This window comes from Chitinophagales bacterium (assembly GCA_040877935.1).
Classification (GTDB): domain Bacteria; phylum Bacteroidota; class Bacteroidia; order Chitinophagales; family CAIOSU01; genus JBBDNB01.
The window spans coordinates 1-50,885 of the sequence record JBBDNB010000055.1 but is presented as its reverse complement, the minus strand read 5'-3'; the positions used below and the strand labels follow the sequence as shown (position 1 = coordinate 50,885).

Below are 50,885 nucleotides of genomic sequence, written 5' to 3'. Positions count from 1 at the left end.
CGAATCTCACTATTTTCTGGCATTCTGAGCAATAAATAATTTCCGAACTCAGGTTATTATTGAAATCAATAAGCTATAATCTCACCTTTTTTTCTTTTGCGGGTGTATTGCAAAATTATTTTTCTGGCTTCAGGACTTACCGGTCTGGGTTTAATGCTTTCTTTTAAAGACTCAATATCATTTTCGATGTATTCCGGTTCAAAAAAGCCAAATCCCATGTATTTCTGCTTATCGACCCAAACAATAGAGTGTTCATGGTGAGAACGTCCTTCGCCTATTAGGAAGAAATTATCGTTTTTAAACAAATAGCGCGAAAGTATTTTTTTAAGTTTAAAATTATATGCGTCCAAAGCTTTAGGTAATTTCCTGTCGGGGTATTCATTTTCATAACCACATAATAGAGGACACAACTGATGGGTTTCCATCAATTTTTTCAATGTATTGTTCGCACTTCTTTTTGAGGAAAATTCCAAATAAGGAACTCTATTATTTTCAGCCAGTGAATCAATTTTCAACCTAAGAAAACCCTGTTCATCAACACTTGAAAACAAGCCATATTTGTATTGTGTTTTGCGCACAGTGAAATTGTAAGGCGGTCTTTTAATGAGTAGCTCTTCCTGTGCCAGCAACATGGCAACCAATTCACTGCCGGTAACTTCATAGGAAATATCACAGATGTTTTCGATTAATGGATTGTAAGCATCTGAAGCGAAATCCTTACTCAACAATCGAATCAGGCTTTTGCGGATATTTTTACCTTTTCCAATGTACAGGGGGGTGTTTTCCTTATCCAGGAAATAAAAAACGCCTGCTTCTTCAGGCAAGTCTTCTAAAATTTCTTTTTTAATGAGAGGCGGAACAACACTGTCTTTTACATCATCTTCAGTAAATGCGCGGATTCGGTCTTTATCATTAACATACAACCTTCCAAAAAGCTCGGCAGTTGCCAAAGCATCACCATATGCCCGGTGTCTTCCTTCCAGGTTGATTTCCAGATCCTTGCAAAGTCGGCCAAGCGAGTAGGAATTGTGTCCGGGGATCAATTCGCGGCTTAACTTAACTGTGCACAATTGTTTGCGCAAAAACTTAATGCCAAGTCGCTGAAATTCATTGCGCAAAATACCGTAGTCAAAGCGTACATTATGTGCAACAAAGATTTTTCCTTCAGTCATCTCCAATACTTTATCGGCAATTTCTTCAAAAGTAGGGGCATCTTTCACCATCGACTCATCAATTCCGGTAAGTGATCTTATAAATGGTGCTATGGGCTCCAGTGGATTGACAAGGGTAGAATATTCTTCTATCACTTTCTCGCCATCGTAGATGATGATAGCGATTTCCATTACTTTGTCTTTGGATGGGTTTCCCCCGGTAGTTTCCGTATCAATAATTGCAAACATAGATCAACGCGCAGTGTACTTATAATATCTCATAATCAATTCAATAGATTTTCAGACCAACTTGTAATAAGTTGAAAAAGTTTATCCCGATCATAATCATTGTGAATTTCGTGAAATGCCCCTTCAAAAAGCTCAAATTTAAGAGGTGCCTGAACTTTATCGGCAAATTCTTCCGAAGCTTTATACGATGTCAATTGATCAGAAGTTCCGTGAAAGAGCAATAAGGGATTTTTAATTTTGTCTGCATTTTCCAGTGCATATAAACCTGCCTCATGAGCTGAAATAAAAAACATAGTACTAATGCGGTCATGAACTAGAGGGTCGTTTTCATAAGCTTCCACTTCTTTAGGATCACGGGAAATAGCTGCGGCATCTAACTTTGTGGATTGAGTAAATGCCGGAAAAATATTATTGACCAAACGACCGAGTTTTACTTGAATGGCCGGGGGATCAAAGGCCAGTTTAAGCCAGGGACTGCTGCAAATTATCCCTTTAATTTTAGCATCGGGGTTTTTAATAGCATAATTCAATACCACATTGCCCCCCATGCTGTGTCCATATAAAAAAACCGGAAGCTCCGGGAAATATTCTCTGGCTTTATCAAGCAATTGATCTACACTTTCAAGCAAACGATCATAGGCATTGACATGCCCGCGCTTTCCCTCTGATTTTCCGTGGCCAATATGGTCAAAAGCAATAAAGGCATAACCTTTTTCTGTGAAGCGTTTTGCCCATGAATCATAGCGCTGACAATGTTCGCCCATGCCATGCACCATAGCAATCACAGCTTTTGCCCCGGATTCAGGAGCATGATATTTGCCAAATATTTTTAGGCCGTCTGCATTCTTCCAATTAAACTCCTGCGTTTTCATCTGTTTAAATTTATTTTTCAACGGTCAGATGCCTGCCTGCACGTGGCCGTTTCGGCAAATGCAGGGAACTCACAAAACAAAAAAATTTGATCATTCTCATGTGTGTCAAATTTTTTTGACATGTTCGTTTCATGCAATGAGAACTGTTTTATTTTCAAACAAAAATATTCGAATTGTTTTGGGTTGTTAAAATTGGTATTTTTAGGGCATTTACACCAAACAATGAGCAAGTTAGTAAAAAGATTATTTAAACTCCTTTTCACTTTAGCTTTCCTTTATGGATTGTATATTGGAGGAACCATAATATATGCTACAATCACTGATTACCGGCCAAAGGAGATCATTGAACTGCCTTTGCGTAATTCAAATTACCAAAACCCGCGCGACAGTATATTTACATTTCTAAGCTGGAATATAGGATATGCAGGGCTCGGTGCTGAGGAAGATTTCTTTTATGACGGAGGTAAATCGGTTCGCGCACCTGAAAACAGGACAAGGAGTTATTTCAGCGGCATTAAAAGATTTCTGATAGAACAGAATACAGATTTTATCCTTTTGCAGGAAGTGGATTCCAATGCAAGGCGTAGTTATTTAAAAAACCAATACAAAAGCCTTGCTGCAGAACTTAATAATTATGTTGGAGTATATGCCCCTAATTATAAAGTGCGACATGTTCCTGCTCCTTTTGAACGCCCTTGGGACCGCCTTGGGAGAATTCATTCCGGACTGGTTTCTTTTTCAAAATACCAGCCCACAGAAGCCGAACGCTATCAATTTCCCGGAAATTTTGATTGGCCAAAAAGGGTGTTTATGCTCGATCGTTGTTTTTTGCTCAAGCGATTTAAGCTCAGCAATGGAAAAGATCTTGTAGTGATCAATACCCACAATTCCGCATTTGACGATGGCAGCCTGCGCAGCAAGCAAATGGCTTATTTGCGCGATATTGTACTGGATGAATACGAATCGGGAAATTATGTAGTAGTTGGTGGCGATTGGAATCAAGTGCCCCCGGGTACTTCCCTCGATCTTTTTGTGAAAGATTCTGAACACACAGATATCAACAGGAAAGCTATGGAAACAGGGTTGTTTCCTGAAAACTGGAAATGGGCTTATGATGAAAGCAAATCGACCAACAGAGACTTAAAAGCTGCCTGGAATCCGAAAATCTGCAATACTTATATTGTAGATTTTTATTTGGTATCGCCCAATATTGAAACACAGGAAGTGAAAACTATAGACATGAATTACAAACATTCAGATCACCAACCTGTTTTACTTAAAATAAAATTAAAAGATTTCAATTAACAATTGAGCCATTTCATGTGTGTTGAATTTTTCTGCGCACAATTGAAATAGCGGATAAAAATATACTTATGAGCATACAAAGCAGTAATCAAATACTAATGGTAAGACCGGCAGCATTTCAATACAATGAACAAACAGCTGAAAGCAATGACTATCAGCATAAGCCGCCAAAAAAACAGAAAAAGGAAATTTTGCAAAAAGCCATTCGAGAGTTCGATACCATGGTTGATCTTTTGCAAAGCAATAATATTACTGTGCACGTGATAAATGACACTGCAAAACCCGAAAAACCAGATGCTATTTTTCCAAACAACTGGATTACTACGCATCCCGATGGGAAAGTTTTTCTTTTTCCCATGAAAAATGAAAATCGAAGAATAGAGCGCAGGTCGGAAATTGTAGATTATCTAAGAGGTAATTTCAATGTTGAAGTTGTGTTGGACTGGAGTTTTTACGAAAAAGATGATCGTGCTTTGGAAGGTACAGGCAGTATGGTTTTTGACCATCAGAGAAAAATCATCTATGCCTGTCACTCCTCCCGTACCGATGAGTTTTTAATTAAAAAATTCGGGAAAGTCATCGGCTACAAACCCATTCTTTTTCATGCCTATAAGAAAAATGGCGCGGAGCAATACCATACTAATGTTGTAATGTGTGTAGGCACGGCTTTTGCAGCAATTTGTCTGGACTGTATTCCCGATGAGCAAGAAAAAGAACTGATCGTAAAAAGCATAGCAAGGGGCGGAAAAGAACTGATAGAAATTAGCCGTGAACAACAGGAAGAAAACTTTGTGGGCAATATGCTGGAACTCCAAAATGAAGACGGGGCACTTTTTCTTATGATGAGTAAAAATGCTTTTGACAGCCTAAATGCCCAACAAAAAGAAAACCTTGGAAAACATGCGCAATTGCTGCATACAGATTTGGAAACCATTGAAATGATTGGTGGTGGAAGTGCAAGATGTATGATGGCAGAGCTTTTTTTAAGAGAGAAAGAAGAATAGCAATATACTTTTCAAATCATAGCCTACAAGTGAAATTTTGAACAATGTTAAAAACCAAAACTGTATATATCTGTCAACAATGTGGCTATCAAAGCCCTAAGTGGCAGGGCAAATGCACAAGCTGTAATTCATGGAACAGTTTTGTAGAAGAGGTAGTAGAAAAAAGCAGTAGTCCTGCTCGTGAAGCCGCAAGTACAGTTGAGTCAACAAATATTGAACCCACACCTATACACGATATTGAACTGCTGGAAACCTTCCGAATTCTCACCGATGATCTGGAGTTGAACAGAGTCTTGGGTGGTGGTATTGTTCCCGGTTCACTGGTATTGATCGGTGGTGAACCAGGCATAGGAAAATCTACCTTGCTGTTGCAACTGGCCCTGTCCTTAAAAAAAGTAAAAGTAGCTTACGTTTCCGGTGAGGAGAGTGCCCGTCAAATAGCATTGCGTGGCAGGCGGCTGGGGATGCAGGAGAATGATTGCTACATCATGACCGATACAATTGTTCAGCGCATTATTAAAAGCTCAAAAAAGCTCCAGCCAGGCTTATTGATCGTTGATTCCATTCAAACTATGCAATCACAAGCATTGGAATCTGCACCGGGAAGCGTGAGCCAAATTCGGGAATGCACAAACGAGCTTCAGCATTACGCCAAAAAGGAAGGTGTGCCAATTTTTTTGATAGGACACATCACCAAAGACGGGCAAATTGCAGGACCGAAAATATTGGAGCATATGGTAGATACGGTGTTGCAATTCGAAGGTGATGTAAATTACAATTATCGCATTTTGCGCACGTCTAAAAATCGCTTTGGTTCCACAGCAGAATTGGGAATTTATGAAATGCTTGGCAGCGGTTTGCGACAAGTGAGTAATCCATCTGAGCTTTTGATTACCCAGCGCGATGATCTTTTGAGCGGAATAGCCATTGCGGCTACTATTGAAGGACAAAGGCCTATGATGATAGAAGTTCAGGCACTGGTTTCACCTGCCGTTTACGGCAATCCACAGCGCTCATCTACCGGCTTTGACATGCGCAGATTGAATATGCTATTGGCTGTATTAGAAAAAAGGCTGGGCTTTAAGTTTGGTGATAAAGACGTTTTTTTAAATATTGCCGGAGGCATAAAAGTTGAAGACCCTGCAATTGACCTGGCAGTACTGGCGGCTTTATTGTCCTCTTTCGAGGATGAGCCAATACCATATAATTATTGCTTTGCAGGTGAAGTAGGTTTGTCAGGTGAAGTGCGTTCGGTTACGCGAATTGAGCAACGAATTGGTGAGGCAGAGAAATTGGGCTTTGAAAAAGTATTTGTGTCTAAATACAGCAGTAAAGCAAAAAACACTAAACTGAAAATAAGGGTTTATCAAATACAGAAGATTCATGATCTTTACCGCAGTCTTTTTAACAGCAAATAAATCAATCTTACTCTACCGTAACCGACTTAGCCAGATTTCTGGGCTGATCTACATTGCAACCTCTCATTAACGCAATATGATATGCGAGTAATTGCAGCGGGATACTTGAAAGCAATGGAGTAAGTGCTTCTTCCGTTCCCGGGATTTCAATCACAAAATCCGCCATTTCGCTAATAATACTGTCTTTTTCAGTGACAATGGCAATGATTTTTCCTTTGCGCGCCTTTACTTCCTGAATATTGCTAATGATTTTATCATAGGCACTTTGATTGGTTGCCAATACAACAACAGGCATCTCTTCATCAATCAGTGCAATGGGGCCGTGTTTCATTTCAGCGGCAGGGTAACCTTCGGCATGGATATAGGAAATTTCTTTCAATTTCAGCGCACCTTCTAAAGCTACAGGAAAATTATAACCTCTTCCCAAATAGAGAAAATTGCGCGAATCTTTATAAATAGAAGCTATATGCTCAATGGTTTTATTGCTGTTTTCCAGAACTCTGGCAATTTTATCAGGGATCATTTCCATTTCAGCAATCAATTGCTGAAACCTGGATTCTGCAATTGCACCTTTTTTATGCGCTACAGCAAGTGCCATTAATGTAAGCACCGTAACTTGTGCAGTAAAGGCCTTAGTCGAGGCCACGCCAATTTCAGGGCCTGCATGGGTATAAGATCCAGCATGAGTTGTACGGGGAATGGAAGAGCCCACTACATTGCAAATTCCGAGAATAGTTGCCCCTTTTCTTTTTGCCAGCTCTATTGCTGCAAGGGTATCGGCTGTTTCACCCGATTGGGAAATAGCAATCACAATATCATTCTCATTGATGATTGGATTGCGGTACCTGAATTCACTGGCGTACTCTACTTCAACTGGCAAACGTGCCAAATCTTCAAAAAGATATTCGCCTACCATAGCTGCATGCCATGAAGTTCCACAAGCAACAATTATTATACGATCGGCATTTACCATTTTTTGCAAATAGTCCTTAATTCCACCCAGCGAAACCCAGCCTTTTTCTGAGCTAAGCCGCCCGCGCATACTGTCTTTTACCGATCTTGGTTGCTCAAAAATTTCTTTGAGCATAAAATGATCATAGCCCCCTTTTTCAAGCATCTCAATTTTGAGTTCCAGCTCTTCTACATAGGGTGTTTTTTTCTTGTTTTGTATGGTTTTTATCAGCAATTCGCCATTGCGGTCCAATTTTGCTATTTCTTCATCATCTAAGTACACAACATTTTTTGTGTGCTCAACAATAGGTGTAGCATCTGATGCAATAAAATATTCCCCTTCACCAATTCCAATAACAAGCGGGCTGCCTTTTCTGGCAGCAATCAATTCATCGGGATTGTTTTTATCAAGTATCACTATTGCGTAAGCACCGATTACATGATTCAATGCAATACGAACAGTTTCAAAAAGATTGCAGTTTTCTTGTTTTCGGATATCATCGATCAGATTGATCAACACTTCTGTGTCGGTATCCGATTCAAAGGTATAGCCCCTTTTTATCAGTTCTTTTTTTAAAGAACCGTAGTTTTCTATAATTCCATTGTGGATAATAGCAAGATCACCTTTGTTGTTGAGGTGTGGATGTGCATTTGTATCATTGGGCTCACCATGGGTAGCCCAGCGGGTATGGCCAATTCCAATGTTTCCTTTACAATCCTGAGTGGCACTAAATTTTTCCAGTTCAGCTACTTTCCCAGCCTTTTTATAAGTGTTAAGTTTTGAGTTGTGGGACAATGCTACACCGGCACTGTCATATCCTCTGTACTCTAACCTTTTTAGCCCATTTATTAAAATAGGGTAAGCATCTTTAGAACCAATATATGCTACAATACCGCACATAATCAATCAATTTTTGTGTAGGTTAATCTCAATTTTGCAGGGGCACTACTGTGATTCCCTCCTCCAAAGACTACTCTATTTGCAATTCTGTTGCTTGGTAGCGGCAAAATAAAAATACCAAAATCCTGTTTTCTATCGTCAATTACAAATTGATAGTGTCTTGCCAGGTTTATTCTGTATTGTGACACTTCACTTCCATCGATAGTAATGGATTCACGCGCTCCACCAAAATAGGCAGAGCTTACAAATTGATCAGCAACCGTTTGTGTTCTCCCGAGTGAATCAGATCCAAAAGCAACAATGAGATTTGGTGCAGGGAAGTTTTCATCATAACCCAGAGAGAATGGGTCACGCACTTCAGTAAATACCAGTTCTGCTTTATTTATGATAATGTTTTCCAGATTGAGTAAATCCGGAATGCGCACAATTGCTTTAGTTGTAGCCATTGGCTGCACAAAGATCAGGCTGTCTTTCTTATTGTTGTTATTGATATAGTCATTTACTGGAGCCCCGGAGCGGTCAAAATCGAAATTTTCTACTGCCCTGGTTTGATTATTGATCAGAATATCCAAAGCAGAAGTGTCATTGTAATAAAGTACCAATTTGGAAAATGGGTCGCCTAAATCAACATAGTAAAGTGCCTCTCCAATATTGTTTTTATCAGGCGCAATATGCAATCCTTTCAAATAGCTTTGAAATGCTTCTGTACTGCTAAAGTTAATGCCGCCCGACTGATCGAGCAGTTCTTGGCCAAAGGCATCGTCCAGCTTAATTTTTATTATTGATGCCTGGTTTTCACCATTTACATTAACTGAGTCTTCAGCTCCTTTAAAATCATCAATTCTGCCCAGTTCAGTAGCTTCGGTTTGAAAAGTTTTATTGGTAAAATATTCAGTTTCACCATCAATTCCTTCGGTCATTCTTTTTACAACAAGACTTTGTCCGGCTTCAACATTTCCATAGGTTTCGGAAAATTTCAAATACAATACCAGCGAATCAAAATTCAGCACATTTCCCAGGTCAAGATTGTTGTTGGGTAATGCGAGTTGTGTGTAAAAAGAGGCATAGGATTTTCCGAAAATTGGATCATCCATTCCGCCCAACAAATTAATAGCAAGATCTGAAGCTACAAGGGAATCCTGTGTTCCGGTATAAGTTTCAAGCTCAAAAGTATCTGTAAAAACCAGTCCGAGTTGGTCAGGTGGGATCAGGTTATCTTCCTGAATCACCGGTTTTTTACAACTCATAAAAAATATACCGCACAAAAACGGCATTATCAACACAAGTCGATTCATATAAGCTACTTACTGTCTACTGCTGAAAGCAGATCATTATAAAAAGTGTGGTATGCTGCTAAGTAATCCTCTTCTCCCTGAAATTCCAAAATTGGTTTTCCGTTTTTTGCCAATAAATCAGTTGCATCAACTTTATCGCTACCAATAATCACACCATCAGCACATGAAGCTGCGGCTGCATTCAGACTATTGACATCCCCTTTGTTAAAAAATTCCAACTCAACCGGGTAATTTTCATCATCCAGTTCGGCAATATTTTGCAAGCTTTCAGGAGCAACTCCACCTTTCAAATCATTGTAAACGGAGAAAATAGCTTTGGAATTGTTAAAAACCGGGTCGTCTTTATAATTTGTTTTTAAATAGTAAGGGATAAGTCCGGTCATCCAGCCATGGCAGTGAATTATATTAGGTGGCCATCCAAACTTTTTCACTGTTTCCAACACGCCTTTACAGAAAAAGGTCATGCGCTCTGCATTATCCTCAAATGGTTCGCCTTTAGCATTGGCAAAAACACCTTTGCGCTTAAAAAGGTCTTCATTATCGAGGAAGTAAACCTGCATGCGCGCATTAGGCAAACTGGCTACTTTAATGATCAGTGGATAATCTTCATCCGCAACAGTAATATTTATTCCTGAGAGTCGAACTACCTCATGTAATCGGTGTCTGCGCTCATTAATATCGCCAAATCTTGGCATCAATATTCGAATTTCCATACCTTTTTCCTGGATGTGTTGCGGTAGGCTTCTGGCAATTTTAGAAATCTCACTCAGATTGAGATAAGGATTCATTTCCTGAGTAACAATTAGGACTCTGGCCTTTTCCATACTTAAAAAATTATTGGATTATTGATAAATCAAAAGAGATAAGAGTAATTTTGTGCAAAGATAGCAAAATTATTCATCAATCGTGCTCAAACTTCTATTTCCCAAGACTTTAAACAATGTCTAATGCTTATTTTTAAACATACCGCTGACTTGGTGAAATACCTTGACAAACAAAGAGAAAACTCCAGAGGTCTTGGATTCGTTCCAACAATGGGCGCCTTGCACAAAGGCCATTTGTCATTGTTAAAAGCCGCCAAAAAAGACAATGACCTGAGCATTTGCTCAATCTTTGTAAATCCGACACAGTTCAATAAACAAACAGACCTGAAAGCCTATCCGCGCACCATTGAAAACGACATATACCTACTGGAAAAGGAAGGCAATGACATCCTGTTTTTGCCCGATGAAAATGAAATTTACCCCGATGGAAAACTACCTGAAATAAATTTTGATTTTTCGGGCTTGGATCAGGATATGGAGGGCAGCTATCGGCCTGGCCATTTCAAGGGTGTAGTAATGGTGCTGCACCGCTTCCTTAGTATTATTAAACCCGATGCCATTTATATGGGGCAAAAAGATTATCAGCAATATTTAATCACACACAAATTAGCGAAAGACTTTCACCCAAACACAAAAGTTGTTATGGTAAATACTATCAGGGAAGAAGATGGCCTTGCAATGAGCTCAAGAAATATGCGCCTGAGTAAAAAAGGCAGATTGGCAGCTTCAAATTTATATGCAGCTCTGAAAAAATTTAAGTCTAAATACAAAGACCATAGTGTTGCGGAATTGCGCAAGGAAATCATTGAGGAACTCAATAGACATCCATTGATAGAGGTAGAATATCTCGATCTTGCCAGTGCAGGGGATTTAAAATTATTAGAGCAATGGAACGCAGAGGATTCTGCTGTGGTTTGCATTGCTGCTAATGTTGAAGAAATTCGGCTCATTGATAACTTGATAATTTCGTAAATTTGCCGCCCCATGCAAATAGAAGTCTTAAAATCTAAAATACATCGTGTAGCTGTTACGCAAGCCGACCTGAATTATATCGGAAGCATTACTATTGATGAAGATTTAATGGATGCTGCCAATATTCTTCCACATGAAAAGGTGCAGATCGTCAATGCCAATAATGGCGAACGTATTGAAACCTATGTGATCAAAGGAGAAAGAGGCAGTGGAGTGATTTGTCTGAATGGCCCTGCTGCCAGAAAAGCACAGGTTGGTGATATTGTAATCATTATATCCTATGCCACAATGCCTATTGAAGATGCAAAAAAACACAACCCTATTACAGTTTTCCCTAAAGACAATCGCCTTAGTTAATCCACTTTTATTTTGAGAGAAAAAATAATTTCAGCCTTAAAATCCCTTGTCTTTTTAGCTATTGGCCTCGGGCTGGTATGGTGGTTTGTGAAAGACCTTGAGGAAGAGGAAATAACGCAAATTAAAAACGCATTCAGCCAGGCAAACTATGCCTGGTTGTTTTTTGCTGGCCTTATAGGCATAATCAGCCATGTAAGCCGCTCTGCTCGCTGGCAAATATTGCTGGAGCCCCTTGGGCACAAACCTGGTTTTGCAAACACTTTCTACGCCCTGATGGTAGGATATCTTGCCAATATTGCATTTCCCAGGCTGGGGGAAATTTCAAGGTGTGCGCTGCTCAATAAATATGAAAAAATACCTGTGCACCAGTCTATAGGAACCGTATTTGTTGACCGCATCATGGATTTGATTACCCTTGCACTGCTACTGATCATTTTGGTTGTAACACAATTTGACCTCTTGTTCAAATTTACCAATGAAAGGCTTTTTAGGCCTATTTTGAAAAAATTAATAGCCGTGGTTCCCGAAGGTTATGGAATAGTGGTAAGTATACTTTCCGTTATCATCACCGTTATGATTTTTTTCTGGCTTACGCGTAGGTTTAGAAATTCAAGCCTGGTACAGAAAATCAAATTGCTTGTAAGGGAATTTGTAAAAGGTTTTTTGACCATAAAAGACCTTGACCGGCCCTATATGTTTGTTTTTCACTCCATTTCTATCTGGCTGATGTACTACCTTTCAATATATGTGGCGTTTCAGTGCATGGATGTGACCAGCAACCTGGGTCCCGGTGTAGCTTTGTCTATTTTGGTGTTTGGAACTTTTGCATTCATTCTGGTGCAGGGAGGTTTGGGGGCATATCCGATTGCAGTTATGGAAGTAATGCTATTATATGGCGTAACTGCTACACTTGGTTTTGCATTTGGATGGATCGTTTGGGTGGCGCAAACAGTTTTTGTTTTAATTTTAGGAGTTTCATCACTTGTTTTACTACCACTTAGCAATAAAAATAAAAACAATGCAAGCCTTTCAGCAACTCAAGTCTAAAATTTTTGATAAAGCCGCGCTTAAAAGGAAGATCAACTTATGGCGCTTTAGAGATGATAAAATTGTTTTTACCAATGGTTGTTTTGATCTTCTGCATGCCGGGCACATCAGCACCATAGCCCAGGCAGCCGACTTTGGCGACCGACTTGTTCTCGGCCTCAACAGCGACAGCTCGGTAAAAAGATTAAAAGGTGAAAGCCGTCCGCTTCAAAATGAACAGAACCGCGCTATTTTACTGGCAGCAATGCATTGTGTGGATGCAGTAGTTGTATTTGAAGAGGATACACCGGAGGATTTAATCAAGTTTATTTTACCTGATGTTTTGGTAAAAGGTGGAGATTATAAACCTGAAGAAGTTGTGGGCGCTGACATTGTGTTGAAAAATGGCGGAGAAATAAAACTGGCCGAGTTTTTACCCGGATTTTCCAGCTCAGGTCTTATTGAGCAAATCAACCGGAAATAGGGCTTTTATAATTGCTAAAAATACTAATTTTACAAATCAATTAAAAGCACAGAAATATGAAGTTTGAACTGAGCGAAGAGCATTTAATGATTCAAAAAGCCGCAAGGGATTTTGCTCAAAACGACCTGAAACCAGGGGCAATTGAGCGGGACGAAAAAATGATCTACCCCGAAGAGCATGTTAAGAAAATGGCGGAACTCGGATTCCTCGGAATGATGGTTGACCCTAAATACGGTGGTAGCGGTATGGATACGGTTTCGTATGTGCTTGCTATGGAAGAAATCTCTAAAATTGACAATTCAGTATCTGTAATTATGTCGGTCAACAATTCGCTGGTTTGCTGGGGACTGGAAGAATATGGAAACGAAGAACAAAAGCAAAAATACCTGGTGCCACTGGCCAAAGGCGAAAAAATTGGCGCTTTCTGCCTTTCAGAACCCGAAGCCGGATCAGATGCTACTTCTCAGCAAACTACTGCAATAGACCAGGGCGATCACTATTTGCTCAACGGTACCAAAAACTGGATAACCAATGGAAACACCGCATCTACATATTTGGTTATTGCCCAGTCTGACCGTGAAAAAGGACACCGCGGCATCAATGTTTTTATTGTTGACAGAAATGCTGAAGGTGTAAGCGTTGGAGCCAAGGAAAACAAGCTGGGTATCCGCGCTTCTGACACGCATTCTATTTCTTTTCAGGATGTAGTAGTACCAAAAGAAAACCGCATAGGTGAAGATGGCTTTGGATTTAAATTTGCCATGAAAACCCTGGCAGGAGGGAGAATCGGAATTGCCTCACAGGCTTTGGGCATTGCATCGGGTTCCTATGAGTTGGCGCTGGCCTATTCTAAAGAAAGAAAGGCATTTGGCACAGAGATCAGCAATCACCAGGCCATACAGTTCAAATTGGCAGATATGGCCACCGAAATTGAAGCAGCACGTTTACTTTGCATTAAAGCTGCCTGGCTAAAAGACCAAAATAAAGATTACAACACCGCAAGTGCTATGGCTAAGGTATATGCCTCCGAAACAGCTATGAAAACAAGCGTGGAAGCGGTGCAGATACATGGGGGCTATGGTTTTGTAAAAGAATATCACGTTGAGCGATTGATGCGCGATGCAAAAATCACTCAGATTTACGAAGGGACTTCTGAAGTACAAAGAATTGTAATTTCACGTAATGTTTTAAAATAAAAGCAAACAAAATGAGGTCCTTTTTCAGCTTACTGCTACTTGCATTTTCATCTATGATGGTCCATGCACAATCTAACCTCACTATTTTTTCCCAGGAAGGAGAAAAATTCTGGGTGGTTTTAAATGGCATTCGTCAAAATGATGAAGCAGAAACCAATGTGAAAATCACAGAGTTGATTCAACCCAATTATAAGCTGAAAGTGATTTTTGAAAATAAGGCACTTCCGGAAATTGACAAAAATCTTTTCCTCCCTGAGCAAGCCGCTGATGTTACATACAATATTACCAAAAACAGGAAAGGAGAATATGTTGTGCGCTATGTTTCAGATGTGCCTATTGCACAAGCACCGCCTCCTGCTCCTGAACAAGCGGTAATGAGCTATTCTACTGCTCCAAGACCTGTTGTCAGAAAATCAGTAACGGTAACCGAGCACCGTAGCGGGAATCCTACAAGAGAAAATGTAAGCGTTACAGTAAACACTCCCGTAGGCGGCATGGATATTCATGTAAACGATGGATGGAACAGCAGCTCAACAACTACCACAACAACCTATGTAGAAGAACCTGCTTATGTATTGCCCGGCTATAATGGCCCTATTGGATGTCCCATTCCAATGAGCCAGCAAGATTTTGATGCTGCCCGAAACAGCATAGCAAGTAAAGACTGGGATGAAACCAGGCTTTCCATTGCCAAACAGATTTTAGGCTCGAATTGCCTTTTGTCGAGCCATGTCAGTCAAATTATGCAAGTATTTGGCTGGGAAGAAACCAAACTCGATTTTGCCAAATTCGCCTATGGCCGAACCTATGATATTGGCAACTATTTTAAACCCGCATTATACAATTGCTTTTCAATTACATAATTTGACGAATGAAAATCAATAACTTATCATGAAATGGAGAAAACCAAAATGGTGATTTTCATTGTCAGGGTTTCCCAAATTTAAATTTCAGTCTGTTGAGGTAGCCAAAGCCACCACAAGGCAATCTCGCAGTAGCCACAAGGCATGCCTTGTGGCTACTGCGGGATTGTGCTACTGCGGGGTTATGGTTGACAATTCTTTTGATTTTACCTCTTTGGTTCTGGCTTGTCCAGGGTAGGATTTATTTTCTATCAATTAGGATTTCCGGTTTATCCGGCATAGGCTATAGGGCGGTATCCGAAAGTGGAATTATATAATTAAAACCTTAAAATCACCCAAAAGAACTGCCGCAGCCACAAGTAGTATCTGCATTGGGATTATTGAAGATAAAGCCCCTGGCATCCAGCCCGTCTTTGTAATCTATTTCCATACCGGCAAGATAAATGCCATGCGCATCTTCCATAATCACCTTCATATCTTTAAAAGTATAGACACTGTCTTTTTCTTTGGGGCTATCAAAACCCAAGATATAGGAAAATCCGGCACAGCCACCACCTTTTACTCCTATTCTGATTCCGTGATCAGCAGGAAGTGACTTTTGCTCAAAAATATGTTTCATTTTCTCGTAAGCACCTTCTGTTAATTTAACCGGTGATGTTTTCAGTACTTCTTCCATGATTTTTGCAATTTAATTTCTGATAACAAAGTTAATTTAAAATCCGTTTCAATTGAATTTGCAGTGCTAAAGGCTATATTTACGACCCCAAAAACGAATAAAATGGAAGTCCAGATTATTTTAGAGATACTTAAATACATTCTGCCGGCACTAATTGTTTTATTGGCAAGCTACTATACTTTAAAGTCGGTTTTTGAAAATGATTCTAAAAAACAAGAGCTGAAACTCCGCTACGAAAGCAGAAATGAAGCATTGCCCATTCGCCTGAATGCCTATGAAAGGCTGGCTGTTTTGATGGAGCGCCTGATGCCCTATAATTTAATTCCCAGATTTTCAGACCCAAAGATCAGTTCAAAGGAAATGAAGTTATTGCTTATTAAAGCAGTAAAAGAAGAATTTGAACACAATCTATCTCAGCAAATCTATGTGAGCCGTGATGTTTGGAATGCAATACAATTCACTAAAGACGATTTACTGAAGCATATTAATATTATTCACGCCTCGATTCCGGAAGATAGCAGCAGTGTCGATTACGGACGCGAACTTTTGAATTTTTATATGAAAAATGAAAGAGGAATTCCAAATCAGCGCGCGCTTACAATGATCAACACAGAAGTAAAACAACTGCTGTAATGCATTATTTATATTGCATAGCAATTAGCTTTATTTGCCTGCTTTTTTACCAGTGCAGCACTTATAAGATAAGCGATATGCAATACGAATCTTACCGCATAGTAGATTCACTCGACCGCGATTCTACTGCATTATTGCTGATCAATAACTACAAATCTGAACTTGATTCGGAAATGGAGGAAAAACTGGTCTACAATAAGACCGATATGTACAAAAGACTTCCCGAATCTGAATTGGGAAATTTTATGGCAGATGTTTGCCTGGAACGGACTAAAAAGGAACTGGGCATAAACATTGATCTTGCCATTTTAAATTATGGAGGCATTCGCCTTCGCTCAATCAGTAAAGGATGGATTAAGAAAGCTCAAATTTTCGAGCTCATGCCCTTTGATAATTTTATAGTAGCACAAAATATCAGGGGAGATACCTTAAAAATGCTGCTTGATCAAATAGCTGCTTATGGTGGCTGGCCAATTAGCGGTGCCGCTTTTCAAATTAAGAATGCTCAAGCCGACAGTATTTTCATCAATGGATTGCCTATTGATGCAGAACATCATTATACCATAAGTACTTCAGATTATTTGGCCAATGGTGGAGATAAAATGCATTTACTTGCGGAGATAAAACAAATACAAACGGGAATATTGCTGAGAGATGCCCTTATAGATTATTGTGAAAATGTAAATGCCAGCGGAGATTCCCTGTATTTTGAAACAAAAGGAAGAATCACAAAAAGATGAGGCGCAGGGATTTCATATACCACAGTGCTTTTTTAGGGGCAGGATTATCACTTGTTCCCTCAGAATTATTCGCTGCTGATTACAAAAAGATCACTGTGCTGCATACCAATGATGTACACAGCAGAATAGAACCTTTTCCATTGGACGACAAATATTATCCCGGACAAGGGGGCTTTGCAAGGCGAGCTGCCCTGGTAAATAAAATCAGGCAGCAGGAAAAAAATGTTGTACTACTCGATTCCGGGGATATTTTTCAGGGCACACCTTACTTTAATTATTTCGGTGGAGAACTGGAGTTTAAGCTGATGAGCGAGATGGGATATGACGCTGCAACTCTTGGTAATCACGACTTTGACGCAGGTCTTGAAGGGCTAAACAAACAATTGCCCCATGCAACATTTCCATTTGTTTCTGCCAATTATGATTTTTCCGACACGATTATGGCTGAAAAGATTGAAAAATTCACTATTATAGAGCGAGAAGGAATTAAGATTGGTATTTTTGGATTAGGCATTGAACTCGAAGGACTGGTTCCCAAAAAACTATATGGTCAAACCCGCTATTCCGATCCCGTAAAAGAAGCCAATAAACTTGCGCTTTTTTTAAAAAGTAAGGAAGAATGCCATGTAATTATTTGTCTTTCTCATTTGGGATATTATTATAACTCAAATAAAATTTCTGATATGGAATTGGCCGTTCAAACAAAAAATATTGATTTAATTCTGGGCGGACACACACATACGTTTATGGAAGCACCCATGATTATAGAAAATATTGATAATGAACAAGTTGTAATAAACCAAGTTGGCTGGGCAGGCGTTTTACTGGGAAAAATCGACATTTTTGTAAGTAAAAAATCAGAGAAAAAAGAATTTTTTTCGCAGACTGTAAAAGTCCGCTAAAAATCAATAGATATTTAGTTTTTTTTTCTGTTTTTTTTTCACATTTTCGTTTTCCTTTCACGCTTGAATAGTCATTATTTATAAATCGTTTAAATCGTCTTTTTTCGATGACAGATTCGTATGAAGATGTATGGGACAATTGTCTGAAAATTATTAAGGACAATGTCAATCATCAAAGCTTTAAAACATGGTTCGAACCAATAAAACCCGTTAAGTTAAATAACAGTGTACTTACTATACAGGTACCCAGTCAATTTTTCTATGAATGGTTGGAAGAACACTATATTTCACTGCTGAAGAAAATTATTAAAAGAGAATTGGGCGATGAGGCTAAACTGGAATACAGAATCGTTGTAGAAAACAGCAATGGTACTTCAGGGCCTTCTATGGTAAATTACCCGAGCTATAATACCGGGAACAACAAAAATCCAGACATAAATGCACCTTTAATCGTGAGTAATCCAAGTATTAAAAACCCCTTTATTATTCCCGGGCTCAAAAAAGTGAGCATCGAATCTCAACTTTGCCCGGCCTACAATTTCGATTCCTTTATAGAAGGAGATTGTAATCGTTTGGCACGTTCTGCCGGCTATGCTGTTGCTACTAAGCCAGCCGGAACTACAGCTTTCAACCCCTTAGTAATCTACGGGGGAGTTGGGCTAGGCAAAACACATCTGGCGCACGCTATTGGCAATGAATTCAAACAGAATTATTCTAATAAAACGGTACTTTACGTTTCTTCCGAAAAATTTACCAATCAATTCATCGATTCGCTGAAAAATAATGCAGTAAATGATTTTATCCACTTCTATCAATTGATAGATGTGCTGATCATGGATGATATTGAGTTTTTTGCCAACAAAGACAAAACACAAGACATATTCTTCCACATATTCAATCACCTGCACCAGTCGGGCAAGCAAATGGTTTTTACCTCCGATCGCTCTCCGCGCGACTTGGAAGGCATGCAGGAAAGATTGACTTCCCGTTTTAAATGGGGTTTATCTGCTGATCTGCAATTGCCCGATTTTGAGACACGCATCGCTATTCTCGAAAAGCGCATGTATTCAGATGGCATAGAACTGCCCAAAGATGTAGTAGAGTTTGTAGCCTATAATATAAGTACGAATGTGCGCGAATTGGAAGGGGCTTTGATCTCACTCCTGGCACAGTCCTCTTTAAATAAAAAAGATATAGACCTTGATCTCGCTAAAAAGATCATAAAGAATTTTGTAAAAAGTATTTCCAGGGAAGTATCCATTGAATACATTCAAAAAACCGTTTGCGAACATTTTAGTGTTCCTGTAGAAAAGCTTAAAGAAAAAACAAGAAAACGCGCTATTGTACAGGCAAGGCAATTGTCTATGTTTTTGGCAAAAAATTACACCAAAAATTCCCTGAAAATTATCGGCAAACATTTTGGTGGGCGTGATCATAGTACTGTAATCCATTCCTGTCAGGCAATTCAGAATCTAATCGACACAGATGATGGTTTTAATGATCAGGTCAGGGATATTGAAAAGCGCATACAAATGAGTATGACATAAAAAAGCGCAGCAAATTGGTTTTTTTGAACGCTTATTTTCTTACATTTGCATTTCCTTTTGAAAAATGAAAATCACGGAGACGTGGCTGAGTGGTCGAAAGCGGCTCCCTGCTAAGGAGTTATACCCGCAAGGGTATCGGAGGTTCGAATCCTCTCGTCTCCGCTTATAGTTTATATTTTTTACGGGGTGTGGCGCAGTCCGGTTAGCGCACCTGGTTTGGGACCAGGGGGCCGCAGGTTCGAATCCTGCCACCCCGACAAGACGAAAGCCGTCCGCATAGCGGATGGCTTTTTGTTTTTTATGTGAATCAAGCTTGCTTGTATGAGTATAAAAATAAAAAGCCAGAGCGAGGAATCGAGTAAAAGGCTTTCGTCTTGTACCTACCTCAAATCAGGATCAACACTGTTAATCCTGCCACCCCGACACAAGTAAAAGCCTTGCAGCAATGCAGGGCTTTTTTAATGAGGTATTGCAATGGGTCATGACCCATTGGAGTAGGAAATCCAGCAGTGCCACATAGAATGGAAAAGTTTCCAGATTTTGGAAGTTTTTTTTCAATTGTATTCCAAGGGGTCATGACCCCTTGGGTTGTTAGGAATTGGATTCCACAACCTCAATCCCCTCTTCTGTTAAACCATACAGCTCATACACCATTTGGTCTATTTCTTTATCGGTCTTGTCGATTTGTGATTTTAATTCTTGTGCTTTATGACCCATTGGAGCAGATGAAGTTAGAGCTTTTGTATTCCAAGGGGTCATGACCCCTTGGGTTGTTAGGAGTTGGATTCCACAACCTCAATCCCCTCTTCTGTTAAACCATATAGCTCATACACCATTTGGTCTATTTCTTTATCGGTCTTGTTGATTTGTGATTTTAATTCTTGTGCTTTATGACCCATCGGAGCAGATGAAGTTAGAGCTTTTGTATTCCAAGGGGTCATGACCCCTTGGGTTGTTAGGGGTTGGATTCCACAACCTCAATTTCCTCCTCTGTTAAACCATACAGCTCATACACCATTTGGTCTATTTCCTTATCAGTTTGATTGATTTGGGATTGTAGTTCCTGGGCTTTGGCTTTTTGCTCATTGAAATACTTCATCCATTCAGCTTCTTCTGATAGGGAGAGTTTTTTGTATTCCTGCCCTTGTTCTTTGGCTGCATTTTTTCGGGCTTTTTCCAGTTCTTTTAGGAATTCTGAAAATTCCAGCTCATACCAGTTTTCTAATTTTTTACTTAGTTTCTCTATAGTAAATTTTGATTGTAATAATGTGGTGAATGAGATTTCCAGTTTGTTGAATTGCGCTTTCAGACTCATTATCTCATTTACAAAGGGCTCTAATCTGGAGGCTGAAACATCAGGAATTGGGATTTGACCAAAATATTTCCAGATCAACTGATAACCATTTTGAATTTGGGTGCAATATTTTGTGATCAACCACCAGCCCATTTTTGAATTTAAGATTCCGAGTAGTGCTTTGTTGTCTGTGGGAAGTATCCACATGGAGTTATTACAATATAAGCCTTGTTCATCATAGATAAAACAGGGTTTCACCTGAAAAACCTGATACATGATTTTGGGTTTTGCAAAATCGTTGTAGTAATCACAGGTTCTCAGCTCCCACCAAAAATCACCCTTATCCGTTCTTTTTCTGGCTTTTTCTGAAAAAGGAAACAGCCAATCAGCCATACCAGGATATTTATTTTTAAACCATTCCCAGGCTTCTTGCTCAGAAGCATTTGTGTTGTTCATTGCTGATTTTGTAAAACCTTTCTCAATAATTATCATATAATTTAAGGAAGAAGCGGGTATATATCGTTTGATGTCCCTTCCTTGCAAAAATGGTTTAATAAAAATAGTAGCATTAGGGTCTGCTGAAACAATTGATTGTTTTATATTTTCATCTATTGTAAATGCATTTGATAAGCCAGTTTTAATACCATAATTAGCCTCACCTTTCACAAATTTTTTAAGGGGAGGAAATTTATTGCCAATTCTATTCAGTAGCTTGTTATCGTCTCCTGAAGAAATAACCCAGGTATCTCCACTGAATTCACTTGTTGTAAATTCATGGGAATTGATGTTAACATTGGATTCAAAATCTTGGCTGACTGTTTCTTTCAGCAGTGCTGCTAAAAATGTTTTTTGTGGTGCATTATCTCTTGCAATAAAGACAACCGGATAAGTTGTGGCTCCTTCAAAAATCTGAATATCACCAAAGTCAATTAACCGATCTATTTGTTTTGTAAGCAAAAATTCCCTGAGCTTTTTTCCATATCCGGCCTGCAACCACTTATTGGGCATAATGTATGAAATCAGGCCATTTTGCTTTAAGAGCTGGAATCCTTTTTCTACAAAGAGCACATATAGGTCACCTCTTTTATCAAAGGTTTGGTAGTTGATTTTTTCAAGTGCTTCTGATACAGGTTTTATTTTTTCCAGTTTTACATAAGGCGGATTCCCAATCACCACATCAAATCCCCCGGTAAATTGAGGTTTAAATGCTTCGTCCTGATCTATGGTAAATGTGTCAATAATGCTTTCAAGCTTTTTACTTTCTGGCAATTCGTGTTTTAATCGATTGTTTTTAATGTATTCACGCGCCCGATCGATATATTCATCCCTATAGCCATAGCCTTTGTGCTCAAATGACCAGGCATCCAGGTTGGCATAGAAAAACTTTTGTGACCATAAATGATTGTTGTGCTCTGATGGGTTGTACCCTGATTGGGTTTTCAATGGGTCGTGACCCATTGGAGGATGACCCATTGGAGGAATTGGATGATCTAGTCGATTAAACTCTTTACTGCTCAACGATTTGAGCTGTTGTACCATTCCGATAAGTGCTTCTTCTTCACAGACCAAAATCATGTGTACATGGTCTTTGCAAATATTGTAGGCAATGCAGCGGTAATTGTTTTCAGTAATTATTTTCCTGAAAATTTCAGTAAGCGCAATTTCCTCTCCTAAACTAAGATTGACAGGCGGACCAGCCTTAATATTATTCTGGCGCATACGCTCAGAAACACGACTGTTGTGTGTAGTCAATACTATATGAAAAGCTTCCAGCTCCTTTTGCTTAAAAATATTTGGAAATTCCTTTTGCCAGTTGAATGCTTTTTCTCCTGCTACTTCAGGATCATCTATCAATGAGTTGCCACATTTAATATTATTGCTCAAAGAAGTGAGCTTTCTTCCCCTTTGTGCAGTTCTCAACCAAAGTGAAAGCTTGGCTATTTCAATACTTTCATCATTTATATCTACCCCAAAAATATTGTGTTCCAATATCTTTGCCTCTACGCCTGGAAACTCAAAATCATAACCTAATAGCTGTGTCTCAAGAGTATCAATAAATTGGTGTTCCGCTATCAAGAATTCCAATGCCTGGTTTAAAAATGCACCGGAACCACAAGCAGGGTCACAAATGGTAATTCCCAATAGCCACTTTCTGTATTGTTGAAGCTTAGCGTCTAATTTTTTTACAACTTTCTTATCTCTGTTTCTCCTTCCTTTAGCATACTGTTCATCTTCAATTTCAAGTTCAGCTTTTTTCTCTTCACAGAGTCTGCCAACAGTGTTTTTCACTATGTATTTGGTAATGTATTTGGGGGTGTAAAAAACACCGTCTTTCTTTCTCTTGGTCTTGCTCTTATCTATTTCCTGCCCTTCCAGTTCAGCAGTTACGTTTTCTATTTCATTCAGTGAGTTTTCAAAAATATGTCCAAGAATATTGACGTCCACTTCACTTTGAAAATCGTATTCAGTAAGCCTTAGTACATGGGGTTTCAATACTTCATCATCTATCTGAATATTGTCCAGTATTTCATCTTTTCGAAACAGGCCTCCATTGTATTCAAAAATATCATCCTGTCTTGCTTTCCCCTTTCTACCGGTATTGATATAGCCAAAATATTGTTTGAATATTTCATACAGTGGTTTGTACGCATCCAGTTCTATAAGCTTATCATATCTCTCAACCATTCTGAAAATAGAATTGGGAGGCAAGAGCCCGCTATCTTCAGCAAAAAAGATAAACAGAAAACGGTCTAAAAGCTTCTGTGATTTTTTGAATAATAATAGTTGATCGAGTTCAGGGCTATTTTTACAGATGTTTTGCCATATCTGGTGCTTAAAACTGGAATAGTCCTTATAGAGCTGTTTGGTAATTTGCTCTTCTTTGAGAATACTTTCCTTATTGGCTTTCAGTGGTATTCCCTCTAAAATATTGTCAACCTGAAGGCAAAGCCAAAGTACTTTAAACTGGTCTTGAGTAAGATGAAATAAATCAAACTCAATATGCTCTACGGCATTGTGGATGAAAAACCGCAGCTTTTCAAAATTGGAAGTAATCACATACACACATTCGCTGTGGTGGTTTTTGTAACTGAAAGCCTGGTCATTTACCTTGTCCAGGTCTTTGGTATCTGTTCCCTTTAATTCTATTACTGCCAATGCTTTACCATCTTTCAGTATTGCGCCATCAGTCTTTTTGGCTCCTTTTTCATTTTTGAGTTCTGTGGTAAGGTTATAGTCTTTATGTGGGTTAAGCGTGTACCCAAGTATTTTGACAAACAGTTCTCTTAAAAAACCTTCCTGAAATTGTTCTTCTTTGCTTTGCCTAATATTTTCCTGAATATCAGCATCATGGAAATAACTGCGAAAAGCTTCATAAGCCTTTTCTATCTCTTTATCATCAAGGTTGTTGAGGTGTTTATTGAGGACTGAGTTTTGGAATAGAGCCATTTAGTAAATAATGTTTTTTCCTGAATATCTGATGTGGTAAAATTATACATTTATTACAAAGGTCAAGGACTAATGAATAATTAATCCACTGGGGTATTCCAATGGGTCATGACCCATTGTTTAACCTGAGCAATAAATAATTTCCGAACTCAGGTTTTGCCGAAAAATGCCCCTCGGTATTCAAACCCTTACAACAGCATTCCTGGGAGCATTGCTATCTTCAATCAATGAAGAGATTTTTTTGAAATCTTCAGCGTTGTTTACAAAATCAACATCAGAAACATCCAGGATGAGATAGGGCTTTTTGTGGTGGTTCTTGAAATAATTCAAATAGGCATTTTGTATTTTTTCCAGGTAATCGGCCGATATTTCCTGCTCGTAGTCCCTGCCCCTTTTTTTGATGTTTTGAAGCAAGCGATCAATATCATTCCAGAGATAAATGCTGATCCCCGGAAGCGGTAGGCTGGAATAGATTATGGAAAACAATTTTCGGTAAAGTTTGTATTCCTGGCTTTTCAGCGTGACACTGGCAAAAAGCAGCGATTTTGAAAAAAGATAATCGCTGATGATTTTCTGCCCGAACAAATCCCGGTTCAGCAGTCTTTCCTTCATCTGCTCATAGCGGCCTGCCATAAAAAACAGTTCAAGTTGAAAAGCGTAGCGGTCGGGGTTTTTATAAAAATCAGGCAGAAACGGGTTTTCGGCAAATTCTTCCAGCAGTAGATCGGTATTGTACTGTTCCGCGAGCATTTTGCTCAGGCTGGTTTTTCCGGAGCCTATATTTCCCTCAATGGTCAGAAAGTCATATTGCATCGCCTGTTAGTGCTAATTTTTTCACTGGCAAAGAATCCGGGCACAAAACACAAAGTTCAGCAATTGTTTTTCCATTTCTCGGATCTATCCAGTGTGGCGCAATTTCTGCAGCGGGAACCAAAGCAAATGCCCGGTTTTGCACTTCGGCATGTGGAATGCAAAGTGTATTTTCTTCTATAATCACATCATCTCCATAATAAAGAATGTCAATATCCAATGCCCGGGGGCCCCATTTTCTGGTATTGACCCTGCCGGCTTTTATTTCAATATCTTTCAAATGATGGAGCAATTCCATTGGGCTAAGTGATGTTTCAATCAAAAGTGCCTGATTGAGAAATGCAGATTGTTCACGGTCGCCCCAGGGGGCAGTTTCATACAAGGAGGAAATTTTAAGGATATTCAGTTGCCCACCCAATTCCAGCAAAGTTTGGGATAATAGCAGCTGATTTTCTCTCTCACCAATATTAGAACCGCAAAGGAGTATTGCTTTTTTCATGTCTGGTTAAAATTTGCTCTAAGTTAAAAATATACTGCATTTTAAATCCTTAACAGGAACTTGTCAAATTAGTTTTTTTCAAAAAAATTCGTTTTGCTGGGAATGTATTAATTTTGCAGCCTTAGTAAGCTTAATTAAAATCTTTACTTGTTATGAAACAGTTCTTAAAATTTTTCCTCGCATCTACATTCGGAGTTGTTGCCGGATTTCTGTTATTGATCTTTTTGCTTGTCGGCATAGTTTCTGGCATTGCATCCAAAGCTACTGTTGATAAGGATTTGGAAGTTAAGCCAAACAGCGTTTTAAAAATTGCATTGAATTATCCAATCCCGGAAAGAGCCAGTCAGGATCCTTTTGCAAATTTCAGTTTTTCAGATTTTGAGCCAAAGAAAACACCCGGTTTATACGAAATCAGAAAAGCAATAAAAAGAGCTAAAAGTGACGATAATATAAAAGGGATTTATATAGAATCAGCTACCATTATGGCCGGTTCTGCAACTTTGGAATCCATTCGAGAAGCATTGTTGGATTTTAAAGAAAGTGGCAAATTTATTTTTGCTTATGAAGAAGTACTCACACAAAGAGGCTATCATCTTAGCTCTGTTTCAGACAGAATATTCCTAAACCCTGTAGGGCTTTTAGAATTTAAGGGCTATCGCACCGAGCTGGCATTTTTCAAACATGCACTTGAAAAATTAGAAATTGAACCCCAAATATTTTATGCCGGGAAATACAAAAGTGCTACAGAGCCGTTTCGCTTAGACTCTATGAGTGATGCCAACAGAGAACAGATTACTTTTTTGATCAATGACCTTTACGGAAGATTTATTGCTGACATTGCAGAAGGGCGTGATTTGAGTCCGGTATTGCTTGACAGTATTGCGGATAATTTATTGGTGAAATTTCCCGAAGAAGCCAAAGCATATAAAATGGTAGATGAACTGGCTTATTACGACCAGGTTCAGGAATATCTGAAGAGCGAACTGGGATTGGACGAAGCTGATGAACTGGAAATGGTTTCTCTGAGAAAATATGCTTTCAACAAAAAAACAGATGCTGAAAAATTGCTTGAAAAAGATAAAATTGCTGTTTTATTTGCCCAGGGCGGTATTGTTGATGGCGATGGGGAAATTGATGATATCGGTTCGGCAAGATACCTGAAAGCCATACAAAAAATAAGGAATGATGAAGATGTTAAGGCACTGGTACTGAGGGTGAATTCAGGAGGGGGTTCTGCACTTGCTTCAGATATTATTTTAAGAGAACTTGAAATGGCCAATGAGCGCATGCCCGTTATTGTATCTATGGGAGATGTAGCAGCTTCCGGTGGTTACTACATTGCCTGTGGAGCAGATACAATTCTTGCAGAGGCCAATACCATTACCGGATCTATAGGTGTTTTTGGTATTTTACCTAATGTGCAGGGATTGATGAACAACAAGTTCGGTATCACATTCGATAAAGTACAAACCGGCAAATATTCTGATATTGGAACACTTACCCGGCCGATGAGAGCTGATGAAAAAGAAATTATACAGAGTGGTGTAGATCGTGTTTACCTCACATTTAAAGAACGTGTTTCTGAAGGCAGGGGTATGGATATAAGCTATGTTGATAGTGTAGGGCAGGGAAGAGTTTGGACAGGTGTTCAGGCAAAGGAACTCGGCCTTGTAGATGTATTGGGAGGATTGGACGAAGCCATTGCTATTGCTGTTCACAAAGCAGGAATTGAATCCTACAAAATCAAAGAATATCCTGAAGTTAAGGATTTAAGAGAACAGCTAATGAAAAGTTTGACAGGTGAAATTAAATTGCGTATTTTCAAAACATTAGCCGGAGAGCAATATGAGTATTTTGCAAAAATCAATGCCCTTAAAAAATGGCAGGGTGTTCAGGCAAGAATGCCTTTTGAAATCGAGATTTATTAATCTGGGTTTTAAGATTTATACTTTACGTATTGATTAAACTATTGAGTTTTTTTAAGGAGAAGGAAAAACTAAGAATCAAAATATCAAATGATGAATGAAAAGGTAAGCATACTATTGGTCGATGATCATCCAATGATTCGACATGGCATTAAGGCATTACTCAATGATGTTGAAAATTTAAATGTAAACGGAGAAGCATCAAATGGGCAAGAAGCCATAGCGCAGTTTAAATCCGGAAATTATGATCTTATTATTATGGATATTAAAATGCCGGTAATGGATGGCATTGAAGCAACAAAAGAGCTCAAAAAAATTGATAATGCTGTAAATATTCTCGCGCTTTCAATGTATGATGAACATCGCTTTATTACAAGAATGTTGCAAGCCGGAGCCAAAGGATATATTTTAAAAAACACAGGAAAAGAAGAGCTGGTAAGTGCCATAGCAAAAATCATTGCAGGTGAAAATTACTTTAGTCCCGAAGTCTCCAATATAATGATGTCGCGGTTTATGAATGACAAAACCGAAAGTCCAAGAGGTTCTTCTACAGCCAATTTAAATGTTACCCTTACTAAAAGAGAAACTGAGATCATTCGCATGATCGCCAATGAAATGACCAATAGCGAGATTGCTGCCGAACTGAACATCAGTCCTCGTACGGTTGACACCCACCGCAGAAACTTACTGCAAAAACTGGATGTGAAAAACACAGCAGGACTTGTGCGCTATGCACTACAAAATGATATTATTGCCTGATATTATGCTTGATGCAGATACTCAGAACGAAATATTAAAACTCCTACAAGAAAAAAATCCCCATTTCACCGCAATCGATCAGGTGAATTCACTCAGCGGTGGGGATATTAATGCTGTTTATAAAATCAGATCAGGGGATGCTGCTTTTGTTGTCAAGCAAAATTATGCCGACAAATATCCTGAAATGTTTCGCAAAGAAGCTGCCGGTTTGGATCTTCTGGGCAAATCAAGTGCATTCAATATACCGCAGGTAATAGGCACTTGTGAAGCATCCGGTCAAAGCTGTCTTGTTTTGGAATACATCGCTTCATCAAATCCTAAAGTAGATTTCTGGAAAGGTTTTGCGCATAATCTGGTGGAATTGCATCAGAACACTTCTGAGAACAATTGCTTTGGGCTGGATTATTCCAACTATATCGGCTCTTTAGTGCAGCCCAATCAATGGACATCAAATTGGTTTGAATTTTATGCCGAACAGCGCCTTTTGCCCATGTTTCAAGATGCATATGACCAGGGACATTTCACACAATCCGACCACAGGAGATTAGAACAGGTCATTTCAAACCTGGAAAATAATATCCCAAATGAAAAACCCGCCCTGCTTCACGGTGATTTGTGGAGTGGCAATTACCTGGTAGATGAAGATGGAAATCCTTGCCTGATTGATCCGGCAGTATATTATGGACACAGGGAGACGGAACTGGCTTTTATGCAATTGTTTGGTGGATTTGATTCTAAATTATTTGAAGTTTATCAGCAGAAATTTCCACTTGAGCCCGGTTTTGAAAAACGCAAAGAACTGCATCAGCTCTACCCCTTACTGGTACATTCGGTTTTGTTTGGTGGGCATTATGTGCAGCAGGTGAGGGGAATATTGAACAGAGCATTCTGAAGTCTGCAATGCCCAGGCCTATTTGCAAATGCAAAAAAAGGGCCAGGATTTTTCTGAATTCATCTGGTCTTTTGTTGAAGGAAAGCCCATTGTCAACAACTTTAAAAGTATGCAGGAAACCCCTGCCAAAACAGAATTTTATGAAAAATGAGCAAGGCATTGAAAGCAAGAGAATTCCGCTTTGTGGGCAGCACCATTTGTTATGCATATACGCAGGCAGCTGAACTTGTGGATGATCATATGCTGTATTGCTGGAAAAGGCAATAGCAATTCAGGCCATTAATTAACCATTCCTGTATATCGCAGCAGCGGAAGTGTTTTCAGCAGGCATTTCATTTTTTTCTAAGAGATAGACTGTTCCACCTTTTAAAACAGTTTGAACGGCAGCAAAATTCAGCAGGTCTTCATGGCTGTTGGCCGGTGAGTCACCTATTTCCACCTCGTGATTTTGGCTGTCGTAATGTCCCCACACAGGCTGCGAGTTTGTTACAAACAACTGATCGATTAAGCCTGATACACTGTTTTTCACAATGCTGTGTATTTCTGTTTCTGCTTTTCCGGTTCCTGCAAGGTTTTGGAATTTGTTCTTTTGTTCGACTTGCTCTTTTTCAAAATGATCTTTGAGTAATTGCAGGGCCAATTTATGCAATTCTGCCGTTGAGGTTCGGTCATGGTTGCCACTTATAGGTTCGGGGTAAATCATCGGATATTTACTTACTTCCCTAAAATGTCCACGCAGGTCATCTACCCCTGCCAGCACCAAAGGAGCCTTGTTGCTGTTCATAATATCTACCAGCACATTGTCCAGTTTTGTAAGATAATTTTTCAACAAGCGATGCTTCACATCCTTGCCTTCACCATGCCCATGTGTTAATGCACTTTGGGAGTTTCCATATCCGCTGTGTTGTTGCAATTGATTTTCCGGGCTTTCAGGTTTAATGACTTCTGAAAGCTTTTCCACACCAAAATCTTCCAGGTTGATCTCGGATATATTATAGGTATCTGCTTCGAAAAACTGAATGTTTTTTCCCGACATATTCAGGATATAAAAAGGATGGTTATTGTTCAACAAGGGAAGTAGCGGAACCAGGTAAAAGCGCTTGTTTATAACATTGAAGGTGCCGAATGCAATGTTCAATGTGTAATATTGGAAAAAATCTTCCGCGATAAATACAGCAAGACCATCTGATTGATGCCTCCAAAATTCATCGTCATCGATCAACTTATAAGCAGGAGCAAGCAATTTTTTAATTGCATCAGCACTTTTTCCCTTTTCTTTCAATTGGTTTTCTATAGCCTGTATCTGTGTTTTGAATTTTAATTTATCCTTGTCCTGAAGTACTTCTTGCCCGCCCCTATGTGTTGGGATATAGACTGAAATACATGTTTGTCCTGACTCTTCTGCCAGTTTCCTGAAATCTGCTTTATTAAACGGTTTCATAATTGTTTTTTTGAAAGGTTAAAAAATCTATTTTAATTCTCCTCAACTATCATCTATAAAATGCAATTTCATTTTGGTTTTTCCATGTTTTAAGTGTGAAAAAAAAATAATTCCAAATAAATATCCGTTGTTGAGCTCAGCTTAGGGTTAGTTTTTCCATTAATTGATGGAAACAGGCGCAAACAAATCCCAGGACACTCCTGCTCCAAATTGATGTCCAGAATCTACAAAGCGAATATTGTAGTTGTCGTGGCCATATGTGTAATTAATAAAAAAACCGATGTTTCTGGGAAGGAAAATGGTAAATGTGGTCATTGATCTGAGAGGATTAACATGTGAGTGTGCCCCTGAAATCAATTCAAAATTTTGTTCAGCCAGTATTCTATATCCGGATTGCCATTTGAACAAATAATTGTACCCCATAAGAAATCGGGTTCTGCCAAAAATATCAATGTTCTCATCTGCAATACCTCCCTTGTCTATCAGACCCAAAAAGTTGTTGTGGTATATTGTTAAGCCAAAACTAAATGTATGTATTTGTTGTGGCGTATTGTAATCATCAAAGTTTGGAATAAACCGGTAAGCAAAAGAAGTATGGGTAAGGTTGGTTGAAAAATCTCCATTGCTTCTGTTGAGCATTTCGGACAGGTCAGAATTGCGATTGATTAAATTATAGATGCTGTCGCATTCTGAAGATCCCTCATCAAAACCCATAGCAAAAGCGCAACTCGTTTGTCCATTTGAATAATGGCCACTTTCCAATTTGTAACTGATAAGATTCCTTTTATTGATGCGATAAAGGTGTTGCAAGCCGATAAAAAAGCGATAAGAAGGCATTTGAACTGGGTTGGAGTCTTTATTATACATTCTGAATTGAGGCCTGAAAGTAAAATAATAGCCCATGCTCAAAATTTTATCTTGCTTAACACTCTTGTTGTAGTTTTTAAAAAAATGCAAGGTCAAAATTGGTTGAAAATCGAAAATGATGTCTTCACCTTTGTACATGGGACTTCTCCAGCCCAATTTAGGATTTTCAAGTGCCGGATTTGTAAGCGCAAAAGCATCGTAATTGAATTTGTACTTGTGTTTGCCAAATACAGGAAGTTTTTTGATTCCTTTGATTGAATCGGTAGCAGTCTGCCCGACAAGCATACAGCTTGAGAATATTGTCAAAAAGATCAGTACGCTTGATTTCATTTTAATTCAGTATAGGGAATAAAGATATAACCTTATAAAAAAAGCAGGCTGAAATTTCATCGTGGATATTGCTGCCTGGATACAACAAAAAAATCAAAAAATGCTGAATAGAACCAGCATAAATATATAAATGTGGGTTTCAAGAACTTAATTCACAAAAATTCCTTTGCTAAATTGGTTTTGCTTTTGCCTACATAATAATTAAATTGCTTTAAGTACCAGATTACTCAAAATAGTTATAGTCAATCTGTTAATCATGAATTTAGAAAAAGAACAAATAAGAATTATATCTGAATATTTATCTGACAAACCTGTATTAAAAGCATGGTTGTTTGGTTCAAGAGTAAGGGGGGAATCCAATGCTTCCAGTGATATAGATATTTTGCTTGAATTGGATTATTCAAAACATATTGGTCTGGAATTCATAAAAATGAAATTGGATCTGGAAGCAAAGCTCAAAAGAAAAGTAGATATGGTGTCAAAGAAAGCGCTTTCAAAACACATATTGCCTTTTGTGAACAAGGATAAGCAATTGATTTATGAAAGGAAAACTTGGTGATCAACAACGTATCCGTCATATTCTGGATGCTATTTCTGAAATTGAATCCTACCTGAAAGGTATTGATCGCAAAGGCTTTTCTAAAAACTCAATGATGCGTTTTGCTATCGTAAAACAACTTGAAATAATAGGCGAAGCCTGCAATCATATTTCAGAAGAAACAAAAAGTAAAACAGCAAAATTGAATGGCTAAAAATCATTGGCATGAGAAACATTGCTGTCCATGAGTACTTTGGAATTGATTTTGAAATTATTTGGCAAATTGTAAATGTTGATTTGCCAATTTTCAAAAAGGAAATTGAAAAGTTTTTGTGATTTTTTTATCATATCTTTCCCTCCTGTCCCAGCAGCCAATCCCTATTGGTAATGTTTTTCGAAGCTTCAATTTGCCTTTCAATTTTTGAATAGCGCTTTTTACTTTTTCTGAACTCAAAATAAGGCACCTTGTTTTTTCCGTTACTCCTGAAGAATTGGCCAATTGCAAAGCTTCTTATACAGGTCAATATTTAAAGGAAAAGCTGGGCTTATGAAAAATGCCTATTGGTTGATATTGATTTTCAGCACCATTGTTTTGGTTTTTTCTTAATTGGATTTACCTTGCCAGAGCGGATTTTAGTGGAAAGCAAAACAGAGATCAATCGTTCGCCAGAGGATGTTTTGGATTTTTTGGACAATCTGCGCAATTGGGAAAAATGGAGTGAAATCAATGCCCAAAACGATAGTACTTTAAAAGTGGAGTATTCCGGCACCAGTGCCGGAGTGGGATCCATTATGACCTGGGAAAGAAAGGCGCTTGGAAAGGGCAGCATTAAAATCACCAGAATTACTCAAATGCCCGTGTTGCACTACATTTTAGAACCGGAGAGCAGTAATTTATTATTTGATTGCAAATTTGAAATTAGGAAAACGGAACAGCCCGGCAAATCAAATGTGCGCTGGGTAGTGGTTACCGATTTGGGATTGAATCCCGTGATGCGCTATGCAGGTATTTTGCTAAAAAGCAGTTTGAAAAGCGAAACCGAAAAGGAAATCGAAAAGCTGAAAGCCGTTTTAGAGGAGTGAAAATTTGCTCTTTCTTATAGTTGCAGTTTTTAAAATTAGTTTTTCTACTTTTAAGGCTTACTGTTTTGGGGGGAGCTTACACAGGGGAACTTCAGAAAATCAAATAAAAACCTTGGAGTTGACAAACATCTTATTCCAACACAACTGCATACCCTTTGTAATGACGGACTATTTTGGATTGAAAACAAAACTTATCTCCCGGATGAAATGGCCATTCGTTTTAAACATAGAATTGTGAGCATTCACTGTTTCCCAAATGGCAATGGCCGGCATAGTCGATTGATGGCGGATATTATTATTGAGAAAATCTTTGGACAAGAAATCTTTTCTTGTGGGGCTGTTGAGTTCTCCAAAACAAATGAAGCTCGGCAAGCCTATCTCCATGCAGTAAAAACAGCGGACAATGGTGATTTTCAACCCTTGTTAAAATTCGCAAGATCATAAACCTTTGAGCCCAAAATTACTGGGAAATTGGGGATTAAGCACACAGGAAATCAAAAGTGCTACAGTTTCATTATTTTCACTGGCAAATGATTTAAACCATTCACATTATATTGTAAAAAAGAGCAATCATGATTACTAAAATTAGCACTCTAAGCATATTGGCATTTATTACATGCATCACATTTGTATTTGGACAGGGAATTGATGAAAGCAACTATTCAAAAAGAATGCACACTGTTAAAGACATGAACAGCAGTGAAATAGAACGCTTTATCAGTCTGATGGAAGAAGCTGTAAAGAATGACCCCGACAATATTGATTATTCTTATGAAATTGCCTTTGCGCTTTATGTAGACAAAAAATACGAAAGCGCAATAAAAGTGCTGGAACCACTAAGCAGAAGAACAAAAACCAGCGACAATGTTTTTCAGTTGCTGGGAATTTGCTACAATTTAAACGGAGAGCGTTTAAAAGCAATTGCTACTTTAGACAAAGGGCTTAAAATTTTCCCGAAATCTGGAACACTGCATTTGGAACGCGGTTATTTAGAGCTGCTTTCCAAAAACAAAGAACAGGCCCTAAACACCTTTACAAAAGGAACCCGTGTATCCCCAAAATTTCCAGAAAACTACTATTGGGCGGCTAAACTATACTGCGATTCACAAGATGAAGCCTGGGGCATAATTTATGGGGAAATCTATATGAGTTTAAAGCAAGAAGGAAAAAGAACAGATGAAATCAGTAAATTACTTTTTGATACCTACAAAAGTGAAATACAACTTAATAGCGGCACTCCAAATCTTAGTTTTTGCAAAGAGGACCCTTCTTCGGGCAATTCTTCTACTCCTTTTTGCAAGGTTTATGAAACAACATTACTGGAAGCTATTGGCTCAGAAAAAAACATTGATCTTAATTCGCTCAGCACAATCAGAAAAAATTTTTTGTCGAGCTACATTGAAAACGGGCACGACAAAACTTATCCAAATGTTATATTCAGATACCAGGACAAGGTATCCAAGGCCGGACATATGGAAGCATACAATTACTGGTTGCTAAAAGAAGGAGATAAAGCCGGTTTTGAGAAATGGAACGCAGCCAATAAAGACAAATGGAATGCTTTTTTAAAATGGTTTGATAGCAATTCCATACGTGCAATAATGTGATGACTCTGCTAATAATATCCTCAAATTATTGAGTTGATTAGGGCTTTAATCGGCTTTATTATCGGGCTTGTGCAGGTTTTGATTTTAAAGCTTTAGTTATATTAATTTTACTTTACCCCATCGTACTGGAAATCTATGGTTTGTTCAGGAGAGTTAGTTCCTTGTTCTGGCACATAAATTTGTCCAGAAATGGATATACTGTTGTTTTCCAATGCTCCTGTTCCTTCAATAGTTGAATTAAAATCGTAGTCAAAATCTTGTTCCGGGATTTGAAAAGCCTTGGAACTTGTAAGTTCAGCATTAATTGCAGCATTGATAAAGGTGATTCGCAAACCGTTTATCTTTGCAAGATCCTGAACAATTGTAATTTCTTTTTTATTGTAATTAAACCCATCAAAGGTTCCTGTATATTCACCCTCGAATTTTGCAGTTTGCCTGGTTTCACAATCAGGTCCTTCATAATATGCTTCACAGTTTTTATTGTCGTCTTTATCAGCATCATTTTTTGAACAGGCAGAAAAAACAAACAGAAACACAGACAAAAACAATATGTAATTTTTCATGATAGATTATATTTAGTCGATTAAGCAGTTGAAGTTAATAAACTATTAGCGAAAAGTATCAAATCTATTGCAAAATTCTTTTTGAATATGGTTTTCAATATTCAATTTTTTGTATGCATTTGATAAGACTGCCTTTTGAAAACATACTTTATTATCAAATGCGTATTGGTGCATTTGTTCAATCCACGAGCTGTCGCCAACTTTAGCAAAGAGGTATTTTCGTACTGAAGCCTGCTCAATGCTTTTGGGGTAGTTTTTCAAAAACACGTTCACCAAATTTGTCCTTCCTTGCTTGAATTTTGGATGCGAAGTATTCGGTGGAATGCGAACCACGCAAGACAAAGCCCTGTCAATATCTTTTTGGTTCATGTAATAAAACATCAGATTGACGAGTGCTTCATCAAAATTATAGGAAAGGGAAAGTGCCTTCTTATAGTATTTCAATGCAAGTGCTGGTTTGCCTTGTAAATAATAAGTTGAAGCAATATTATTCAGGTTTAAAAGGTGATAGGGGTGAATTTTTTCCGCCTTTAAAAAACTCGATTGGGCACTATAAATATCGCCCTGGTGAAATTGTGCCTCACCGATATAATAATCCACAGGCCAGGCAAAATAATCTACCGGGACTTTCCACTGTTTGGCTTTTAATCCGTGTTCAATCACTTTTTCGTATTGATTCAATTGCCAGGATTTAAGTACTTTTTTAGTATGAAAATGTCCTAATGTTAGTATAAAAACCACCAACAAATTTGCGAACACAAACAAAGGAAGCAGCACCTTAACCAAAGGATTTAGCCATTGAAGTTTTACAGCAGAATTCGATGGTTTAAATGTGCGGAAATACAATGCAAGATTTGTTGTGAACAGCGTATAGGGGAAAACCCTTTCTTTAGGAAAGTCAAAAATAGAAATCAATAAAAACCCAACACTTAGAGCCAATATCAATAAATGATAGCCTGTGTTTTTTTGTTGGTAAAGGAACTTTACAGATTGATAAAACACCCATATAAAGAGCAGGGAAAAACATAAAAATGCCGCCAGACCCAATTCCATCCACACCCAAAGAAAATCATTGTGGGGACGTGTGAAATGTACATCACCCTGCTCGGTTTTAAACCCGGTCAGCCCTTTTGAGGGAAAGATAAATTTCCAGTTTCCTGCACCATATCCGACAAGTGGTTTTTCCCCGATCAATTCCCAGGTATTGGAATACAAATACACTCTTTCTTTGATGGTGTGATTGTAGTGACTCAAACTTTCATCCCATTCTACAAGTCCGGATATGCGTTTGAAAAAATTATTCTCCCAACTTTGAAATTGTGTATTCCAAATCAAAAAAGCTGTTATTATTAAAATAGCAGGGGCTATAAATTTTAGCCTGAGTACATTATTTTTAATAAAACACCACAACCAGATCCTTGTGTTTTTATTGAGAACAGCTGCTAAAAAAGCCATAAAGGACCCAAATGCAATAGCGAGAAGAACAGATCGGGTCTGAAGAAAAAGTATGAACAAAAGGCTGAGTATTAACAATGCACTACTGAGCAATTTCCAAAAACCTTTTAAATTATATATCGCCAATATGAGTAGCGGAATTCCTGTAAAAAGGCTAATGGAGAAAATATTTTTGTGACCAAACAATGAATCCACATGATAGAGCTCATCATAACCAATTGCAATGCTTCCTCGTGCGTAAAGCATTAATCCCAGCTGAATTGAAGCTGCAATTAGCACAAGTAAAATTGCGATGGTTACCGATTTAAGAATCAGGATACGCAGCTCATCATATTTCCCCAGCACATAAATAAGCATAAACAACAATGCCCACTGCATAATTTTAAAAGCATCGCCCAAATTGCTCAGCCAATCGCTGCTTCTAAATGATTGGGCAAAATGAAAAGCAAACAAAAGCAGAAAGATCAGAGAAAGCGGGTGAATAATCGTGTTTTGAAAAGCAGCTTTAATTGTAGCAGGAGCAAAATACAAGCACCAAATACTCAAGAGCCCTGTAAACAGTGTAAGTGCAGCAAAACGTGAAAGCAACCAAATTTCACTTAGAAAAGGAAAACAACTCAAGCTCAATAAGGGAAAAAACAGAAAACAAACAGCCTTGATCCAAAATGGAAAGCGCATATATTTTTCATTGCTTGAATCAATGTTCCGCATATGTACTTTTTTCAGCTAAAATATGTTCAGCTGACTATTAATTGTAAAAATCCCAGCTCAGTCCTACTTTAAAAGCTCTGTCGTATTCCGGGTAGCGATAAAAGTTAAAGTTGCCATTTTGCTCGCCAATCCCTTGTAGCAAATTCTGCATTTTGGCGAAAATACTCAATGATTTCACCTGGAAAGAAAGGAACAGATCCAGGCGCGGTACATAATTTAGGGTATTGTTTCCGTTCAATTGAAATTGTCCGGTCATCGGAAAATAGTAAAGCGCATCATAGGGTGTATTGTAATACATATCAAATCCGACTTTTCCCAGCATTACTTTTTTAAAGATGCGCCCCTGGGCATAAATCGAGCTGCGCATCCAAAACAAAGGCACACGCAGTGCGTCATCCTGGGTTAAATACTGCACACGCAGCAAATTGTCCAGGCCAAACCAGCCTACCCTCAGCGAATGATCGAGACTTGCTGTAAATACATTCTGTGCATTGTCGCTTTGAGCGGGCCTTCTGTCGCTGTCGTAATAAATCAGGTTACTAAGCGTAAACATTCTGCCACTCAATCCCAGTCTGTGTTTTGGTAGAATATAGTCGGCTCCCAACCAAAAGTAATTCTCTTTCTGAAAATCATTTTGCCAGGAAAAATCCCTGATAAAAAAGCGCTGTGCAACATAAGCAGGCTCCTGCCGGGAATAGCCACTCAACACCTTCAATTGTCCCCATTTATCGCCCTGCAAGCCCAGATAGGCATTGGCGCGCAGATCACCCTGATTGTAGGAGGCCAATGCCATTCTTAAATTTCCAGCATACAAAAAACGCCCTTCAACATTTGGGTGATCACTGACAGAAAAATTCACATTGAGCTCGCTCAAAGATTCAAAATGAAATTGATTGAACCACTCCAGGTATGCATAAGTGGCTGATGCACGAATTAAAAAATCATTGTACTGCGGACTTCCAGTAGTGTCGATGCACTTAATCCTGGAAAAATTCACGCCAAATTCATTGCGCAAATCCTTAAAAATATATTGGTTTTCAATGCTGTCGGAAATGGAATAAAAATCATCGTAAAACAGGGAATCGGGATTGGTATCGTAAAATCGATATTTCCTGCGTTTGTACTCCGCCTCGTGATAAAAAGTTATGGAAGGGTAAAACTCATAGAGCACTGTAGTGTCATTAATGCTCTCATAGGCCTTTTTTCCAAATGAATAAGATTGTCTTACCAAGGCGCCCATTTCCCGGTCTTCGGTACGTGCATTAGGGGAATTGACTTCTAACAGGGTTTTGGTAGTAAATGTAGTATCGTCAAACATCCCTGTAAATTCCACCCCACCGTTTTCAAGCGATTTCATATTGTTGAGCTGCAAGATTGTTTGTGCCGTATAGCGTTTGTTTTTACTGTTGACCCTGGCAGTGAGTGCTGCACTGTTGTTGCCTGTTTCCTGGTTGGTGTACAATCCTGTTGATGCTACCCGTCTGAAATTGAAGCCGAAATTAAACTGTGAACCAATATTCTGATTGTGGGTGGCTTCATACAATTGCTCCCTGTTGGTGCCAATCATGATCTTTAAATTGGAATAAGAAACACGGCTGTTGTAAAAAGGAATATTGTCTTTTGTAAAACGATACACATCAAATTGTTCATGCCCGGTTCTGAATCCAAAGGGTGTGTAATTGTCAAAGAAAATATAATGGGCAGCACTGCCGATATTGCCCGTATTCAGAAATCTAAAATCTTTTTGCCTGGCAGGATCGTAAATATGAAAATAATCGAGCGTGGTGTCGGGTCGGAAAATCTTTATCCCGTTGATTCCTTTTGTATAAGTAATTTCAGAAGCGCCACGGTCTAAAAATTTTCGGTCGGAAAAAACTGTGTCCAGGACCAATTCTTCTTCTATCTCTACAATTTGCAAAGTAGTGTCGGCTTCTTCCTCTTGGGCAAATGTTGTGAAAGGAAACAATATAAATACAAACACAAAAAGGCATCCCGTAAATAAACATTGATGCCCAATCGAATTATTTCTGCTTGCAGATATATAGCTTACTTTATGAAGCATAATCAAAGACCGGCTATCAATTCTTTCATAATTTCCGTTAATTTCGGTTCTGCTTCATTGGCCACAGCAATCACATCTTCAATACTGGTTTCCTTGATCACTTCGCGCGGATAACCCATATCTGTAATTACCGAAATGGCGAAAATTTTCAAATCCATGTGTTTTGCTACAATCACTTCGGGAACGGTTGACATGCCTACTGCATCGGCTCCGATTCTGTGCAAATAAGTATATTCAGCAGGAGTCTCTAAGCAAGGGCCTGAAACACTGGCATAAACGCCCTGGTGGCAATCGATATTTTTTCCCCGTGCAATTTCAAGTGCCTTTTCAATCAATTGGGGATCATAAGTATGCAACATATCGGGAAAACGCGGCCCCAGGCTATTGTAGTTTTTACCCCTGAGCGGATGCTCCGGTTGCAAATTAATATGATCATTGAGGATCATCAGGTGGCCGGTTTTAAAATTTTCATTGGTACTGCCCGCTGCATTTGAAATAAAGAGTTGCTCAATGCCCAGTGCTTTCATCACTCTTACGGGGTAGGTAACAGCCCTCATATTGTAGCCTTCATAGTAATGAAAACGCCCCTGCATGGCCACCACATCTTTTCCGCCCAATTTGCCAAAGATCAATTTACCGGAATGGCTTTCTACTGTTGAAACTGGAAAATGAGGCGTATGAGCATAATCGAGTATTTGTGTGACTTCAATTTCATCTGCCAGTGCACCGAGCCCGGTACCGAGAATAATACCGATTTTGGGTTGAGTATCTACCTTTGCTTTAATATAGGCAAGTGTTTCTTCTATTTGCTTCAATAAGTTTTCCATAACCTTGTTTTATTCAAAAATAATCATTCATTTTTTTCTACAACTTTTTCTAAATATTGCAGCAACTCTCGTTGAAACCTGTCTTTGTCTTCCGGGAAAAACTCCACTTCAACAGGCAGTATGTAAATGGGCAGTTTGTTTTCCTGCACCCATCGCTTGTGCGGAATCAAGCGCACTACATCTTTTTCTGTAGTGAGCAGTATTTTATTTTTCCGGTCAATATTCTGAAATGCGGTGCGGATATTGTCCATATCATAAGCATCAAAATTATGGTGATCGGGATATTCGCTGTTGAAAACCTCTTTGCTTTGGCTTTTGAGGTATTCCATCAATTCGTCTAACTGTGCAATTCCGCTAAACAAATAGATGGCATCTGGATCGGACAGTTCAATTTTATCTTTACTGTCAATCAGGTTATATGCTTTGCCGTATTTCAAATATGAGAACAGCAATAACTGGTTTTTTGAAGGAGCTATTTCTTTTCTGAGACTTTCGCGCTGTTCTTTGCTAAGGGATTCAGGGCATTTGCTCACAACAATAAAATCGGCTCTTTTGGCAGATGCTCTGAATTCGCGCAGACTTCCTGCTGGCAGAATATAATCGCGGGTATAGGGTTTATTGAATCTTGTAAGCAGAATGTTTATAGCAGGAGTAACACTGCGGTGTTGAAAGGCATCATCCAGCAGTAAGACCTGTGTTTGGGGTGCATCGCTCAGTAATTGTGGAATGCCATAAACCCGCTCTTCAGCCACAGCTACATTCACAAAAGGATATTTACTTTTTATCAGTGAAGCTTCATCGCCTACTTCATTAGCAGTGGCCATGCGCTGCACCATTTTATATCCACTGCTTTTTCTTTTATAGCCCCGGCTCAAAACAGCCAGTTTGTATTGAGTGCCCAGCAATTTTATCAAATATTCAATATGTGGTGTTTTTCCTGTGCCCCCTACCGACAAATTGCCTACAGAAATCACCGGAAAGTGAAACTGTATGCTTTTGAGCATATTCCAGTCATAGAATTTATTTCGCAGAAATATAATGCCTCCGTATAGTAAGCTAAAAGGAAAGAGCAAATAACGCAGATAGGCAATCAATGGCATCATAAAAGCAAAGCTATCTAAAATTGTGGAGATGGAGTTTGTAAATATTGTACTCCTTAAGATGAGGACTGAATTATTTACTCACAATCAAAAATTCAACCAGAAACTTTTTTTGTTTGTATATTTGTTGTCTAACTAGACAATAATTTATGCCTACTATAAAAATTATTGACTCAATAAAAATTGACATTTATTCAAGAGAACATCCACCACCACATTTTCATGCAATATATGCAGAACATGAAGAACTGATTGAAATTAAAACATTGAAAAGGTATACTGGGCGTTTACCCAAATCCAAAAGAGGCAAAGTGATTAATTGGGCAAAAAACAGGCAGGATTTTTTACTTGAAAATTTTAAACGATTAAACCCAGACTTATGAGAAAAAGACCAATAATTCCGAGGATAATTAAAGTGCAGAAAATTGAAGGCTTCAAAGTTTACTGTATGTTCAATAATGGCGAGAATAGAGTACTTGATTTTAAGGAAATATTTAAAAAATGGAAGCTTAAATCAGGGGATATAGAATTCCCTCTTTTAAAGGAAAAAGAATTCAAAAAAGTAAGGCTTAGGAATTATACATTGTCCTGGCCTAATATTCCAGTATCACTTATTAATGAAGATGGAAATGAAGAAATGCACCCTTATGAATTGAGTCCGGACGAACTTTACAGGATGAGCAAAGCTGTTGAGCCTTCTGCTTCTGAAAAATTCGGAACCTTGATAAAAGCTGCAAGAATAAAAGCCGGTTTGACACAAGAGCAATTGGCAGAGAGGTGCGGCACGTCCAGGTTTTACATTTCAAGACTTGAAAACAACAGAACTGATGTAGAGCTTTCTACCTTCAGAAAAATAGTAGAAGCGGGACTTGGCAGGGTATTTACTCTGAAAATAGAATAAGCCTTCAAAGGTTTAAGCTTCCTTATCTGCCTGCTCCTTTTTTTCAGCCTTTGCTTTGTGAAAAAGGTCTCTGTTTTTGCGCAGCAGTTTTAATTTTTGCTCCCATTCTTCCAGGCGCTTTTTCGATTGCTCCACTCTTTGCTCCACATCTTTGCGCAATTTTTCTGCGCCTTTGCTGTGGCCGAAAAAACTCAGGTTGTTTTCATATTGTATGATTGAATCTTTCAAGCCTTTAACTTTATCGCTCAGAATACGCTCTTCCTTTTTAAAGAGTAGGTCTGTATCTTCTCCCGCTGCAACAAAAGCATCCATTCTGTTTTGGTACTGAATGGCCTCTTTTTCACTGTCATCTACCGAAAGATTTTTGTAAAGACCATCTAAAGCTGACTTGTAAGCTGTATTAATATTTTCTACTTCCTTTCTCGGAACCGGCCCGATATTGGTCCATTCTTCTGCAATTTTCTTTAGCTCCTGAAGGTCTTTTTCTTTATCACCACTGAGCTCAGTTTTTTTGATCTTTTCAACCAGTGCTTGTTTAGTTTTCAGATTTTCTTCCTGCCTGTCGTCCATTGTGGCATAAAAAGTTCTTTTCTTATCGAAGAAATAATCGCAGGTGCTTCTCATTTTCTTCCACATGCGGTTTTCTTCGCGGGGCGAAAGCGGCTCGATCTGCTTCCAGCGGTCCTGTATATTTTTAATTTCCAACGTAGCTTTGCGCCAATCCGTACTGTCTTTCCACTGCTCCAAATCTTTGAGCAGCGCTTCTTTTTTCTCACGAATTTTCTCGCGCTTTTCTTTCAGCTTTTCGTAATAGGCTTGTTTGGCATTGAAAAAGCGATCGCATGCCTCGCGATAATCCTGAAAAAGAACTTCGCGCTTTTTTCTCGGACTAAAGCCAATGCCTTTCCATTCCTTTTGCTGGTCTAAAACCTGCTTTGTAGCCTCTTGCCACTTTTTGGGATGATCCAGCACATCGACATCAATATTTCTGATGGTTTCAATTACTTTCTCTTTGGCTTCCTGATTGGTCTTTTGTTCTTCTTTTACCTTTTTGTAATGTTCTTTTATTCTTTGGTAAACCGCATCCAGTGCTTCTTTGTAAGTCGCCCGAAGCGCTTCCCATTTCTCGTGCGGAACAGGCCCGATCTCGCTCCATTCTTCCTGAAACTGCTTTACGAAATGCTCGCACTGTTTGATGGATTTTTCATCTTTCAGATGATTGATTTTTTCCACTACCTTTTGCTTGGCTTCAAGGTTTTTATCCAGGTCAAGCTTTTTCAGGTCTTTGTAGATGTTTACCGTATAGTAAAACAGATCATTATGGTGCACCCATTCGTTTTGCAATTCACTGTAGAGGTGCTTGGGCACAGCCCCGGTATTGCGCCATTTTTCTTTTATGGCTTCAAATTTGTCAAAGGCTTTGGCTATTGTTTCCTCATTTTCTATGAGGTTTTTCAAATCCGCCAAAAGCTCTTTTTTCAGCTCGTAATTGGCCTTGAGTTCTTCGCTGTGTTGCTTTTTATAGGCAGCGTATTTGTCATTAAAAATATTGATAAGCTCTTTAAAACGAAAGTCTGCTGAATCTTTGGGCGCCACGAAATCCGACTCATGGTTGTTTTCATCCTCCAAAAAAGCTTTGAGCGCAACTTTGTTTTTTTGCTCGCGGGCTTCCTCAAATTCTTTTTCGAGCACGCGCACTTTATCGAGCACTTTCTGTACTTCGTTTTCCTTAATGGTTTCTTCTAATTGCAATACGATTTCCTGCTTACTCATAACAGAAGGAAGAATTAAATTTTAGTGTTTAAATGACTGATCAATACATCCAGCCCTTTATCAAACCGAACATTATTCGTGATAATGATGTCTGAATTGTCGCGGTATGGACGTAGAAATTTTTTATAAGAAGGCACCACATGCTGATCCCATTGATAGCGCACAGTGTTTTCCGCATAACCTCTTTCTGTGGCATCGCGCAATATCCTTCTTTTCAGTTTGATGTCTTCTTTGGCATCAATATATACTTTTAGATCGAGAAAACTGCGAATTTCATTGTAATGAAAAATAAAGAGTCCTTCCATAACAATGACAGGTGCAGGGGCCAATTCTATTTCTCCCGAAATTTTAGCAGAATTATTGAAAGTATATTCTTTTACGCGCACAGTATTACCGGCCATTAACGCTTGCAAATCGCGGTGGAAACTCTCTCTGCAAATGGCAGTGGGAAGGTCGAAATTCACTTCCCCGTTTTCATCTTTTTCCTGGGTATCAAAGGGCTTGTAGTAATTGTCTTGCGACACTATACTGACACTGCCCTCGGGCATTCTCTTTTTCAATACTTTTAAAAAAGAAGTTTTGCCCGAGGCACTCCCCCCTGCTACACCAACTATGTATGGTTTTTGGTTCATTTAATTTACTGGCTTGCTGCAAAATTAAGACTTCTTTTGCATAGATGCAGTAAAGGCTAAAAGTAGCTATCAAACCACTATTTATTGTTGGGTGACAATATTAGCAAACATAAAACCTAACCTGGATGAGCCAGAACCAAAGAGGTGAAATCAAAAGAATTGTCAACTACAATCTCGCACAAGATGATTTTCATCAGCTTTGGGACAAAGAAAATGTACATTCTTTTGATGGGACTTATGGGGAATATCTATTGCAAAAAACAGGGAAGGTGTTTCCGAATTTGAAAGAAGGCCTGAATTAAAAAACCGCTTGGACCCATAGATAGCCTAGAGATTCTGTCGGGGTAGCCACAAGGCATGCCTTGTGGCTACCCCGACAGATCTGAAATTTAAATTTGGATAAATAATTTACTTTTGGACGACCAATGTTTACAAGGCTTTTCACGTGACATGAAGAATATTAATATTCTGCCAAAAAATGGTAGAAGTTAAATTATAAGGTACTAAGTAGCAACAGACGTATCTTTTGAAGGCGCTGTAACCACCTCAATATTCACGGGCATTTCCTCCAGGCTAAAGGAATCCACCTGTACAACTTCATCGCGCAGCCGTTCGGTTTTTAATACCAGTTCATATTCCTCCTGCGTAATGACTTCAGCTTCTAAAGCATTTTTCAGCAATATTTTTCCTTTGGCCTTTTTGAGTTGCTTGCTTTTTATGGCTTTCCTTATTTTACCATAAACACCTTTGCTCTCATCTACCAAAGCGAAGGCTTTTTCAAGTTTGGCAAATTGCTCCTCGCTGTCGGTCGGTACAAAACAGCCGTCTTTCAGGCTATCCCTGTAGGGGCCTGGGCTTAATAGTGTTTTGGCTACTTTATGTCCCAGTTTGTCGGAAGGCATGGTGCCAATCGGGTTCAATCTCGACCACAGTGCAACCGGACCGGCAAAAACACTGCCTATTAGCGGAACAGGGAAATTGCTGTATATCCCATCAAAGGCCAATTGGATTTTTGCCAGGGCATATTCACAGGCCCATTGTACAAAAGGCAGCTCTTCTTTCTTTCTGCCGCCTGCTTCGTAGCGTCTCAGGGCACAGATCGCCAGGTATTGCCAGGAAAGTATATCGGCAAATTTTCCAGATAACTTTTCCTTTCTTTTCAGTTCACCGCCCAGCATAATCAATGCAATATTGGATAAAAATGCGAAAGTGGCAGAAGTCCAGGACAATCTTCTGTAGTATTTGGCCGTAGGACCGCTAACAGGTGAACCTGCCAACCAACCCCGAGTCAAACTCAATAATAAAGAACGCACCTTAGTGCTAAGGATCATTCCTGTATGTCCCCAAAAGGCTTTGTCAAAAGCTTTCGCATCATTGTTCATAATGGCTTCCATTTCCTTCACCGCATAGGGGTGACATCTAATCAAGCCCTGTCCGTAAATGATCAGGGAGCGCGTTACAATATTGGAGCCTTCAACTGTAATGCCTACCGGAAGGGCAATGTATGAATTGCCCAGCAAATTCTTAGGCCCCATAATAATTCCTGCACCTCCCACCATATCCATCGCATCATTAACCAAAGTACGATTGAGTTCAGTTGCCCAATATTTGGCCAGTGCAGAAATTACTGCCGGTTTTTTGCCCTTGTCCAAAGCACCGCAGGTAAACCTGTTCATGCCCTCAAGCACATAACCCAGGCCTCCGATTTTTGCAAGTATTTCCTCAATGCCCTCAAACTTTCCAATTTCCAGGCCGAATTGCTGTCTGACACCAGCATAAGCACCTCCTGCCAAACCGAGCATTTTACCGGCTGCACGACCCATCGCGGGTAAAAATATGCCCCTTCCACCGGCCAGTGTTTCCATCAACATTCTCCAACCATTGCCGGCCTGCTCAGGCCCACCTATGATCTGATCAACGGAAACAACCACATCATGTCCTTCTGTTGGCGAATTGATAAAAGGAACACCCAGTGGATCGTGTCTTTTTCCCAAAACCACTCCGGGCAAATTCGTTGGAATCAAAGCGCAGGTAATGCCGGGAAATTTACCTTTTCCCAACAGGTTTTCCGGGTCTCTTAACTGAAAAGCCAACCCAAGCAAGGTTGAAATTGCTGCCAGAGTGATGTAACGCTTGTTCCAGTTTAATTTCATGTACAGTTTGCCATCATCGCCCTTAAAGACTACACCGTGAGAGGATATTGAAGCAGCATCTGAACCGGCATTGGGTTCTGTCAACGCAAAACAGGGGATTTCCTCTCCTTTCGCCAGGCGAGGCAAATAATATTCTTTTTGTTTCGGTGTGCCGTAATGTGTCAGCAATTCGCCAGGTCCTAAAGAGTTGGGCACCATTACATCCACACATAGCGGTGCAGACCTTGTGCCGATTTTTGCAGTAATGGCATTCATACCACTGGCTGAAAATCCGTGTCCTTCATATTCTTTTGGAATGGTCATACCAAAAAAGCGTTCTTTTTTAATATAGTCCCATATTTCGGCTGGCAGATCGCCATCCTTATGGATTTGGTGGTCATTGGCCATTTTACACAGTTCTTCAACCGGGCCATTCATAAAGGCTTTTTCATCTTCTGACAATTCAGGATAGGATTCCTCTAAGATTTTTTTGAAATCGGGCTTGCCCGAGAAAAAGTCGCCATCGATCCAGACTGTTCCGGCATCCAGGGCAATTCTTTCTGTATCTGAAATAGTTGGTAGGAATCCGAGTTTATTCAGAAATGCCATTGTTGGTGCAGAAACTAGATTTTGCCGCAATGGTGGAACATTGAATAATACAGCAAATGCTCCAAAAACAGCCCAAAGCCATACCGGAGCTCCAAAGCCCCAGAGAAAAGCCGCTGCAAAAATAGTCCAGAGCCAAAGTGCAGCTCCTTTGTAGGCCAAAGCTAAAAATACAAGAACGATCCCGGCAATGGCAGGACCGATGAATTGAGGAAGTATCCCGTAAAAAAACTGTTCCATGATGTTTTAAGGTTTAAATTGAATTAAACTTATGCTTGAGGCAATCACAATTGACTAAAAATCAAGTGGTCTTAGTACTTAATATTACAACAATTGATAAAAAAATACTAATAATTAGTGGGGAATTTTCAAAATTTCAACACAAATAACCAATAATAGCTACATCCTATTTATTGATAAGAGAAAAAATCTGAAATACAGGGGCTTAAAAAAGAAGTTTTTTCTATAACAACTGATTGGCTAAATTCGCCAGGTCTGAGCGCTCTCCTTTTTCCAGATTGATATGTGAGTATATATCCTGGCCTTTGAATTTATCTATCAGGTAGGAAAGACCATTGCTCTGCGAATCGAGATAGGGCGTATCTATCTGATTGATGTCTCCGGTAAAAACTATTTTGGTATCATCACCGGCACGGGTAATAATGGTTTTGATTTCGTGGGGCGTTAAGTTCTGCGCTTCATCCACTATAAAATAAACATTTGAAATGCTTCGTCCTCGAATATAGGCCAGTGGGGTAATCAGCAATTTCTCTCTTTCCAGCATCGACTCTATTTTTTTATAAGAGCGCTCCGTTTCTTTGAACTGTCCTTTTATAAATTTCAGATTGTCCCACATGGGCTCCATATAGGGATTGATCTTGGATTTAATATCTCCCGGAAGATAACCAATGTCTTTATTGCTGAGGGGAACGATGGGTCGTGCCAGAAAAATCTGGCTGAATTGCTTGGCCTGCTCCAGCGCAGCAGATAGCGCCAGCAAGGTCTTCCCGGTTCCTGAGACACCCTGAAGTGTTACTACTTTTACATCGGGATGGAATAGAGAATGTAAGGCAAATACCTGCTCAGCATTTCTAGGTTTGATGTGATAGGCATAGCGTTTTTCTATGCGTTCCAGCATTTCAGTAGAGGGATTGTAATAGGCCAGCACTGATTTTTTCTCGTTTTTCAAGATATAATAGTGATTGGCAATGGGCTCCTCACTAAAAAGTGCTTTGTAAGCACAAAAGCCATCTTTATATATGGCGCTGATCACCTCCGGATCGACATCATCTATCGTGCTTTTGCCTTTAAAAAGCTCATCAATATTTTTTACTTTGCCGGTTTCAAAATCTTCAGCAGTAAGGTTTAGAGCTTTAGCTTTCAATCGCAAATTAATATCCTTGCTAACCAGAATCACCTTCTTGTCTTTTTCCTCTTCCGCCAGTTTAAGTGCTGCGTTCAGAATTTTATGGTCCGCTTTTTTGCCCCCAAAAACAAGGTCGGAATCCGTCTTTCCGGTTTCGTTCAAAATCACTTTGAATTTACCTTTACCTCCCCCATTCAGGGGCGTCCAATTCGTGATGGTATATTCTCCCGATAGCTTGTCAAGCGTTCTGATGAATTCACGCGCTTCAAAATTTTTGATCTCATTGCCCTTTTTGAAATTGTCTAATTCTTCCAGTACTGTGATGGGAATGGCTACGTCATTGTCGGCAAAAGAAAGTATAGAAGTGTGGTTGTAGAGTATTACGGAAGTATCTATTACAAATATCTTTTTTGCTTTTTGTTGTTCTGGCATTTTCAAATTTTGATTTAAAAGTAAACAACCTCGGGGCAAGCCCACGAGTCATTTATTTGGAAAAAATACTTTTGATTACGAGGCAAGCCTCGGAGCATTCAAATCTCGATTATCGAGTAAAAGCTACACATTTTTTTCTGTGAATAAATTTGATTTATTAACAAAATAGTAACAACAATTTTTAAAAAAACATTGTTTTATACTGCTATTTTAATTTGAGATAAGCTGAGATAAAACAATATTATTGCTCTGTGGTTTATATTTTAAAGGCATCAATAAAACAATTGCATAAGGTGAATAAATATCAGCAGCTATGAAAAAACTCTACTTAGTTCGACATGCAAAGTCAAGTTGGAAATACAGAGCATTGAGAGATTTTGAGCGCCCGCTGAAAAAAAGCGGGACAGAAGATGCCATTATTATGGCACGGCATCTTAAAGCAAAGAATATTTTCCCCGAACACTGGGTCAGTAGCCCTGCAAAAAGAGCTTTCACTACAGCCGAAATTTTTGCAGAAGAACTCGGTTTTTCAAAATCTGAAGTTAAAACGCTGTCGGGAATTTATGCCAGTTCGGTTGATGAAATGAAAACCTTGATTCTTGGTTTGCCTAATGAAGTAAATAGTACCATGCTGTTTGGACATGAACCTACACTGAGCTATATCTGTGAATTATTGAGCAACAGGAGCTTTGATAAAGTGCCCACCTCAGGTGTTGTTGCCCTTTCCTTCAATGTAGAGCAATGGGGACAGATCAGGGAGAATAGCGCACAGATTGATTTCTTTATTTATCCTAAAATGTTTAGGAAGTAGGGTTACAACAATTTTATTTTACTCTCCCATTCCCTTCTCAGCATAGCGTATTGAAATTCACTACCCCATTTTCCGTTGAAAAAGATGTTTTCTATAAAATGCCCTTCCTTTCTAAAACCAATGCTTTCCAGCAGTTTTATGGATGCTGTATTTTTAACATCCACTCTTTCGGCAACCCGGTGGAAATCCTCAATGCTAAATAAAAAATCCAGAATGCCAATCATGACCTGTTTAGCATAGCCCTTCCGCTGTTCAGTGTGGGAAATTGTAATTCCAATTTCCGCTATTCTAATGTCTGATTGCTTGATCTTAATCGCACAGTCGCCAATGATTTTTTTTGTTTCCCTGTTTTCAATTCCATACTGCACCCACTCACCCGCCTTTCCGAATTTTTTGTTTGAATGTATTTTGACAAAGCCCATTGCCTGTTCCATATTCATTACATCAAACCCCTGATGCTTGCATATTGCAGGGTTTGATCGGTAAAAATGGAATTTTCCAGATCTTCTATTTTAAGATTTCTGATGTAAAGCCTTTTAGTCTGAATATTCAATGAGGTCATTTTGAAAAATGGATGGGGAATTATTACGCTAATGGTAAATAGTGTCTGGTCGAAAAGCACCATAAATCTAAGATCCCATTAATTTTTCAATGAC

Annotated in this window: 50 protein-coding genes and 2 tRNA genes; 28 read left to right on the top strand and 24 right to left on the bottom strand. The window is 39.0% G+C overall.

The genetic code is table 11. The features are described 5' to 3' along the window. Nucleotides 1-65 precede the first annotated feature (65 nt). On the bottom strand, nt 66-1,400 hold the full coding sequence (locus WD048_15245) for an exonuclease domain-containing protein (protein MEX0813572.1): 1,335 nt from the start codon (nt 1,398-1,400) through the stop codon (nt 66-68). Nucleotides 1,401-1,435: 35 nt separating this feature from the next. Further along, nucleotides 1,436-2,272, bottom strand: a complete 837-nt coding sequence (locus WD048_15240; protein MEX0813571.1) for a lysophospholipase — start codon at nt 2,270-2,272, stop codon at nt 1,436-1,438. Nucleotides 2,273-2,494: 222 nt separating this feature from the next. On the opposite strand from WD048_15240, the gene WD048_15235 reads away from it, so the two are divergent. The 3 genes from WD048_15235 (at nt 2,495) to radA (ending at nt 5,999) form a co-directional block, all read left to right on the top strand. Continuing rightward, nucleotides 2,495-3,577, top strand: coding sequence for an endonuclease/exonuclease/phosphatase family protein (locus WD048_15235; GenBank protein MEX0813570.1), 1,083 nt, complete (start codon nt 2,495-2,497; stop codon nt 3,575-3,577). 68 nt (nt 3,578-3,645) lie between these two features. Beyond that, entirely contained in the window at nt 3,646-4,581 is a 936-nt protein-coding gene (locus WD048_15230; GenBank protein MEX0813569.1) for an arginine deiminase-related protein, read from the top strand. Between the two features lie 44 nt (nt 4,582-4,625). Further along, nucleotides 4,626-5,999 carry a DNA repair protein RadA gene (gene radA, locus WD048_15225; protein MEX0813568.1) on the top strand — a complete coding sequence of 458 codons (1,374 nt, stop codon included), beginning with the start codon at nt 4,626-4,628 and terminating at the stop codon, nt 5,997-5,999. A 7-nt stretch (nt 6,000-6,006) separates the two neighbouring features. Here the strand turns inward: radA and glmS are convergent, their stop codons facing one another. Genes glmS through WD048_15210 form a run of 3 tightly spaced genes read right to left on the bottom strand, consistent with a single transcriptional unit; the run spans nt 6,007 to nt 9,970 of the window. Next, nucleotides 6,007-7,851, bottom strand: coding sequence for a glutamine--fructose-6-phosphate transaminase (isomerizing) (gene glmS, locus WD048_15220; protein MEX0813567.1), 1,845 nt, complete (start codon nt 7,849-7,851; stop codon nt 6,007-6,009). 2 nt (nt 7,852-7,853) lie between these two features. Beyond that, complete coding sequence (locus WD048_15215; GenBank protein MEX0813566.1) at nt 7,854-9,098, bottom strand: DUF4270 family protein; 1,245 nt, start codon at nt 9,096-9,098, stop codon at nt 7,854-7,856. 53 nt (nt 9,099-9,151) lie between these two features. Further along, nucleotides 9,152-9,970 carry a glycogen/starch synthase gene (locus WD048_15210; protein ID MEX0813565.1) on the bottom strand — a complete coding sequence of 273 codons (819 nt, stop codon included), beginning with the start codon at nt 9,968-9,970 and terminating at the stop codon, nt 9,152-9,154. 123 nt (nt 9,971-10,093) lie between these two features. Here WD048_15210 and panC point away from each other — a divergent pair, with 123 nt between their 5' ends. The 6 genes from panC to WD048_15180 are packed head-to-tail and all read left to right on the top strand — an operon-like array spanning nt 10,094 to nt 14,868. Then, a complete protein-coding gene (gene panC, locus WD048_15205; protein ID MEX0813564.1) occupies nt 10,094-10,942 on the top strand; it encodes a pantoate--beta-alanine ligase in 849 nt (282 codons plus the stop codon). A 12-nt stretch (nt 10,943-10,954) separates the two neighbouring features. Then, nucleotides 10,955-11,299 carry an aspartate 1-decarboxylase gene (panD, locus tag WD048_15200; protein MEX0813563.1) on the top strand — a complete coding sequence of 115 codons (345 nt, stop codon included), beginning with the start codon at nt 10,955-10,957 and terminating at the stop codon, nt 11,297-11,299. Nucleotides 11,300-11,311: 12 nt separating this feature from the next. After that, nucleotides 11,312-12,346, top strand: coding sequence for a lysylphosphatidylglycerol synthase transmembrane domain-containing protein (locus tag WD048_15195; GenBank protein ID MEX0813562.1), 1,035 nt, complete (start codon nt 11,312-11,314; stop codon nt 12,344-12,346). Continuing rightward, entirely contained in the window at nt 12,318-12,809 is a 492-nt protein-coding gene (gene rfaE2 / locus WD048_15190; GenBank protein MEX0813561.1) for a D-glycero-beta-D-manno-heptose 1-phosphate adenylyltransferase, read from the top strand. The genes WD048_15195 and rfaE2 overlap by 29 nt, the downstream gene beginning before the upstream one ends. 56 nt (nt 12,810-12,865) lie before the next feature. Then, complete coding sequence (locus WD048_15185) at nt 12,866-14,005, top strand: acyl-CoA dehydrogenase (protein ID MEX0813560.1); 1,140 nt, start codon at nt 12,866-12,868, stop codon at nt 14,003-14,005. A gap of 11 nt (nt 14,006-14,016) precedes the next feature. Next, nucleotides 14,017-14,868 (top strand): DUF4476 domain-containing protein, encoded by an 852-nt coding sequence (locus WD048_15180; GenBank protein MEX0813559.1) that lies wholly within the window; start codon nt 14,017-14,019, stop codon nt 14,866-14,868. Between the two features lie 331 nt (nt 14,869-15,199). Here WD048_15180 and WD048_15175 read toward each other — a convergent pair whose 3' ends face one another. After that, nucleotides 15,200-15,544 carry an iron-sulfur cluster assembly accessory protein gene (locus WD048_15175; GenBank protein MEX0813558.1) on the bottom strand — a complete coding sequence of 115 codons (345 nt, stop codon included), beginning with the start codon at nt 15,542-15,544 and terminating at the stop codon, nt 15,200-15,202. Nucleotides 15,545-15,646: 102 nt separating this feature from the next. Here WD048_15175 and WD048_15170 point away from each other — a divergent pair, with 102 nt between their 5' ends. The 6 genes from WD048_15170 to WD048_15145 all read left to right on the top strand — a co-directional run bounded on the left by WD048_15170 (nt 15,647) and on the right by WD048_15145 (nt 19,623). Beyond that, nucleotides 15,647-16,177, top strand: a complete 531-nt coding sequence (locus WD048_15170; GenBank protein MEX0813557.1) for a hypothetical protein — start codon at nt 15,647-15,649, stop codon at nt 16,175-16,177. Between the two features lie 77 nt (nt 16,178-16,254). Then, entirely contained in the window at nt 16,255-16,917 is a 663-nt protein-coding gene (locus WD048_15165) for a 5'-nucleotidase C-terminal domain-containing protein (GenBank protein ID MEX0813556.1), read from the top strand. After that, nucleotides 16,914-17,819, top strand: coding sequence for a metallophosphatase (locus WD048_15160; protein ID MEX0813555.1), 906 nt, complete (start codon nt 16,914-16,916; stop codon nt 17,817-17,819). The genes WD048_15165 and WD048_15160 overlap by 4 nt, the downstream gene beginning before the upstream one ends. A gap of 107 nt (nt 17,820-17,926) precedes the next feature. Next, nucleotides 17,927-19,366 (top strand): chromosomal replication initiator protein DnaA, encoded by a 1,440-nt coding sequence (dnaA, locus tag WD048_15155; protein MEX0813554.1) that lies wholly within the window; start codon nt 17,927-17,929, stop codon nt 19,364-19,366. A gap of 75 nt (nt 19,367-19,441) precedes the next feature. Then, nucleotides 19,442-19,528: transfer RNA gene (locus tag WD048_15150), tRNA-Ser, on the top strand. Nucleotides 19,529-19,548: 20 nt separating this feature from the next. Further along, nucleotides 19,549-19,623: transfer RNA gene (locus WD048_15145), tRNA-Pro, on the top strand. A 128-nt stretch (nt 19,624-19,751) separates the two neighbouring features. On the opposite strand, the gene WD048_15140 is transcribed toward WD048_15145, so the two are convergent. The 6 genes from WD048_15140 to folK all read right to left on the bottom strand — a co-directional run bounded on the left by WD048_15140 (nt 19,752) and on the right by folK (nt 25,416). Beyond that, the gene (locus tag WD048_15140) at nt 19,752-19,943 is read right to left on the bottom strand and encodes a hypothetical protein (GenBank protein ID MEX0813553.1); all 192 of its coding nucleotides are present in this window, start codon (nt 19,941-19,943) and stop codon (nt 19,752-19,754) included. Nucleotides 19,944-19,957: 14 nt separating this feature from the next. Further along, nucleotides 19,958-20,125, bottom strand: coding sequence for a hypothetical protein (locus WD048_15135; GenBank protein MEX0813552.1), 168 nt, complete (start codon nt 20,123-20,125; stop codon nt 19,958-19,960). A 14-nt stretch (nt 20,126-20,139) separates the two neighbouring features. After that, the gene (locus tag WD048_15130) at nt 20,140-20,307 is read right to left on the bottom strand and encodes a hypothetical protein (protein MEX0813551.1); all 168 of its coding nucleotides are present in this window, start codon (nt 20,305-20,307) and stop codon (nt 20,140-20,142) included. 14 nt (nt 20,308-20,321) lie between these two features. Next, entirely contained in the window at nt 20,322-24,107 is a 3,786-nt protein-coding gene (locus WD048_15125; protein MEX0813550.1) for an Eco57I restriction-modification methylase domain-containing protein, read from the bottom strand. Nucleotides 24,108-24,287: 180 nt separating this feature from the next. After that, complete coding sequence (locus tag WD048_15120; protein ID MEX0813549.1) at nt 24,288-24,920, bottom strand: deoxynucleoside kinase; 633 nt, start codon at nt 24,918-24,920, stop codon at nt 24,288-24,290. After that, a complete protein-coding gene (folK, locus tag WD048_15115; protein MEX0813548.1) occupies nt 24,910-25,416 on the bottom strand; it encodes a 2-amino-4-hydroxy-6-hydroxymethyldihydropteridine diphosphokinase in 507 nt (168 codons plus the stop codon). The genes WD048_15120 and folK overlap by 11 nt, the downstream gene beginning before the upstream one ends. Before the next feature lie 152 nt (nt 25,417-25,568). On the opposite strand from folK, the gene sppA reads away from it, so the two are divergent. The 3 genes from sppA to WD048_15100 all read left to right on the top strand — a co-directional run bounded on the left by sppA (nt 25,569) and on the right by WD048_15100 (nt 28,992). Further along, complete coding sequence (gene sppA / locus WD048_15110; protein MEX0813547.1) at nt 25,569-27,344, top strand: signal peptide peptidase SppA; 1,776 nt, start codon at nt 25,569-25,571, stop codon at nt 27,342-27,344. A gap of 87 nt (nt 27,345-27,431) precedes the next feature. Then, complete coding sequence (locus tag WD048_15105) at nt 27,432-28,100, top strand: response regulator transcription factor (protein MEX0813546.1); 669 nt, start codon at nt 27,432-27,434, stop codon at nt 28,098-28,100. After that, complete coding sequence (locus WD048_15100; protein MEX0813545.1) at nt 28,093-28,992, top strand: fructosamine kinase family protein; 900 nt, start codon at nt 28,093-28,095, stop codon at nt 28,990-28,992. Before WD048_15105 ends, WD048_15100 begins: the two co-directional genes overlap by 8 nt. Before the next feature lie 283 nt (nt 28,993-29,275). Here the strand turns inward: WD048_15100 and WD048_15095 are convergent, their stop codons facing one another. Both WD048_15095 and WD048_15090 read right to left on the bottom strand, forming a co-directional pair. Continuing rightward, nucleotides 29,276-30,433, bottom strand: a complete 1,158-nt coding sequence (locus WD048_15095; protein MEX0813544.1) for a hypothetical protein — start codon at nt 30,431-30,433, stop codon at nt 29,276-29,278. A 159-nt stretch (nt 30,434-30,592) separates the two neighbouring features. Continuing rightward, nucleotides 30,593-31,630 (bottom strand): hypothetical protein, encoded by a 1,038-nt coding sequence (locus WD048_15090; protein MEX0813543.1) that lies wholly within the window; start codon nt 31,628-31,630, stop codon nt 30,593-30,595. Between the two features lie 256 nt (nt 31,631-31,886). On the opposite strand from WD048_15090, the gene WD048_15085 reads away from it, so the two are divergent. The 6 genes from WD048_15085 (at nt 31,887) to WD048_15060 (ending at nt 34,858) form a co-directional block, all read left to right on the top strand. Next, nucleotides 31,887-32,189 carry a nucleotidyltransferase domain-containing protein gene (locus WD048_15085; GenBank protein ID MEX0813542.1) on the top strand — a complete coding sequence of 101 codons (303 nt, stop codon included), beginning with the start codon at nt 31,887-31,889 and terminating at the stop codon, nt 32,187-32,189. After that, complete coding sequence (locus WD048_15080; GenBank protein ID MEX0813541.1) at nt 32,170-32,382, top strand: HepT-like ribonuclease domain-containing protein; 213 nt, start codon at nt 32,170-32,172, stop codon at nt 32,380-32,382. Before WD048_15085 ends, WD048_15080 begins: the two co-directional genes overlap by 20 nt. A gap of 11 nt (nt 32,383-32,393) precedes the next feature. After that, nucleotides 32,394-32,504 (top strand): HepT-like ribonuclease domain-containing protein, encoded by a 111-nt coding sequence (locus WD048_15075; GenBank protein ID MEX0813540.1) that lies wholly within the window; start codon nt 32,394-32,396, stop codon nt 32,502-32,504. A 225-nt stretch (nt 32,505-32,729) separates the two neighbouring features. Beyond that, nucleotides 32,730-33,251, top strand: a complete 522-nt coding sequence (locus WD048_15070) for an SRPBCC family protein (protein ID MEX0813539.1) — start codon at nt 32,730-32,732, stop codon at nt 33,249-33,251. 60 nt (nt 33,252-33,311) lie between these two features. Continuing rightward, entirely contained in the window at nt 33,312-33,695 is a 384-nt protein-coding gene (locus WD048_15065) for a mobile mystery protein B (GenBank protein ID MEX0813538.1), read from the top strand. Between the two features lie 128 nt (nt 33,696-33,823). Then, on the top strand, nt 33,824-34,858 hold the full coding sequence (locus WD048_15060) for a hypothetical protein (GenBank protein ID MEX0813537.1): 1,035 nt from the start codon (nt 33,824-33,826) through the stop codon (nt 34,856-34,858). A gap of 107 nt (nt 34,859-34,965) precedes the next feature. Here WD048_15060 and WD048_15055 read toward each other — a convergent pair whose 3' ends face one another. From WD048_15055 to lpxK, 5 genes are read right to left on the bottom strand one after another with little or no spacing between them, the layout of a single operon-like run. After that, nucleotides 34,966-35,421, bottom strand: a complete 456-nt coding sequence (locus WD048_15055; protein MEX0813536.1) for a hypothetical protein — start codon at nt 35,419-35,421, stop codon at nt 34,966-34,968. Between the two features lie 45 nt (nt 35,422-35,466). After that, nucleotides 35,467-37,587: an O-antigen ligase family protein gene (locus WD048_15050; protein ID MEX0813535.1), complete on the bottom strand. Its 2,121-nt coding sequence runs from the start codon at nt 37,585-37,587 to the stop codon at nt 35,467-35,469. Between the two features lie 37 nt (nt 37,588-37,624). Next, the gene (locus WD048_15045; GenBank protein ID MEX0813534.1) at nt 37,625-39,649 is read right to left on the bottom strand and encodes a putative porin; all 2,025 of its coding nucleotides are present in this window, start codon (nt 39,647-39,649) and stop codon (nt 37,625-37,627) included. A gap of 2 nt (nt 39,650-39,651) precedes the next feature. Further along, nucleotides 39,652-40,476 carry a purine-nucleoside phosphorylase gene (locus WD048_15040; protein MEX0813533.1) on the bottom strand — a complete coding sequence of 275 codons (825 nt, stop codon included), beginning with the start codon at nt 40,474-40,476 and terminating at the stop codon, nt 39,652-39,654. A 23-nt stretch (nt 40,477-40,499) separates the two neighbouring features. Next, nucleotides 40,500-41,579 (bottom strand): tetraacyldisaccharide 4'-kinase, encoded by a 1,080-nt coding sequence (gene lpxK, locus WD048_15035; GenBank protein ID MEX0813532.1) that lies wholly within the window; start codon nt 41,577-41,579, stop codon nt 40,500-40,502. 146 nt (nt 41,580-41,725) lie between these two features. Here lpxK and WD048_15030 point away from each other — a divergent pair, with 146 nt between their 5' ends. After that, the gene (locus tag WD048_15030) at nt 41,726-41,959 is read left to right on the top strand and encodes a DUF4160 domain-containing protein (GenBank protein ID MEX0813531.1); all 234 of its coding nucleotides are present in this window, start codon (nt 41,726-41,728) and stop codon (nt 41,957-41,959) included. Next, nucleotides 41,956-42,477, top strand: coding sequence for a helix-turn-helix transcriptional regulator (locus WD048_15025; protein ID MEX0813530.1), 522 nt, complete (start codon nt 41,956-41,958; stop codon nt 42,475-42,477). The genes WD048_15030 and WD048_15025 overlap by 4 nt, the downstream gene beginning before the upstream one ends. 12 nt (nt 42,478-42,489) lie before the next feature. On the opposite strand, the gene WD048_15020 is transcribed toward WD048_15025, so the two are convergent. Beyond that, nucleotides 42,490-44,250 carry a DUF349 domain-containing protein gene (locus WD048_15020; protein MEX0813529.1) on the bottom strand — a complete coding sequence of 587 codons (1,761 nt, stop codon included), beginning with the start codon at nt 44,248-44,250 and terminating at the stop codon, nt 42,490-42,492. 14 nt (nt 44,251-44,264) lie between these two features. Continuing rightward, entirely contained in the window at nt 44,265-44,882 is a 618-nt protein-coding gene (locus WD048_15015) for a uridine-cytidine kinase (GenBank protein MEX0813528.1), read from the bottom strand. Nucleotides 44,883-45,007: 125 nt separating this feature from the next. Between WD048_15015 and WD048_15010 the strand changes: the two genes are divergently transcribed. Then, entirely contained in the window at nt 45,008-45,184 is a 177-nt protein-coding gene (locus WD048_15010; GenBank protein ID MEX0813527.1) for a hypothetical protein, read from the top strand. Between the two features lie 201 nt (nt 45,185-45,385). Here WD048_15010 and WD048_15005 read toward each other — a convergent pair whose 3' ends face one another. Both WD048_15005 and WD048_15000 read right to left on the bottom strand, forming a co-directional pair. Continuing rightward, nucleotides 45,386-47,860: an acyl-CoA dehydrogenase gene (locus WD048_15005; GenBank protein MEX0813526.1), complete on the bottom strand. Its 2,475-nt coding sequence runs from the start codon at nt 47,858-47,860 to the stop codon at nt 45,386-45,388. 223 nt (nt 47,861-48,083) lie between these two features. Beyond that, nucleotides 48,084-49,418 (bottom strand): PhoH family protein, encoded by a 1,335-nt coding sequence (locus WD048_15000; protein ID MEX0813525.1) that lies wholly within the window; start codon nt 49,416-49,418, stop codon nt 48,084-48,086. A 313-nt stretch (nt 49,419-49,731) separates the two neighbouring features. Between WD048_15000 and WD048_14995 the strand changes: the two genes are divergently transcribed. Next, a complete protein-coding gene (locus WD048_14995; GenBank protein MEX0813524.1) occupies nt 49,732-50,229 on the top strand; it encodes a histidine phosphatase family protein in 498 nt (165 codons plus the stop codon). Nucleotides 50,230-50,231: 2 nt separating this feature from the next. Here WD048_14995 and WD048_14990 read toward each other — a convergent pair whose 3' ends face one another. Then, entirely contained in the window at nt 50,232-50,663 is a 432-nt protein-coding gene (locus WD048_14990; GenBank protein ID MEX0813523.1) for a GNAT family protein, read from the bottom strand. Nucleotides 50,664-50,885 lie beyond the last annotated feature (222 nt).

Coding starts and splice junctions, on each gene's coding strand:
- WD048_15245 (MEX0813572.1), bottom strand. CDS start 1,400: ATGTTTGCAATTATTGATACGGAAACTACCGGGGGAAACCCATCCAAA.
- WD048_15240 (MEX0813571.1), bottom strand. CDS start 2,272: ATGAAAACGCAGGAGTTTAATTGGAAGAATGCAGACGGCCTAAAAATA.
- WD048_15235 (MEX0813570.1), top strand. CDS start 2,495: ATGAGCAAGTTAGTAAAAAGATTATTTAAACTCCTTTTCACTTTAGCT.
- WD048_15230 (MEX0813569.1), top strand. CDS start 3,646: ATGAGCATACAAAGCAGTAATCAAATACTAATGGTAAGACCGGCAGCA.
- radA (MEX0813568.1), top strand. CDS start 4,626: ATGTTAAAAACCAAAACTGTATATATCTGTCAACAATGTGGCTATCAA.
- glmS (MEX0813567.1), bottom strand. CDS start 7,851: ATGTGCGGTATTGTAGCATATATTGGTTCTAAAGATGCTTACCCTATT.
- WD048_15215 (MEX0813566.1), bottom strand. CDS start 9,098: ATGAGTTGTAAAAAACCGGTGATTCAGGAAGATAACCTGATCCCACCT.
- WD048_15210 (MEX0813565.1), bottom strand. CDS start 9,970: ATGGAAAAGGCCAGAGTCCTAATTGTTACTCAGGAAATGAATCCTTAT.
- panC (MEX0813564.1), top strand. CDS start 10,094: ATGCTTATTTTTAAACATACCGCTGACTTGGTGAAATACCTTGACAAA.
- panD (MEX0813563.1), top strand. CDS start 10,955: ATGCAAATAGAAGTCTTAAAATCTAAAATACATCGTGTAGCTGTTACG.
- rfaE2 (MEX0813561.1), top strand. CDS start 12,318: ATGCAAGCCTTTCAGCAACTCAAGTCTAAAATTTTTGATAAAGCCGCG.
- WD048_15185 (MEX0813560.1), top strand. CDS start 12,866: ATGAAGTTTGAACTGAGCGAAGAGCATTTAATGATTCAAAAAGCCGCA.
- WD048_15180 (MEX0813559.1), top strand. CDS start 14,017: ATGAGGTCCTTTTTCAGCTTACTGCTACTTGCATTTTCATCTATGATG.
- WD048_15175 (MEX0813558.1), bottom strand. CDS start 15,544: ATGGAAGAAGTACTGAAAACATCACCGGTTAAATTAACAGAAGGTGCT.
- WD048_15170 (MEX0813557.1), top strand. CDS start 15,647: ATGGAAGTCCAGATTATTTTAGAGATACTTAAATACATTCTGCCGGCA.
- WD048_15165 (MEX0813556.1), top strand. CDS start 16,255: ATGCAATACGAATCTTACCGCATAGTAGATTCACTCGACCGCGATTCT.
- WD048_15160 (MEX0813555.1), top strand. CDS start 16,914: ATGAGGCGCAGGGATTTCATATACCACAGTGCTTTTTTAGGGGCAGGA.
- dnaA (MEX0813554.1), top strand. CDS start 17,927: ATGACAGATTCGTATGAAGATGTATGGGACAATTGTCTGAAAATTATT.
- WD048_15140 (MEX0813553.1), bottom strand. CDS start 19,943: ATGACCCCTTGGAATACAATTGAAAAAAAACTTCCAAAATCTGGAAAC.
- WD048_15135 (MEX0813552.1), bottom strand. CDS start 20,125: ATGACCCCTTGGAATACAAAAGCTCTAACTTCATCTGCTCCAATGGGT.
- WD048_15130 (MEX0813551.1), bottom strand. CDS start 20,307: ATGACCCCTTGGAATACAAAAGCTCTAACTTCATCTGCTCCGATGGGT.
- WD048_15125 (MEX0813550.1), bottom strand. CDS start 24,107: ATGGCTCTATTCCAAAACTCAGTCCTCAATAAACACCTCAACAACCTT.
- WD048_15120 (MEX0813549.1), bottom strand. CDS start 24,920: ATGCAATATGACTTTCTGACCATTGAGGGAAATATAGGCTCCGGAAAA.
- folK (MEX0813548.1), bottom strand. CDS start 25,416: ATGAAAAAAGCAATACTCCTTTGCGGTTCTAATATTGGTGAGAGAGAA.
- sppA (MEX0813547.1), top strand. CDS start 25,569: ATGAAACAGTTCTTAAAATTTTTCCTCGCATCTACATTCGGAGTTGTT.
- WD048_15105 (MEX0813546.1), top strand. CDS start 27,432: ATGATGAATGAAAAGGTAAGCATACTATTGGTCGATGATCATCCAATG.
- WD048_15095 (MEX0813544.1), bottom strand. CDS start 30,433: ATGAAACCGTTTAATAAAGCAGATTTCAGGAAACTGGCAGAAGAGTCA.
- WD048_15090 (MEX0813543.1), bottom strand. CDS start 31,630: ATGAAATCAAGCGTACTGATCTTTTTGACAATATTCTCAAGCTGTATG.
- WD048_15085 (MEX0813542.1), top strand. CDS start 31,887: ATGAATTTAGAAAAAGAACAAATAAGAATTATATCTGAATATTTATCT.
- WD048_15080 (MEX0813541.1), top strand. CDS start 32,170: ATGAAAGGAAAACTTGGTGATCAACAACGTATCCGTCATATTCTGGAT.
- WD048_15075 (MEX0813540.1), top strand. CDS start 32,394: ATGAGAAACATTGCTGTCCATGAGTACTTTGGAATTGATTTTGAAATT.
- WD048_15060 (MEX0813537.1), top strand. CDS start 33,824: ATGATTACTAAAATTAGCACTCTAAGCATATTGGCATTTATTACATGC.
- WD048_15055 (MEX0813536.1), bottom strand. CDS start 35,421: ATGAAAAATTACATATTGTTTTTGTCTGTGTTTCTGTTTGTTTTTTCT.
- WD048_15050 (MEX0813535.1), bottom strand. CDS start 37,587: ATGCGGAACATTGATTCAAGCAATGAAAAATATATGCGCTTTCCATTT.
- WD048_15045 (MEX0813534.1), bottom strand. CDS start 39,649: ATGCTTCATAAAGTAAGCTATATATCTGCAAGCAGAAATAATTCGATT.
- WD048_15040 (MEX0813533.1), bottom strand. CDS start 40,476: ATGGAAAACTTATTGAAGCAAATAGAAGAAACACTTGCCTATATTAAA.
- lpxK (MEX0813532.1), bottom strand. CDS start 41,579: ATGATGCCATTGATTGCCTATCTGCGTTATTTGCTCTTTCCTTTTAGC.
- WD048_15030 (MEX0813531.1), top strand. CDS start 41,726: ATGCCTACTATAAAAATTATTGACTCAATAAAAATTGACATTTATTCA.
- WD048_15025 (MEX0813530.1), top strand. CDS start 41,956: ATGAGAAAAAGACCAATAATTCCGAGGATAATTAAAGTGCAGAAAATT.
- WD048_15020 (MEX0813529.1), bottom strand. CDS start 44,250: ATGAGTAAGCAGGAAATCGTATTGCAATTAGAAGAAACCATTAAGGAA.
- WD048_15015 (MEX0813528.1), bottom strand. CDS start 44,882: ATGAACCAAAAACCATACATAGTTGGTGTAGCAGGGGGGAGTGCCTCG.
- WD048_15010 (MEX0813527.1), top strand. CDS start 45,008: ATGAGCCAGAACCAAAGAGGTGAAATCAAAAGAATTGTCAACTACAAT.
- WD048_15005 (MEX0813526.1), bottom strand. CDS start 47,860: ATGGAACAGTTTTTTTACGGGATACTTCCTCAATTCATCGGTCCTGCC.
- WD048_15000 (MEX0813525.1), bottom strand. CDS start 49,418: ATGCCAGAACAACAAAAAGCAAAAAAGATATTTGTAATAGATACTTCC.
- WD048_14995 (MEX0813524.1), top strand. CDS start 49,732: ATGAAAAAACTCTACTTAGTTCGACATGCAAAGTCAAGTTGGAAATAC.
- WD048_14990 (MEX0813523.1), bottom strand. CDS start 50,663: ATGGAACAGGCAATGGGCTTTGTCAAAATACATTCAAACAAAAAATTC.